At 72.7% G+C, this 56,267-nt stretch carries 52 protein-coding genes and 1 pseudogene (1 of these 53 only partly in view); 37 read left to right on the top strand and 16 right to left on the bottom strand.

Translation table 11 applies throughout. The features are described 5' to 3' along the window. Positions 1 to 31 precede the first annotated feature (31 nt). A complete protein-coding gene (locus A3IG_RS0107660; RefSeq protein ID WP_018382963.1) occupies positions 32 to 1,039 on the top strand; it encodes an HAD-IIA family hydrolase in 1,008 nt (335 codons plus the stop codon). 149 nt (positions 1,040 to 1,188) lie between these two features. On the opposite strand, the gene A3IG_RS0107655 is transcribed toward A3IG_RS0107660, so the two are convergent. Next, complete coding sequence (locus A3IG_RS0107655; RefSeq protein ID WP_018382962.1) at positions 1,189 to 1,533, bottom strand: hypothetical protein; 345 nt, start codon at positions 1,531 to 1,533, stop codon at positions 1,189 to 1,191. Positions 1,534 to 1,913: 380 nt separating this feature from the next. Between A3IG_RS0107655 and A3IG_RS34130 the strand changes: the two genes are divergently transcribed. The 5 genes from A3IG_RS34130 (at position 1,914) to A3IG_RS0107630 (ending at position 7,209) form a co-directional block, all read left to right on the top strand. Next, complete coding sequence (locus A3IG_RS34130; RefSeq protein ID WP_078500167.1) at positions 1,914 to 2,117, top strand: hypothetical protein; 204 nt, start codon at positions 1,914 to 1,916, stop codon at positions 2,115 to 2,117. A gap of 7 nt (positions 2,118 to 2,124) precedes the next feature. Then, a complete protein-coding gene (locus A3IG_RS0107645) occupies positions 2,125 to 2,931 on the top strand; it encodes a TlyA family RNA methyltransferase (RefSeq protein ID WP_018382960.1) in 807 nt (268 codons plus the stop codon). Beyond that, positions 2,928 to 3,821, top strand: coding sequence for an NAD kinase (locus A3IG_RS0107640; protein ID WP_018382959.1), 894 nt, complete (start codon positions 2,928 to 2,930; stop codon positions 3,819 to 3,821). Before A3IG_RS0107645 ends, A3IG_RS0107640 begins: the two co-directional genes overlap by 4 nt. 54 nt (positions 3,822 to 3,875) lie before the next feature. Continuing rightward, entirely contained in the window at positions 3,876 to 5,594 is a 1,719-nt protein-coding gene (gene recN, locus A3IG_RS0107635; RefSeq protein ID WP_018382958.1) for a DNA repair protein RecN, read from the top strand. Positions 5,595 to 6,054: 460 nt separating this feature from the next. Continuing rightward, entirely contained in the window at positions 6,055 to 7,209 is a 1,155-nt protein-coding gene (locus tag A3IG_RS0107630; RefSeq protein ID WP_018382957.1) for a glycosyltransferase family 4 protein, read from the top strand. A gap of 26 nt (positions 7,210 to 7,235) precedes the next feature. Here A3IG_RS0107630 and A3IG_RS0107625 read toward each other — a convergent pair whose 3' ends face one another. Then, entirely contained in the window at positions 7,236 to 9,047 is a 1,812-nt protein-coding gene (locus tag A3IG_RS0107625; RefSeq protein ID WP_018382956.1) for a glycoside hydrolase family 15 protein, read from the bottom strand. Between the two features lie 535 nt (positions 9,048 to 9,582). Here A3IG_RS0107625 and A3IG_RS28910 point away from each other — a divergent pair. The 9 genes from A3IG_RS28910 (at position 9,583) to A3IG_RS0107580 (ending at position 20,814) form a co-directional block, all read left to right on the top strand. After that, on the top strand, positions 9,583 to 11,286 hold the full coding sequence (locus A3IG_RS28910; RefSeq protein ID WP_078500165.1) for a CTP synthase: 1,704 nt from the start codon (positions 9,583 to 9,585) through the stop codon (positions 11,284 to 11,286). Between the two features lie 88 nt (positions 11,287 to 11,374). Next, on the top strand, positions 11,375 to 12,007 hold the full coding sequence (locus tag A3IG_RS0107615; RefSeq protein WP_018382954.1) for an NUDIX domain-containing protein: 633 nt from the start codon (positions 11,375 to 11,377) through the stop codon (positions 12,005 to 12,007). A gap of 394 nt (positions 12,008 to 12,401) precedes the next feature. Beyond that, the gene (locus tag A3IG_RS28905) at positions 12,402 to 14,429 is read left to right on the top strand and encodes an NB-ARC domain-containing protein (protein WP_158676903.1); all 2,028 of its coding nucleotides are present in this window, start codon (positions 12,402 to 12,404) and stop codon (positions 14,427 to 14,429) included. A 192-nt stretch (positions 14,430 to 14,621) separates the two neighbouring features. After that, complete coding sequence (gene ald / locus A3IG_RS0107605) at positions 14,622 to 15,737, top strand: alanine dehydrogenase (protein ID WP_157862269.1); 1,116 nt, start codon at positions 14,622 to 14,624, stop codon at positions 15,735 to 15,737. 477 nt (positions 15,738 to 16,214) lie between these two features. Further along, positions 16,215 to 17,330: a ParA family protein gene (locus A3IG_RS0107600; RefSeq protein WP_078500147.1), complete on the top strand. Its 1,116-nt coding sequence runs from the start codon at positions 16,215 to 16,217 to the stop codon at positions 17,328 to 17,330. Next, a complete protein-coding gene (locus A3IG_RS0107595; RefSeq protein WP_040910991.1) occupies positions 17,315 to 17,863 on the top strand; it encodes a hypothetical protein in 549 nt (182 codons plus the stop codon). Before A3IG_RS0107600 ends, A3IG_RS0107595 begins: the two co-directional genes overlap by 16 nt. 64 nt (positions 17,864 to 17,927) lie before the next feature. Beyond that, the gene (locus A3IG_RS0107590; protein WP_018382949.1) at positions 17,928 to 18,899 is read left to right on the top strand and encodes a segregation and condensation protein A; all 972 of its coding nucleotides are present in this window, start codon (positions 17,928 to 17,930) and stop codon (positions 18,897 to 18,899) included. Further along, positions 18,896 to 19,570, top strand: coding sequence for an SMC-Scp complex subunit ScpB (gene scpB / locus A3IG_RS0107585; protein WP_018382948.1), 675 nt, complete (start codon positions 18,896 to 18,898; stop codon positions 19,568 to 19,570). The genes A3IG_RS0107590 and scpB overlap by 4 nt, the downstream gene beginning before the upstream one ends. 83 nt (positions 19,571 to 19,653) lie before the next feature. Beyond that, entirely contained in the window at positions 19,654 to 20,814 is a 1,161-nt protein-coding gene (locus tag A3IG_RS0107580) for a pseudouridine synthase (protein ID WP_040910990.1), read from the top strand. Between the two features lie 68 nt (positions 20,815 to 20,882). On the opposite strand, the gene A3IG_RS0107575 is transcribed toward A3IG_RS0107580, so the two are convergent. Both A3IG_RS0107575 and A3IG_RS0107570 read right to left on the bottom strand, forming a co-directional pair. Further along, positions 20,883 to 21,257, bottom strand: a complete 375-nt coding sequence (locus A3IG_RS0107575) for a hypothetical protein (RefSeq protein ID WP_026220003.1) — start codon at positions 21,255 to 21,257, stop codon at positions 20,883 to 20,885. A gap of 134 nt (positions 21,258 to 21,391) precedes the next feature. Beyond that, complete coding sequence (locus tag A3IG_RS0107570; RefSeq protein ID WP_026220002.1) at positions 21,392 to 21,754, bottom strand: DUF952 domain-containing protein; 363 nt, start codon at positions 21,752 to 21,754, stop codon at positions 21,392 to 21,394. A gap of 229 nt (positions 21,755 to 21,983) precedes the next feature. On the opposite strand from A3IG_RS0107570, the gene aroH reads away from it, so the two are divergent. The 5 genes from aroH to der all read left to right on the top strand — a co-directional run bounded on the left by aroH (position 21,984) and on the right by der (position 26,638). After that, on the top strand, positions 21,984 to 22,346 hold the full coding sequence (gene aroH / locus A3IG_RS0107565) for a chorismate mutase (RefSeq protein WP_018382944.1): 363 nt from the start codon (positions 21,984 to 21,986) through the stop codon (positions 22,344 to 22,346). Beyond that, positions 22,261 to 23,472 carry a prephenate dehydrogenase gene (locus A3IG_RS0107560; protein WP_078500145.1) on the top strand — a complete coding sequence of 404 codons (1,212 nt, stop codon included), beginning with the start codon at positions 22,261 to 22,263 and terminating at the stop codon, positions 23,470 to 23,472. Before aroH ends, A3IG_RS0107560 begins: the two co-directional genes overlap by 86 nt. 253 nt (positions 23,473 to 23,725) lie before the next feature. Next, on the top strand, positions 23,726 to 24,442 hold the full coding sequence (gene cmk / locus A3IG_RS0107550) for a (d)CMP kinase (protein WP_026220000.1): 717 nt from the start codon (positions 23,726 to 23,728) through the stop codon (positions 24,440 to 24,442). 89 nt (positions 24,443 to 24,531) lie between these two features. Next, the gene (locus A3IG_RS0107545) at positions 24,532 to 25,119 is read left to right on the top strand and encodes a lysophospholipid acyltransferase family protein (protein ID WP_078500163.1); all 588 of its coding nucleotides are present in this window, start codon (positions 24,532 to 24,534) and stop codon (positions 25,117 to 25,119) included. A 52-nt stretch (positions 25,120 to 25,171) separates the two neighbouring features. Beyond that, complete coding sequence (gene der, locus A3IG_RS0107540) at positions 25,172 to 26,638, top strand: ribosome biogenesis GTPase Der (RefSeq protein WP_018382940.1); 1,467 nt, start codon at positions 25,172 to 25,174, stop codon at positions 26,636 to 26,638. A 39-nt stretch (positions 26,639 to 26,677) separates the two neighbouring features. On the opposite strand, the gene A3IG_RS34765 is transcribed toward der, so the two are convergent. Both A3IG_RS34765 and A3IG_RS0107530 read right to left on the bottom strand, forming a co-directional pair. Continuing rightward, entirely contained in the window at positions 26,678 to 27,013 is a 336-nt protein-coding gene (locus A3IG_RS34765) for a hypothetical protein (RefSeq protein ID WP_018382939.1), read from the bottom strand. A 267-nt stretch (positions 27,014 to 27,280) separates the two neighbouring features. Continuing rightward, a complete protein-coding gene (locus A3IG_RS0107530; RefSeq protein ID WP_040911008.1) occupies positions 27,281 to 28,216 on the bottom strand; it encodes a hypothetical protein in 936 nt (311 codons plus the stop codon). A gap of 190 nt (positions 28,217 to 28,406) precedes the next feature. On the opposite strand from A3IG_RS0107530, the pseudogene A3IG_RS35825 reads away from it, so the two are divergent. Beyond that, positions 28,407 to 28,676: pseudogene (locus tag A3IG_RS35825) on the top strand (transglycosylase family protein); the annotation flags it as partial. Here the strand turns inward: A3IG_RS35825 and A3IG_RS34515 are convergent. Next, positions 28,640 to 29,047: a hypothetical protein gene (locus A3IG_RS34515; RefSeq protein ID WP_018382937.1), complete on the bottom strand. Its 408-nt coding sequence runs from the start codon at positions 29,045 to 29,047 to the stop codon at positions 28,640 to 28,642. The pseudogene A3IG_RS35825 and the gene A3IG_RS34515 sit on opposite strands and share 37 nt — an antisense overlap. Positions 29,048 to 29,309: 262 nt before the next feature. On the opposite strand from A3IG_RS34515, the gene A3IG_RS34510 reads away from it, so the two are divergent. From A3IG_RS34510 to A3IG_RS0107510, 3 genes are all read left to right on the top strand, one after another. After that, complete coding sequence (locus A3IG_RS34510; RefSeq protein WP_018382936.1) at positions 29,310 to 29,561, top strand: hypothetical protein; 252 nt, start codon at positions 29,310 to 29,312, stop codon at positions 29,559 to 29,561. Positions 29,562 to 29,928: 367 nt separating this feature from the next. Then, positions 29,929 to 31,188, top strand: a complete 1,260-nt coding sequence (locus tag A3IG_RS0107515) for a glycosyltransferase family 4 protein (RefSeq protein WP_018382935.1) — start codon at positions 29,929 to 29,931, stop codon at positions 31,186 to 31,188. Beyond that, positions 31,185 to 32,048 carry a hypothetical protein gene (locus A3IG_RS0107510; RefSeq protein ID WP_026219998.1) on the top strand — a complete coding sequence of 288 codons (864 nt, stop codon included), beginning with the start codon at positions 31,185 to 31,187 and terminating at the stop codon, positions 32,046 to 32,048. The genes A3IG_RS0107515 and A3IG_RS0107510 overlap by 4 nt, the downstream gene beginning before the upstream one ends. A 133-nt stretch (positions 32,049 to 32,181) precedes the next feature. On the opposite strand, the gene A3IG_RS0107505 is transcribed toward A3IG_RS0107510, so the two are convergent. Beyond that, entirely contained in the window at positions 32,182 to 32,601 is a 420-nt protein-coding gene (locus A3IG_RS0107505) for a CBS domain-containing protein (RefSeq protein WP_026219997.1), read from the bottom strand. A gap of 123 nt (positions 32,602 to 32,724) precedes the next feature. On the opposite strand from A3IG_RS0107505, the gene A3IG_RS31790 reads away from it, so the two are divergent. Continuing rightward, a complete protein-coding gene (locus A3IG_RS31790) occupies positions 32,725 to 33,099 on the top strand; it encodes a proteasome activator (RefSeq protein WP_078500141.1) in 375 nt (124 codons plus the stop codon). A gap of 99 nt (positions 33,100 to 33,198) precedes the next feature. Here the strand turns inward: A3IG_RS31790 and A3IG_RS0107495 are convergent, their stop codons facing one another. Beyond that, complete coding sequence (locus tag A3IG_RS0107495; protein ID WP_018382931.1) at positions 33,199 to 33,537, bottom strand: DUF2795 domain-containing protein; 339 nt, start codon at positions 33,535 to 33,537, stop codon at positions 33,199 to 33,201. A gap of 115 nt (positions 33,538 to 33,652) precedes the next feature. Then, positions 33,653 to 34,771 (bottom strand): baeRF2 domain-containing protein, encoded by a 1,119-nt coding sequence (locus A3IG_RS0107490; RefSeq protein WP_018382930.1) that lies wholly within the window; start codon positions 34,769 to 34,771, stop codon positions 33,653 to 33,655. Positions 34,772 to 34,945: 174 nt separating this feature from the next. On the opposite strand from A3IG_RS0107490, the gene A3IG_RS0107485 reads away from it, so the two are divergent. Then, entirely contained in the window at positions 34,946 to 35,191 is a 246-nt protein-coding gene (locus A3IG_RS0107485; RefSeq protein WP_018382929.1) for a DUF6158 family protein, read from the top strand. Positions 35,192 to 35,222: 31 nt separating this feature from the next. On the opposite strand, the gene A3IG_RS0107480 is transcribed toward A3IG_RS0107485, so the two are convergent. Further along, positions 35,223 to 35,507, bottom strand: coding sequence for a DUF6343 family protein (locus tag A3IG_RS0107480; protein WP_018382928.1), 285 nt, complete (start codon positions 35,505 to 35,507; stop codon positions 35,223 to 35,225). A gap of 108 nt (positions 35,508 to 35,615) precedes the next feature. Here A3IG_RS0107480 and A3IG_RS0107475 point away from each other — a divergent pair, with 108 nt between their 5' ends. From A3IG_RS0107475 to A3IG_RS28890, 5 genes are all read left to right on the top strand, one after another. Continuing rightward, entirely contained in the window at positions 35,616 to 36,191 is a 576-nt protein-coding gene (locus tag A3IG_RS0107475) for a TIGR03086 family metal-binding protein (RefSeq protein WP_040910989.1), read from the top strand. Between the two features lie 332 nt (positions 36,192 to 36,523). Continuing rightward, entirely contained in the window at positions 36,524 to 37,315 is a 792-nt protein-coding gene (locus A3IG_RS0107470; protein ID WP_026219996.1) for a SigB/SigF/SigG family RNA polymerase sigma factor, read from the top strand. 197 nt (positions 37,316 to 37,512) lie between these two features. Then, a complete protein-coding gene (gene exaC, locus A3IG_RS0107465; RefSeq protein WP_018382925.1) occupies positions 37,513 to 39,036 on the top strand; it encodes an acetaldehyde dehydrogenase ExaC in 1,524 nt (507 codons plus the stop codon). Positions 39,037 to 39,255: 219 nt separating this feature from the next. Next, entirely contained in the window at positions 39,256 to 39,645 is a 390-nt protein-coding gene (locus tag A3IG_RS0107460) for a DUF779 domain-containing protein (protein WP_018382924.1), read from the top strand. A 335-nt stretch (positions 39,646 to 39,980) separates the two neighbouring features. Continuing rightward, positions 39,981 to 40,196, top strand: coding sequence for an I78 family peptidase inhibitor (locus A3IG_RS28890; RefSeq protein WP_040910988.1), 216 nt, complete (start codon positions 39,981 to 39,983; stop codon positions 40,194 to 40,196). Between the two features lie 73 nt (positions 40,197 to 40,269). Here A3IG_RS28890 and A3IG_RS28885 read toward each other — a convergent pair whose 3' ends face one another. Further along, complete coding sequence (locus A3IG_RS28885) at positions 40,270 to 41,160, bottom strand: phosphatase PAP2 family protein (RefSeq protein ID WP_236719118.1); 891 nt, start codon at positions 41,158 to 41,160, stop codon at positions 40,270 to 40,272. A gap of 648 nt (positions 41,161 to 41,808) precedes the next feature. Between A3IG_RS28885 and A3IG_RS28880 the strand changes: the two genes are divergently transcribed. Continuing rightward, the gene (locus A3IG_RS28880; protein ID WP_018382921.1) at positions 41,809 to 43,527 is read left to right on the top strand and encodes an MFS transporter; all 1,719 of its coding nucleotides are present in this window, start codon (positions 41,809 to 41,811) and stop codon (positions 43,525 to 43,527) included. Between the two features lie 41 nt (positions 43,528 to 43,568). Beyond that, positions 43,569 to 44,756: an acyl-CoA dehydrogenase family protein gene (locus A3IG_RS0107440; protein ID WP_018382920.1), complete on the top strand. Its 1,188-nt coding sequence runs from the start codon at positions 43,569 to 43,571 to the stop codon at positions 44,754 to 44,756. 151 nt (positions 44,757 to 44,907) lie between these two features. Here the strand turns inward: A3IG_RS0107440 and A3IG_RS0107435 are convergent, their stop codons facing one another. Next, positions 44,908 to 45,348, bottom strand: coding sequence for a cell division protein SepF (locus A3IG_RS0107435; protein ID WP_018382919.1), 441 nt, complete (start codon positions 45,346 to 45,348; stop codon positions 44,908 to 44,910). A gap of 516 nt (positions 45,349 to 45,864) precedes the next feature. Between A3IG_RS0107435 and A3IG_RS32380 the strand changes: the two genes are divergently transcribed. Then, a complete protein-coding gene (locus A3IG_RS32380) occupies positions 45,865 to 47,085 on the top strand; it encodes a DUF5685 family protein (protein WP_078500139.1) in 1,221 nt (406 codons plus the stop codon). A gap of 262 nt (positions 47,086 to 47,347) precedes the next feature. Further along, positions 47,348 to 48,415, top strand: coding sequence for a S1 family peptidase (locus A3IG_RS0107425; RefSeq protein ID WP_018382917.1), 1,068 nt, complete (start codon positions 47,348 to 47,350; stop codon positions 48,413 to 48,415). 185 nt (positions 48,416 to 48,600) lie between these two features. Here the strand turns inward: A3IG_RS0107425 and A3IG_RS0107420 are convergent, their stop codons facing one another. Both A3IG_RS0107420 and gndA read right to left on the bottom strand, forming a co-directional pair. Next, positions 48,601 to 49,134, bottom strand: coding sequence for a GNAT family N-acetyltransferase (locus A3IG_RS0107420; protein WP_018382916.1), 534 nt, complete (start codon positions 49,132 to 49,134; stop codon positions 48,601 to 48,603). Between the two features lie 116 nt (positions 49,135 to 49,250). Beyond that, on the bottom strand, positions 49,251 to 50,693 hold the full coding sequence (gene gndA / locus A3IG_RS0107415; protein WP_018382915.1) for an NADP-dependent phosphogluconate dehydrogenase: 1,443 nt from the start codon (positions 50,691 to 50,693) through the stop codon (positions 49,251 to 49,253). 614 nt (positions 50,694 to 51,307) lie between these two features. On the opposite strand from gndA, the gene A3IG_RS28875 reads away from it, so the two are divergent. Beyond that, positions 51,308 to 52,048: a hypothetical protein gene (locus A3IG_RS28875; RefSeq protein WP_157862268.1), complete on the top strand. Its 741-nt coding sequence runs from the start codon at positions 51,308 to 51,310 to the stop codon at positions 52,046 to 52,048. 37 nt (positions 52,049 to 52,085) lie between these two features. Here A3IG_RS28875 and A3IG_RS0107405 read toward each other — a convergent pair whose 3' ends face one another. Next, entirely contained in the window at positions 52,086 to 52,547 is a 462-nt protein-coding gene (locus A3IG_RS0107405; protein WP_018382913.1) for a MarR family winged helix-turn-helix transcriptional regulator, read from the bottom strand. 370 nt (positions 52,548 to 52,917) lie between these two features. On the opposite strand from A3IG_RS0107405, the gene A3IG_RS0107400 reads away from it, so the two are divergent. After that, positions 52,918 to 56,267 carry the 5' portion of a DNA polymerase III subunit alpha gene (locus A3IG_RS0107400; protein WP_018382912.1) on the top strand. 187 nt of this gene lie beyond the right edge of the window, so the window shows 3,350 of its 3,537 coding nt (coding positions 1-3,350); the start codon lies at positions 52,918 to 52,920; the stop codon falls past the right edge of the window.

Below are 56,267 nucleotides of genomic sequence, written 5' to 3'. Positions count from 1 at the left end.
GTGTGCGGCGCCGGTGAGGAGTGGGCTGAGGATGCGGACCAGACCGGGCGGCAGCGCTGTCGCCCTGTGCGAGAGGTACGACACCGCGCTGCTGGATCTCGACGGGGTGGTGTACCGGGGGGCGACGGCGGTGGACCACGCCGTGGACGCGCTCGCGGACGCGCGCGGGGCGGGGATGCACCTGGCCTACGTGACCAACAACGCCTCGCGGACCCCGCAGGCCGTGGCCGAGCACCTCACGCGGTTGGGTGTCCCGACGGCGGCGGATGACGTGATCACGTCGGCGCAGGCGGTGGCACGGCTGATCGCCGAACAGGTGGGCGTGGGCGCGCCGGTGCTCGTGGTGGGCGGTGAGGGGCTGCTGCGGGCGCTGGAGGAGCGGGGGCTGCGCGCGGTCACGTCGGCGGAGCAGGACCCAGCCGCCGTGGTGATGGGGTTCGCGCCGTCGGTGGGGTGGGAGCAGCTCGCCGAGGCGTCGTTCGCGGTGGGGCGGGGCGTTCCGTTCTTCGCGTCGAACACCGATGTGACGGTGCCCACGGCGCGGGGGATCGCGCCGGGCAACGGGACGTTGGTGCAGGTGGTGCGGACCACCACCGGGGTGGACCCGCAGATCGCGGGGAAGCCGCTGCCGCCGATGCACCGGGAGACGATCCTGCGGACCGGGGCACGACACCCGTTGGTGGTGGGGGACCGCCTGGACACCGACATCGAGGGTGCCCACGTCGGTGGGGTGGACAGCCTGCTGGTGCTGACCGGGGTCTGCACCGCGGCGGACCTCCTGGCCGCGCCGCCCGAGCACCGGCCGACGTATGTGGCGGCCGATCTGCGGGGGTTGCTGGTGCCGCAGCCGGAGGTGTCCGTGCGGTCCGGCTCGGAGTTCGCCTGCGGAGGGTGGACGGCGTCGGTCCGGCAGGGTGCGTTGGTCCTGTCCGGGCGGGGGGAGCCGGTCGACGGGCTGCGCGCGCTGTGCGGGGCAGCCTGGTCGGCGGAGGGGGAGCGGCCGTCGGCCGACGAGGCGCTGTCCAGGCTCGGACGGTGAGCCGCTCACGGTGAGCCGTGAGCGGTGTACGGGTGGGCGCTCGGCCTGGCAGGGTGGGGCAGCCTGGGCACCGGATTGGTCGGCCGGGTCGGTGGGTGAGCTGGGGCACCGGGGTTGGCCGGACGCCGCTGGCGGGGCCGGCGGCGAGGTCACAGCAGCGAACGGAGCCTCAGCAGGTCCCGGAACCCCGCCTGGAGCTGCACCCGACCACTGGCCCACGCCTGGGCGAACGGAAGGTCGCCGGCGACCAGCGCCACCAGGTCGTCGCCGCTCAGCGCCAACCGGATCTCCGCGCCCTGCTCGGGTGTCTCGGCCAGCGCCACACCCTGGAGGCGTCCTTGGGAGAGCCGACCCACGAACACGACGTCGAGGTCGGTGATCAGGCAGCTCAGCGAGCGGTCGAGGGCGGCGGCGCGGTGTACGTCCCCCTGGGCGCGGGAGAGGTTCTCGGCGAGCTGGTCGAGCGCGGCACGGCACTCGTCGAGGGTGGCCATGGCTGCGGGGCTCCCGGGCGTCGAGGTGGGTGACGCGATCGACGGTACCCCAGGGTGCGCCGCTGCTCGGGGATGGACGGGGTAGCGTCGTGACCACCGCGGCGGCGGCGCCGACACGCCGCGGAGAGGTGGTCGAGCACGTGATCGGTGTGGTCCGGGTGCGCTGTTCGACTCCGGGAGGCCGCGGTTCCCCGGAGGGGGCCGGCGGGCACCGGGTGGCGACGGAGTCCGGGCCCACGGGGTCCGAAGGGAAGGAGTGGGGCATCGTGCGTGGCACCACGGGTGCGCCCCCGGGTCCAGCGGGGGAGGACCGTCCGGGGGCTGGTGACGGGGCTTCCCGGTCGGGGAACGTCGGAACGGACTCGCACGTAGAAGAGGGCGTGGATACCGAAGGAGACGACGTCCGGGACGCCGGGCTCCCCCCTGAGCCGGGGGCGACCGGCAACGCCGAGGTGGACGCCGTGCTGGGGCGACTGGCGCGGGCAGCGGGGAACGTCGGGGTGTACGAAGATGTGCACCAGTCCCTGCGCGGCATCCTCGCCGCGCTCGACCCGCCTCCCGGGCCCACCCCGAACAGGAGCTGAACACCACGTGGCACGACGCCGACTCGACGCGGAGCTGGTGCGGCGCGGACTCGCGCGTTCCCGGGAGCACGCAACCCAGTTGATCGCCGCCCGGCGGGTCACCGTCGGCGGCACCACCGCCACCAAGCCCGCAACCCAGGTGGACACCGGCGCGGCGGTCGTCGTCGCGGACGACCGGGGCGACCCCGGATACGTCTCGCGGGGCGGGCACAAGCTCGCCGGCGCCCTCGCCGCGTTCGGGCCCCGCGGTCTGACCGTCCGGGGCCGGCGCTGCCTGGACGCGGGCGCCTCCACCGGTGGCTTCACCGACGTGCTGCTGCGCCACGGAGCCGGCCACGTGGTCGCCGTCGACGTGGGGTACGGGCAGCTCGCCTGGTCACTGCGGAACGACCCACGGGTCACCGTGCGGGACCGCACCAACGTCCGGGAGCTGACCCCCGAGCAGCTCGAAGGAGAGCTGGTCGACCTGGTCGTCGGTGACCTGTCGTTCATCCCGCTGGGCCTGGTGCTGCCCGCGCTGGTCCGCTGCGCCAGGCCCGACGCGGACCTGGTGCTGATGGTCAAGCCGCAGTTCGAGGTCGGCAGGGAGCGGCTGGGCAGCGGAGGCGTGGTGCGCAGCCCGGAGCTGCGGGCGGAGGCGGTGCGCACCGTCGCGGAGCAGGCGGCGCAACTGGGCCTGGGTGTGCGCCAGGTGGTGGCGAGTCCGCTCCCGGGACCGTCCGGGAACGTCGAGTACTTTCTGTGGCTGTGCGCCGGAGCGCCGACGGTGGATCCGGCGGATGTGGACCGTGCTGTTGCGGAGGGGCCCCAGTGAGCGAGCGCACCGTATTCCTGTTGACCCACACCGGCCGGCCGGCCGCGATTCGCAGCGCCGACCGGGTGGTGCAGGGCTTGTTGCGGGCCGGGATAAGGGTACGGCTGCCCGCCGAGGAGGCCGTGGACCTGGCGCTGCCCGCGGGGGTGGAGCGGGTGACGGCCGAGCCGCACGCCGCGGACGGCTGTGAGCTGCTGGTGGTGCTCGGCGGGGACGGCACCCTGCTGCGCGGCGCGGAGCTCGCCCACGCCTCGGGGGTGCCCATGCTCGGGGTGAACCTGGGCCGGGTCGGTTTCCTCGCCGAGGCGGAACGGGACGACCTGGACAAGGTCGTGGACCGGGTGGTGACCCGCTCGTACGACGTCGAGGAACGGATGACGATCGACGTCGTGGTGCGCACCGACGGCCGGGTCTGCCACACCGACTGGGCACTCAACGAGGCGTCGGTGGAGAAGGCCGCCCGGGAACGGATGCTCGAGGTGGTCATCGAGGTGGACGGCCGTCCGCTGTCCGGCTTCGGCTGTGACGGTGTGGTGTGTGCCACCCCGACCGGCTCCACCGCGTACGCGTTCTCCGCCGGGGGGCCGGTCGTGTGGCCCGAGGTCGAGGCCCTGCTGCTGGTGCCGAACAGCGCGCACGCCCTGTTCTCCAAGCCGCTGTTGACCTCCCCGCGCTCGGTACTGGCCGTCGAGGTGAAGGAGAGCGGGCACCACGGGGTGCTGTGGTGCGACGGCCGGCGGACCACCACGCTGCCGGTGGGTGCCAGGGTCGAGGTGCGGCGGGGCGCCACGCCGGTCCGGCTGGCGCGCCTGCACCACCTGCCGTTCACCGACCGGCTGGTCGCCAAGTTCGCCCTCCCGGTCGCGGGCTGGCGGGGGGCGGCCGGTTAGGGGGCCGGGCGCGGGGGACCGGAACCTATATAGGCTCCTCCTGTGCTTTCGGAGATGCGCATACGGTCGCTCGGGGTCATCGACGACGCCGTGGTTGAGCTCTCGCCTGGGTTCACCGCGGTCACCGGGGAGACCGGCGCGGGCAAGACGATGGTGGTCACCAGCCTGGGGCTGTTGCTCGGCGGGCGGGCGGACGCCGGTCTGGTGCGGGTCGGCGCCAAGGCCGCAGTGGTCGAGGGGCGCGTGGAACTCGGCGAGGACTCGCCGTTGGCGGCCCGGGTGGCCGAGGCCGGTGGTGAGCTGGACGAGGGCGCGCTGTTGGTGAGCCGTACGGTCTCCGCCGAGGGACGGTCGAGGGCGCACCTGGGGGGCCGGTCCGTGCCGGTGGGGCTCCTGGCCGAGCTGGGGGAGGAACTGGTGGCGGTGCACGGCCAGACCGACCAGCAGGGCCTGCTCCGTCCGGCGAGGCAGCGGCAGGCGCTCGACCGGTACGCGGGGGAGGCGGTGGCCAAGCCGTTGGCGGCGTACGCCCGCGGGTACCGCCGGCTGCGCGAGGTCGTGGCCCGGCTCGACGAGTTGACCACCCGGGCCAGGGAGCGGGCCCAGGAGGCGGACCTGCTGCGGTTCGGCCTCGAGGAGATCGCCGCCGCGGAGCCGCGGGCCGGGGAGGACGAGGAGCTCGCGGCCGAGGCTGAGCGGCTCCGCCACGCGGAGTCGTTGGCGTCGGCGGCGCGGGCGGCGCACGCGGCGTTGTTCGGCGACCCGGAGGACCCGGCGGGGGTGGACGCCAACGCGCTGGTCGCGGGGGCGCGGCGGGCGCTGGAGGCGGAGCGGGCGCACGACCCGGTGCTGGCCGCGCTGGCGGAGCGGCTGGGCGAGGTCGGCTACTTGTTGACGGACGTGGCGGCGGAGCTGGCCGGGTACTCCTCGAGCCTGGACGCGGACCCGCTGCGGCTGGCCGCGGTGGAGGAGCGGCGCGCCGTGCTGGCCCACCTGACCCGCAAGTACGGTGACGACGTCGCCGCGGTGCTGGACTGGGCCGAGAACAGCGCGGCGCGGCTGGGTGAACTCGAGGGTGACGACGACCGGATCGCCGAGTTGACCGCGGAACGGGACGCGCTGCGCGCGGAGCTGGCGGAGTTGGCCGGCGAGGTGAGCGCGGCGCGCGGCGCGGCGGCGGAGCGGTTCGGGCGGGCCGTCACCGCGGAGTTGGCCGAGTTGGCGATGCCGCACGCACGGGTGTCGGTGGCGGTGCGGCAGTCCCCGGCCCCGGACGGTCTCGCCGTGGGCGGCCGGCCGGTGGCGTTCGGTCCGCACGGGGTGGACGAGGTGGAGGTGCAGCTCGCTCCGCACCCGGGGGCGGTCCCCAGGCCGGTGGCCAAGGGCGCGTCCGGCGGTGAGCTGTCCCGGGTGATGCTCGCCGTGGAGGTGGTGTTCGCTGGGTCGGACCCGGTGCCCACCTACCTGTTCGACGAGGTGGACGCCGGGGTGGGTGGCAAGGCCGCGGTGGAGGTGGGGCGGCGGCTGGCGAGGCTGGCCAGGACCGCCCAGGTGGTGGTGGTCACCCATCTGCCGCAGGTGGCGGCGTTCGCCGACCGGCACCTGGTGGTGGTGAAGACCAGTGAGGGGTCGGTCACCCGCAGCGGAGTGCGGGTGATGGACGGCGAGGACCGGGTCCGTGAACTGTCCCGGATGCTGGCCGGCCTTGAGGACTCGGAGCTCGGCCGGGCGCACGCCGAGGAGCTGTTGCGGGCGGCACGCTCCACCAGGTGACCGTCGCCGCGTCGGGGCCGCGGAACGCCTCGGCGCGGGGACGCCCCCGGACGCGACATGCACACACCATCACCACAAGAGCGGCACCCCGCGTTCACCTGCGGTGACTCGTCGCGCCGAGGGGTGCGCAATGCGTTGTCACAGGCGTGGGCTACCGTGTGCTCTGCACCGGGGACCGTCGGTGTTCGGCGGGCTCGGGCATAGCCGAATGGCATATGTCTTGCGGCGCGCGCCCCGCGCTGGCACTGTCAGGGGAGACGTTGGTGAGGGTTCGTCATCCTGGTCCGACCGGACCCGTGAGGGTGGCCCGGGAGACGACGTTCACTGGTTCAGCCCATTCGGTGAAGCTGATCTACGCGCGTCAGGGGTGCCTGTGAAAGGCTCAGGGACAGCGGTGGGAGCGTCGGCCCGGGCTGGCGCACCCGCCCCGACGAGGGACGACCCGGGAGCACGTTTACCCGTGAACACCACCACGAGCGCCGGGCTGGGGCAGTTGCACGCCGTGCAGGTGCTGGACGACGGCACCGGTTGCGGAGTGGGTGCGCACGTGAGTTCGCTGGCACGTGGTCTGGTGGCCCGCGGCGTGGAGGTGACGGTGTGCGGGCCGGTGCGCGCCGAGTCCGCCCACCAGTTCACCAAGGAGGGGATCGGGTTCCGCACGGTGGAGTTCGGCGGCTCCACCAGCGCCCGGGACGAGGCCGCGGCGCTCGCGGTGCTGCGCTACGTCTCCGGCTCGGCCGGCGTGGTGCACGCGCACGGCCTGCGCGCCGGGGTGCTGGCCTCGTTGGCGCTGCGCCGGCTGCGGTCCCGGCGGCGCAGGGTTCCCCTCGTGGTCACCCTGCACGGCGGCGTGGCCGCGCCGGAGCCCGGCAGGCGGCTGCTCGCCCTGGTGGAACGACGGGTGATACACACCGCGGACCTGGTGCTCGGCGCCTCCTCCGACCTGGTGGGCTGGGCCCGTGCCATGGGCGCGAGGGACGCCAGGCTCTCCCCGGTGGCCGCGCCCCAGCCGCCGGCGACCGGCCAGGACGCCGTGCTGGTGCGCCGCAGGGTCCGCGCCGAACTGGGGGTGGGCAGCCGTCCGCTGCTGCTCACCGTGGGCTCGCTGGTCCCCCGCCAGCGGTTCACGGAGCTGCTGGACGCCGCCCGGGACTGGCGTGAACTGGACCCGCGCCCGCTGCTGGTGGTGGTGGGTGAGGGCGAGGAGCTCGGTCGGCTCCAGCAGCGGATCGACGCCGAAGGCCTGCCGGTGCGGTTGCTCGGCCGTCGGGACGACGTCCCCGACCTGCTGACCGCCGCCGACGCCGTGGTGCTGTCCGGTGGCTGGGAGGGGCGGTCGCTGATCGTCCAGGAGGCGCTGCGCGGCGGCACGCCGTTGGTGTCCACGGCGGTGGGCGGCGTCCCCGAGCTGGTCGGGGACGCCGCGGTGCTGGTTCCGGACGGTGACACCGCCGCTCTCGCCCGGGCCGTTGCCGGCCTGGTCACGGACCCGGCGCGGCGGGCGGCGCTGGCGGAGCTGGGGCGGGTCCAGGCCACCACCTGGCCGAACGAGGACGACACGGTGACCCAGGTGCTGAGCGTCTACGACGAGCTGACCCAGGCCAGGGTGCGATGAGCCCCTGGCCGGTCGGCGCCCCGCGGTCAGCCCCCGTAGGCGCCGGACGCGGTCAGCCGCAGCGCCGTGTCGATCAGCGGCACGTGGCTGAACGCCTGCGGGAAGTTGCCCACCTGACGCTGTTGCCGCGGGTCCCACTCTTCGGCGAGGAGTCCCAGGTCGTTGCGGAGCGCCAGGAGCTTCTCGAACAGCTTCCTGGCCTCTTCGACCCGCCCGATCATCGCCAGGTCGTCGGCGAGCCAGAACGAACAGGCCAGGAAGGCGCCCTCGTCGCCGGGCAGCCCGTCCAGGTTGTCGTCGCCCCCCTGGGACAGCGGGTAGCGCAGGACGAAGCCGTCCTTGGTGCTCAGCTCCCGCTGGATCGCCTCGATGGTGCCGATCACCCGCTTGTCGTCCGGCGGCAGGAAGCCCACCTGCGGGATCAGCAGCAGCGACGCGTCCAGCTCAGCGGAGCCGTAGGACTGGGTGAAGGTGTTCCGCTGCGGGTCGTAGCCCTTCTCGCACACCTCGCGGTGGATCTTGTCGCGCAGGGCGCGCCAGCGGTCCACCGGGCCCTCCACGGGGGTCTGCTCCAGCATCTTGACCGTCCGGTCCACCGCGACCCAGGCCATGACCTTGGAGTGCACGAAGTGCCGGCGCGGCCCGCGCACCTCCCAGATCCCCTCGTCGGGCTCGTGCCAGTGGTTCTCCAGGTAGCCGATGAGCTGCATCTGGAGCTGGCTGGCGTAGTCGTTCCTGGCGAGCCCGGTCATGTTGCCCAGGTGCAGGGCCTCGGTGACCTCGCCGTACACGTCGAGCTGGAGCTGGCGCGCCGCCTGGTTGCCGACCCGCACCGGGGAGGAGTTCTCGTACCCCGGCAGCCAGGACAGCTCGGTCTCGCCGAGCTCCCGCTCACCGGCGATCCCGTACATGATCTGCAGGTTCTCCGGGTCACCTGCGACCGCCCGCAACAGCCACTCCCGCCAGGCACCGGCCTCCTCACGGTAGCCGGTGCGCAGCAGCGAGGACAGCGTGATCGCCGCGTCCCGGAGCCAGGTGAACCGGTAGTCCCAGTTGCGCACCCCGCCGATGTGCTCGGGCAGCGAGGTGGTGGGCGCCGCGACGATGCCGCCCGTCGGCCCGTAGGTCAGGGCCTTCAGCGTGATCAGCGAGCGCACCACGGCGTCCCGGTAGGGGCCGTGGTAGGTGCACTGGGCGGACCACTCCTGCCAGAACCGCTCCGTGGCCGCGAGCGACTCCTCCGGCTCCGGCAGCGACGGCGGGGGCATGTGCGACCGCTCCCAGCTCAGGGCGAACGCCACCCGCTCCCCCGGCCCCACGGTGAAGTCGGAGTAGGTGGTCAGGTCCTTGCCGTAGGTCTCGGCGTTGGTGTCCAGCCACACCGAGTCGGGCCCGGCGACGGCCACCGTCCGTCCGTCCACCTTGTGCACCCACGGCACCACCCAGCCGTAGGAGAAGCGCATCCGCAGGTTGGACCGCACCGGCACCTGGCCGGTGACGCCCTCCACGATCCGGGTGAGCTGGGGCGCGCCCTCCCGGGGCGGCATGAAGTCGATCACCCGCACCGTGCCGTCGGGCGTGTCCCACTCCGACTCCAGCACCAGCGAGTCGCCGCGGTACCTCCGGCGGGTCGCCGGAGGCGGGGCCTCGCCCTCGGCGTGAGCGGGACCGATCCGCCAGTAGCCGTGCTCCTCGGTGCCGAGCAGCGCGGCGAAGACGGCATGCGAGTCGAATCGGGGCAGGCAGAGCCAGTCAACGGATCCGTTGCGGCAGACCAGTGCGGCGGTCTGCATGTCACCGATGAGTGCGTAGTCCTCGATGCGCCCGGCCACGTGCATCTCCAGTCGAACGTTGGCCCTGATCGGGCCCGTGATTGCGGGGTATGTGACGACGCCCGAAGGGATCTGCTTGGCGGCTGGACCCGAAGCGTCGTGCTCGACGAGCCACTGCTCCGGTGCCCCGCCCCCAGCCAACGTATCCGCCGCCGGTCGTGCGCGGTCGGATCGATGCTAGGGCAACGGACGCGGGCGATGTGATGCCTTGCCGGCCGGCTCGCAGCGATGTCCGAGCAGGATACGACGCCGAAGGGGTGTCGCGTCGAGCCCCGGCGCGGTGCGGCGCAGAACACACCATATGCCTTATCTGCCGTGGGTGGATGCGGTGTTTGGGTGACGTCCACCACGGGTCCTCGGGACGCTCCGTCGTCGCCGGTACCTGCGGAGTCACCGGCACACGTCGTGGCCGGGCGCTGTTACCCTGGTAGCCCGTGGACCGGTGGGACGCACCACTGCCCGCATCGACGGCGCGGCCCTGTCGTTCGAGGGTCCGGACCGTTCCGCCTCAACAGCGACCCACGGGAGCCCCCTGTTGGCACTGCCGCCCAGAACCACGACGACCAAGCACCTCTTCGTCACCGGGGGTGTGGCCTCCTCGCTCGGCAAGGGGTTGACCGCCTCCAGCCTCGGTGCGCTCCTCAAGGCCCGCGGACTGCGGGTGACCATGCAGAAGCTCGACCCGTACCTCAACGTGGACCCGGGCACCATGAACCCGTTCCAGCACGGTGAGGTGTTCGTCACCAACGACGGGGCCGAGACCGACCTGGACATCGGCCACTACGAGCGGTTCCTCGACGTCGACCTCGACGGGTCCGCCAACGTCACCACCGGGCAGGTCTACTCCACCGTGATCGCCAAGGAGCGGCGGGGCGAGTACCTCGGGGACACCGTCCAGGTCATCCCGCACATCACCAACGAGATCAAGTCGCGTATCCGCCGGCTCGCCACCGACGAGGTGGACGTGGTGATCACCGAGGTCGGCGGCACCGTCGGCGACATCGAGTCGCTGCCCTTCCTGGAGGCGGTCCGCCAGGTCCGGCACGAGGTGGGCCGGGACAACGTGTTCTTCGTCCACGTCTCCCTGCTGCCGTACATCGGCCCGTCCGGGGAGCTGAAGACCAAGCCCACCCAGCACTCGGTCGCCGCCCTGCGGAACATCGGCATCCAGCCGGACGCCATCGTGCTCCGGGCCGACCGCGAGGTGCCCCAGTCGATCAAGCGCAAGATCTCGCTGATGTGCGACGTGGACGAGGACGCGGTCGTCGCCGCGATCGACGCCAAGTCGATCTACGACATCCCCCGGGTGCTGCACACCGAGGGACTGGACGCCTACGTGGTGCGCCGGCTCGACCTGCCGTTCCGCGACGTGGACTGGTCCGAGTGGGACGACCTGCTGCGCCGGGTCCACCGGCCGGAACACGAGGTCAGGGTCGGCTTGGTGGGCAAGTACATCGACCTGCCGGACGCCTACCTCTCGGTGACCGAGGCGCTGCGCGCCGGGGGCTTCGCCAACAACGCCCGGGTACAGATCAAGTGGATCGCCGCGGACGACTGCCGCACCGCGGCCGGAGCGGCCGAGCAGCTCGCCGACCTGGACGCGGTCTGCATCCCCGGGGGGTTCGGGGAACGCGGGGTGGAGGGAAAGGTCGAGGCGATCACCTTCGCCCGGCAGAACCGACTCCCGTTGCTCGGGCTCTGCCTCGGGTTGCAGTGCGTCGTGATCGAGGCGGCCCGGGTGCTGGCCGGCATCCCCGACGCCAACTCCACCGAGTTCGACCAGGCCACCGCGCATCCGGTGATCTCCACCATGGCCGAGCAGCTCGACATCGTCGCCGGTGACGGTGACCTCGGCGGCACCATGCGGCTCGGCCTGTACCCGGCGAAGCTCGCCGAGGGCTCGTTGGTGCGCGAGGTGTACCGCGGCGAGGCCTACATCGAGGAGCGGCACCGCCACCGGTACGAGGTCAACAACGCCTACCGGGCCGAGCTGGAGAAGAAGGCGGGCCTGGTGTTCTCCGGCACCTCGCCCGACGGCAAGCTGGTGGAGTTCGTGGAGTACCCCCGGCAGACCCACCCCTACCTGGTGGCCACCCAGGCCCACCCGGAGCTGCGTTCCCGTCCCACCCGCCCGCACCCGCTCTTCGCCGGCCTGGTCGCCGCGGCGGTGCGCCGTCGGCGGGAGACCGGCGGGGCGACCGCACCGGACACCGCGCCGGAGAACGTCGAACCGATGGGGATCTGACCGCCCCTGCGGATACGGTGGTGGTCGGCGCCCTCGCGCGTCCACCAGCACCCGACCTCCACGAGACGCCTAAGGACCGACCTGCACCATGGGCAGTGACCTGCGAGACATCCCCGAGGAGTGGCCGGTCACCGGCACCACCGTCCCGTTCACCGGCAAGGTCACCGGGGTGCGCACGGACGAGGTGGTCATGCCGGACGGAAGCACCGCCCGCCGCGACTACCAGACCCATCCCGGGTCGGTCGCCGTGCTCGCACTCGACGACGAGCAGCACGTCGTCCTCGTCCGCCAGTACCGCCACCCGGTGCGGCAGCGGCTCTGGGAGATCCCGGCCGGGCTGCTCGACGTCCCCGGCGAGCACCCGCTGCGCGCCGCCCAGCGCGAGCTGTACGAGGAGGCGCACTGCAAGGCGGACGACTGGCGGGTGCTGGTGGACCTGTACACCTCCCCCGGAGGCTGCGACGAGGCCGTGCGGATCTTCCTCGCCCGGGGGGTGTCCCCCGTGGAGGGCGAACGTTTCGAAGTCGCCCAGGAAGAGGCCGACATGGAGCTGGGGCGGGTCCCGCTGGTCGAACTGACCCGGGGGGTGCTCTCCGGGGAACTGCACAACACCTGCCTGGTGGCCGGTGTGCTGGCGGTCAACGCCGCGCTCAACGGCGACGGCCTGGACGCGCTGCGCCCGGCGGAAGCGCCGTGGCCGGCCCGGCCGTACCAGGCGTAGGCGCACCGCTGCCGCCCGGCGGGCCGGCCGTGCCGGAACGCCGGCTGGGGACCCGCCCGGTTCGGACGACCCCCTCGGGCCGGACGGCGGTGTGGCCCGGGAGCGCTCGGCCCGTCCCGGGGCGGGAGGCTCCCCGGGGAGAGGGGGACGTCCCTGCTCGGTGACCTCGACCGACGGGGACGGCGCGGTGGGACCGGTCTGAACTACTCTCGGGACCGTCCCCGCCGGCGACGGGAGTAGGCGGGTGCGTGGCGTTCAGGAGTGTGGCTCCGTGGCTGAACAGGCGGTGCGGTCCAACGGGTCGGAGGCGCGCGCCGTCCTGCCCCGGCAGGAACCGCCCCCACGACCGTCCCCGAAACGGTCCGCGTCGCCCGGGGCCCCTTCCCCCCCGGGCGTGATCGAGCGACGGGGCCGGTCCGGGGGGACCGAACGCGGGACGACGCCCCGCCCGCCCACCCCACCCGACTGGCTGCCCCCCGTTCCCCAGCCGTTCTTCGGCCGGCAGGCCGAGACCGCGGCGCTGCGGGCCGAGATCGACCGGCCCGGCCTGAGTGGTCGGGGCGGCCCGGCCCGTGCCAGCCGGGTGCTGCTGGTGGCCGGCCGTCCGGGGGTCGGCAGGACCGCGCTCGCCCTGCACCTGGCCCACCAGGTCGCCGGCGACTACCCGGACGGGCGGTTCTTCGCCCGGCTGGTGGACCGGGACCGCCGACGCGTTCCCGTGCGGCGGGTCGCCGTGGACCTGCTGCGGGCGTTCGGTGCTCCGGCGCCGCCCGAGACCGTCGAGGCAGAGCTGGTCGCCCGGGTGCGCCGGGTGTTGACGGGGCGCCGGGCCCTGCTGGTCCTCGACGACGTCGCGGACTCCGAGCAGGTGCTGCCGCTGCTGCCGCCCGGCTCCGGCTGCCTGGTCGTGGTGACCGCGAGCGGCCCGTTGACCGCGGTGCCCGACGTCCGGCCCTGCGTCCTCGGGGGCCTGGACCTCGCCGCGGCCACCGCGCTGCTGGGGCGGACGCTGGGCTCCACCCGCGTCGCCTGCGACCCCAGGGCGGTGGAGGCGCTGGTCCAGGAGTGCGGCGCGCACCCGACGGCGCTGCGCCTGGCCGGTGGGGCGTTGGCGGCCCAGCCGCGGATGTCGGTCGCCGACGCGGTGTCCAGGCTGCACGAGCCCGGCGCCCAGGACACCGGCCCGCGGACCCCCCTGGCCAGGGCCTTCCACCTGGCCTACGAGGGGTTGCCGGCGGGACCCGCCCGGATGTTGCGGCTGCTCGTCCTGGCCCCCGCCGGGGTGGTGGACGCCCACGTCGCCTCCGCGCTCTCCGGCAGTTCGGTGCGGGTGGCCGGGACGGTGCTCAGGGACCTCGCTGACCAGGGGCTGTTGACACCGGACGACGTCCCGGGCGAGTACCGGGTGCCCGGCTGCCTGCACGCGGCGCTGACCGAGCTGTCGGACGCCCTGGACCGGCCGGCCGAGATCACGTTGGCCGTGGCCAGGATGCTGGAGCGAACGGTGCGGCAGGTGGGGGCCTGCCACGCCGCGCTGTGCCCGGCGCCCCCCGAGCAGGGCGGCCCCGTGGAACCACCGCCCCGAGACCTGCGGTTCGCCTCCCGGCGGGACGCCGCGGACTGGCTGCGCCGACGGCTGCCGGCGCTGCTCGCCGCCGCGTCCGCCGCCGCGGCCGACGGGGACCTGGACACCCTGGCCCGCCGACTGGTGGCGGCCCTGGTCCAGGTCCTGTGCACACCGGAGGGGGAGGCGGCCCGCGCCGGCTCCCTGGCGGAGCTGTACCTCCTGCACCGCCTGCTGCACCGGATCGCGGTCCGGCGGGGGCGGCCCAGGGAGCAGGCCGCGGCCCTGATCAACCTCGCCGACCTCGACGTCGTGCGGGGACGTCGCGGGCCCGCGCTCGACGGCTACCGCGAGGCGCTGGCCGCGGCCCGGCGGGGCCGTGACGAGACCCTGGCCGCGAGGGCGCTGGAGGCCATCGGCGACACCCACGCCGGGGCGGGCGACCTCCAGCGGGCCGCCGACTGGTACGGCAGGGCGCTGGCGGTGCGCCTCGCCCGGGGCGAACGGGCCGACGAGGCCCGGCTGCGGGGCCTGGTCGCCGGTGTCCAGCTCCGGATGGGGCGCTGGGACGACGCAGCCCGGGGGTGGCGGGCCGTCGCCGCGCTGCACCGTCGGCTCGATGACGTTCCGGCCGCCGCTCAAGCCCTCACCGAGCTCGCCCACGTATGGCAGTACGCAGGAGACCCGGAGGAGTGTCTGCGGACGTACCGCGAGGCACTGCTCTGGGCCCGGCAGGCGGAGGACGTTCGGCTGGAGGCCGCTGTGCTGCTGCGCATGGCGGACACCCTCGAGCGGTTGGGCGACCCCGCCGGAGCCCGGGTCCAGCGCGCCGAGGCGGAACGCCTACTCGCCGGGTGATCTTGTGCTGCCCAAGGAGAGAAACCTATGAATCCACTGATGTCGTCGAGAAAATAATTAACTTTGCAAGGCTAGACACGGCCTCTGCCTTCATTACACTCGATTCTGTCGCAGTGCTGTGCGGCCGGCACCGGTGATCCTGGTCGGCGTCGCACCCCCACACATCCTCATCACCCAAGGATCGTGATCACCGTGAAGGTCGGTATCCCCCGGGAAGTCAAGAACAACGAGTTCCGCGTCGCCATCACCCCGGCCGGCGTCCACGAACTCGTCCGCAACGGGCACCAGGTCTATGTGGAGCACGATGCCGGAGTCGGTTCCTCCATATCCGACGAGGAGTTCGTCGGGGCGGGTGCCACGGTCCTGGGCACGGCCGACGAGGTCTGGGGCACCGCGGACCTGCTGCTGAAGGTGAAGGAGCCGATCGAGCAGGAGTACCACCGGCTGCGCAAGGACCAGACGCTGTTCACCTACCTCCACCTCGCCGCGTCCGCCGAGTGCACCGCGGCACTGCTGGACTCCGGCACCACGGCCATCGCGTACGAGACCGTGCAACTGCCCGGGGGAGCGCTCCCGCTCCTGGCCCCGATGTCCGAGGTGGCCGGGCGGCTCGCCCCCCAGGTCGGCGCCTACCACCTGATGCGCTCCGCGGGGGGCCGGGGGGTGCTGCCCGGCGGCGTGCCGGGAGTGGCCCCGGGCCGGGCGGTGGTGATCGGCGCCGGCGTCTCCGGTTGGAACGCCGTCCAGGTGGCGGTGGGCATGGGCTTCCAGGTCACCCTGCTCGACCTGGACCTGAACAAGCTGCGCGAGGCCGACCGGATCTTCGGCACCCGGGTCACGACCCTCGCCTCCAACGCCTACCAGCTCGAGCAGGCCGTCCTCGAGGCGGACCTGGTCATCGGCGCGGTGCTGGTCCCCGGGGCGAAGGCGCCCAAGCTGATCAGCAACGACCTGGTGTCCCGGATGAAGCGCGGTTCGGTCCTGGTGGACATCGCGATCGACCAGGGGGGCTGCTTCGCCGACTCCCGCCCCACCACCCACGCCGAGCCCACCTATCCGGTGCACGACACGGTGTTCTACTGCGTCGCCAACATGCCCGGAGCGGTGCCCAACACCTCCACGTTCGCGTTGACCAACGCGACCCTGCCCTACGTGCTGGAGCTGGCCAACCGCGGCTGGCGCGAGGCGTGCCGCCGTGACGCCGCGCTGGCCAAGGGCATCAACACCCATGAGGGAACGGTGGTCTACGGGCCGGTGGGGGAGGCACACGGCCTGGAGGTGACCGAACTGGACGCCGTCCTGGCGTGAGGGCGGCCCGGGTGCGGTGGTGCCGCGGAGGAACGTGCTCCGCGGAGTGACGGCACCCGTCCCCGGGTGAGCGGGGTGTGACGATTCATGTCACTGAGGTGATATGACGACTTCTCAGTTACGTCATCGTGCGTGGACGGCGACTTGGCGCCATGTTCCCGGTCAACTCGATCGGGGCATGGCGCCAATATCGGTTTACGGATACTCACCGCTGATGTAGGGATCACACAGGGCCGACCCCGGACCGCCGCCATGCGTAGTGCGTGGTGGTTTCCCCGTTTCGTGCGACCATGAAACTTCGCGGTTGCACGCCTTACGCCCTTGACAGAAGCTTGTTCGGTTGCCGACACATCGTGCCTTGTCCGCCGGATTGTGTTGCTGCAAACGCCCGACACGCCATAGAGTCGCCAACCGTCGGCATGGTGTCTCGCTGACCAATCTAGAAGTTTCCTGGTCACCAAGGAGGTAAGACGACTTGTGAATGAGTCGACATTTGCTCCCGAGGGTGGTCAACCAGGACTGCACGCAGTCGCTTCTGTCGCGGTCCGGACGTTCACGGCCCAACAGCAAGCGGACCACGCACGAGTGACCGCCGGCCACGGCGCGGACGGTCATGGTGAGGAGCACCCCCGATTCATGGGGTACGACACCGAGTTCAGCGACGGTGGCCTCTACGACCCGGACGCCGAGTACGAGCCCGACCCGGAGTACGCGGCCACCCTGGCCCCGGACGCGGCCCGTCAGCGTCGGGAGCGCGTCGGCCCCACCGGCCGCCCCCTGCCCTACTTCCCGATCCCCGGGCCGGTCACCGACCACGGCCCCGCGCAGATCATCGCCATGTGCAACCAGAAGGGCGGAGTCGGCAAGACCACGTCGACCATCAACCTGGGTGCCGCACTGGCCGAGTACGGCCGGCGGGTGCTGCTGGTGGACTTCGACCCCCAGGGCGCGCTCTCGGTCGGCCTCGGGGTCAACCCGATGGAACTCGACATCACCGTCTACAACCTGCTGATGGAGCGCGGGCTCGCCGCGGACGAGGTGCTGCTGAAGACGGCGGTTCCGGGGATGGACCTGCTCCCCAGCAACATCGACCTGTCCGCGGCCGAGGTGCAGCTCGTCAGCGAGGTGGCCAGGGAGTCCACGCTGCAACGGGCGCTCAAGCCGCTGATGCCGGACTACGACTACATCGTCATCGACTGCCAGCCCTCCCTCGGGCTGCTCACGGTCAACGCCCTCACCGCCGCGCACAAGGTGATCGTCCCGCTGGAGTGCGAGTTCTTCGCCCTGCGCGGCGTCGCGTTGCTCACCGAGACGATCGAGAAGGTCAGGGAGCGGCTCAACCCGGAACTCGAGCTCGACGGCATCCTGGCGACGATGTACGACTCGCGGACCGTGCACAGTCGTGAGGTGCTGGCCCGGGTGGTGGAGGCGTTCGACAACCACGTCTTCCACACCGTCATCGGCCGCACGGTGCGCTTCCCGGAGACCACGGTCGCCGGCGAACCCATCACCACCTACGCCTCCAACTCCGTCGGTGCCGCCGCCTACCGCCAACTCGCCAGGGAGGTGCTCGCCCGGTGCCACGCCGAGTGAGTCTCCCGGGGGCCGACGAACTGTTCCGTACCACCGGGGGAATGGCGCTGCAGTCAACGCCGCGCCAGCACAACGGCGAGGCCGGCCAACCGGCCGCCGAACGACTGCGGTCCGTACCCGCCTCCGCGGGCGAGGGCGGGAGCCCCACTGACCCGGCGGAGCCCCGGAACCAGGACGGGCAGGGAGCCAGGGCGGGAGAGCACTCCGGGCGCGGTGGCGGCCCGGGGCAACAGTCCGCCGTTCCCGCGCCGGGCCCGCAGCCCGGGCCGCCGGCCGCTCCGGCGCCGTCCCGGCGCCGCCGCACGACGAACCGCAGGCCCAGCGGCCGGGAACGGCACGACGAGAAGATCACGGTCTATGTCTCCGCCGAGGAACTGATGGACCTGGAGCACGCCCGCCTGGTGCTGCGCGGCGAACACGGCCTCGCGGTGGACCGCGGACGCATCGTGCGGGAGGCCGTCGCGGTGGTCCTCGCCGACCTGGAGTCCCGCGGCGACGCGAGCATCCTGGTCCGCCGCCTTCGGGGTCGCTGACCCACCGCGGGGCTACGCTGCGCTGGACGGGCCCGACGTCCCGCCCGGCGACCCCAGGACCACCATGCCCACACACCACCCGCCCCCCGCTCCCCGCCGACCGCTCGGCCGCGGCCCCGCGCTCCCCGTGCCCCCCGCCGTGCCGGACGAGCCCGCGCAGCCACCCGGGTCGCCAGAGCCGCGGGAGCCGGAAGGAGAGCTCGGGCACCCCGCGCGGGAGCGGCCGACGGCTCGGGAGGACGTCCCGGAGAGCGGCGGGTTCCGGGTCCGGCTGGACAACTTCGAGGGCCCGTTCGACCTGCTGCTGCAACTCATCGGCAGGCACAAGCTCGACGTCACCGAGGTGGCGCTGTCCAAGGTCACCGACGAGTTCCTCGCCCACATCCGGGCGATGGGCAGCGACTGGGACCTCGACCAGGCAACCGAGTTCCTCGTGGTCGCCGCCACCCTGCTGGACCTGAAGGCGGCCCGGCTGCTGCCCGCCGCCGAGGTGGAGGACGAGGCGGACCTCGCCCTGCTCGAGGCCCGCGACCTGCTGTTCGCCAGGCTGCTCCAGTACCGCGCCTACCGGCAGGTCGCCACCATCCTGGGGGAGCGCTGGGCCGCGGAGCTGAGGCACCACCCCCGCACCGTGGGCCTGGAGCCGCACCACGCCGCGCTCCTGCCGGACGTGGTCATCTCCGTGGGGCCCGAGGGACTCGCCAGGCTGGCCGCCAAGGCCATGCTGCCCAAGCCCCGACCGGCCGTGTACGTCGAGCACATCCACGCGCCGTTGGTCAGCGTCCGCGAGCAGGCGGACCTGGTGGTCGCGAGGCTGCGCACCCTGCGGGTCGCCACGTTCGCCGAGCTGGTGCGGGACGCCGGGGACACCCTCACCGTGGTCGCGCGCTTCCTGGCCCTGCTCGAGCTGTACCGTGAGCGGGTCGTGGGACTCGACCAGCAGGAGGCGCTGGGCGAGCTACGGGTCCGCTGGACCGGTGACGACGCCGGGCAGCCGGTGGTCACGGACGAATTCGACAGCGAGGACCCCACATGACCGTCGCCGACCTCGAACTCAAGCCCGCGCTCGAGGCGGTGCTCATGGTGGTGGACGAGCCGGCCACCGAGGAGCACCTGGCCAGGCTCCTGGAGCGGCCCCGCGCCCGGGTGGCCGCGGCGCTGCGGGAGCTGTCCGAGGAGTACGCGGCCCAGGGGCGCGGCTTCGACCTGCGGCTCGTCGCCGGCGGCTGGCGGTTCTACACCCGGCCCGGGTACTCCGCAGCGGTGGAGAGGTTCGTCCTGGACGGCCAACAGGCCAGGCTCACCCAGGCAGCCCTGGAGACCCTGGCGGTGGTCGCCTACCGGCAGCCGGTCAGCCGCTCCCGGCTCTCCGCGGTGCGCGGGGTGAACTGTGACGGGGTGGTGCGGACCCTGCTGCAGCGGGGGCTGGTCGAGGAGAGTGGGACGGAACCCGAGACAGGTGCGATCCTGTACCGGACGACCACCTACTTCCTGGAGCGGATGGGCCTGCGCGACCTGGACGAGCTGCCCGAGCTGGCCCCGTTCCTCCCCGAGGCGGACGCCGTGGAGGCCGAGTCCCTCGAGGGCTCGGTGCTGACCGCGGTGACCGCCGAGCTGTCCGACCTGGACGGACGGGGTGACCGAGGCCACGAGGACTACCAGGACGACCAGGGCGACCAGGGGACGGTGGCGTCCGACCACGGCTGACCCGGCCGACGGCCACCCGAGGCGGGCACGGCCGACGACCACGGCTGGCGACAGCGAACACGGCACTCGACGACGGACTAGTGATGCGAAGCAGCGGCAGGAACAGCGGCGGCAGGTCAGGCTCCCGGGGCTCTCAGGGCTCCCGGGGCGGTGCGGGCGGCCCACGGCGGGACGGTGGACAGCGCGGCAGGCGCTCCTCCGGCGCCCCCCGGCCGGAGGAGCGCCGCTACGGCGCGCCCGGCGGGGGGTGGAAGGAACAGCGCCCCGGCCAGCCGCGTCCTGACGGCTCGCGTTCGGGCCAGCCGCGTTCGGGTCAGCCCCGGCCTGACCAGCCGCGTTCGGGCCAGCAGCGTCCCGACCAGCCGGGGCCGGGTCAGCCCCGTTCCAAGCAGTCGGGGCCGGGCCAGCCGCGTTCGGGTGCGTCCCGACCGGCGCGCCCGCGTCCGGCCAGGAGCCGCAACTACGAGGCGCAACTGGAGGAGTCGGCCCGGGCCCGGCAGCCCCGTCGCGAGTCCGGCGAGGCCGGAGGGGTGCGGCTGCAGAAGGTGCTCGCCCAGGCCGGGCTCGGCAGCCGCCGGGCCTGCGAGGAGCTCATCGACCGGGGCCGGGTGGAGGTCAACGGCCAGCGGGTCCGTGAACAGGGGCTGCGGGTCGATCCCGACCGGGACGAGATCAAGGTGGACGGGCTGACCGTGGAGACCCAGGGCCACCTGTTCTTCGCGCTCAACAAGCCCGAGGGCGTGGTGTCCACCATGGAGGACCCGGACGGTCGCCAGTGCCTGGGGGACTACGTCACCAACCGGGAGACCCGGCTGTTCCACGTGGGCCGCCTGGACACCGAGACCGAGGGCATCATCCTGCTCACCAACCACGGGGAACTCGCCCACCGGCTCACCCACCCCAGGTACGGGGTGACCAAGACCTACCTGGCGTCGATCGTCGGCCCGATCCCGCGGGACCTGGGCAAGCGCCTGAAGGAAGGCATCGAACTGGAGGACGGGTTCGCCCGGGCGGACAGCTTCCGGGTGGTGGAGAACGTCGGCCGGAACTACCTGGTCGAGGTCAGCCTGCACGAGGGCCGCAAACACATCGTGCGGCGGATGCTCGCCGAGGCCGGTTTCCCGGTGGACCGGCTGGTGCGCACCAAGTTCGGCCCGATCGCCCTCGGCGACCAGAAGCCGGGTTGGCTCCGCCGGCTGACCATCACCGAGGTCGGCATGCTGATGAGGGAGGTCGGCCTGTAGCCGTCCCCGGGCGCCCGCACAGGGCCCGACCCGGGCGGGATGCATCAGGCAGGCCCTGAACAACACACCTAGATCCGGTCCTGGTCCTCCGGGGTGTGCACCGCGGCCTCCTCCGCGGACATGCCGGGCTGTGGGGTGCCCCGGGTGAACATGTCCTGGTTGCGCGGCCACGGCGAGTCGGGGTCGTCGACGAGCACCCCGGTCTCCTCGTCGGGCGGCTCGGGCCGGTCGTCCTCCGGCTCCTCGGCGTCGAGCTTCTCTGCGAGCGGCTCGTGCGCCCGCTGCTCCACGTCGGTGGTCCCCCAGCGGTCCACGGCCACGGGTTCGTCGCCGGGCACCGGCTTCTGCTGCGGGTCGCTGGCCTGCTGCTGCTCCGGGGTGCCGTCCTGGAGGTCGGGGATGCCCTCCTCCTCGGGGTTCCGGCCCGGGTCGTGTTCTGCCACAGCCGCCTCCCACCGCTGCTCGGTCCACCGGTCGCTGGTACGGGTCGCCCACCGTCGCCGGTGGCGACCCTGCGTCTCGGGTACCCGGACGGGGCCGGCCCACACGGTGCGCCCGGTGCTCCTTCGGGCGGGCCTCAGCCCCACGGCACCAGCGCCACGGACCGGCCCTCCGCGTCGCGCCGCACCTGCATCAGCCCGGTCACCGCGGTCCGGTTGACCGGGCCGTACACGTGGGGGAACCGCACCCCGGGCGGGCAACCGGGCGGTGGCGAGGGAGCCGGGTCCTCCCAGCGCACCGGGGCGTCCAGCGCGGCCTCGTCGATCAGCAGCACCAACAGCGGGGAGGGCGTGTCCCGGTAGAGGGAGTCCGCGACCGCCAGCGCCGTGGCCTCGTCGGGGGAGCAGTGCACGAAGCCCTCCTCGGCCAGCGAGGCGGGGGCGTAGGGGCGCTCCGGGTGCCTGGACCACTCGTCCGGGCGGACCAGATGAAGGATCATGCGGTAGGTGTACCGCCGCGCCGGGCCCGGCAACCCCCGGCGCGGGACCTGGCAGCTCCTGCCCCGCTCCGTCACCGCCGTCTCGCAGGTCGGGCGGCCCGGCCGGGCCCGTTCCCGACTGGTTACGCTGGGAGCACCTTCCGGCAGACCGCGGAGGAACCGACCGGAACGCGGGTCGGAGTCACCGCGGGTCACCGGACGAGGACCAGAGCAGAAGGAGCGTGGCGCAGTGGCGGTACGAGCAGTCCGCGGGGCGGTCCAGCTCGAGAGCGACACGGCCGAGCACATGCACGCGCAGGTCTCCGAGCTGCTGAACGCGATGATCGAGCGCAACGGCCTCGCCGTTGACGACCTGATCAGTGTGATGTTCACTGCGACACCCGACCTGCACAGCGACTTCCCCGCCGTGGGCGCGCGCAAGATAGGGATCACCGACGTACCCCTCATCTGCGCCCAGGAGATCGACGTGCCCGGCGCCATGCCGCGGGTGGTGCGGATCCTCGCCCATGTGGAGACCCCGCTGGACAAGGGCGGCATCTCGCACGTCTACCTGGGGGCCGCGGCCGGGCTGCGCCGGGACATCGCCCAGTAGACCGCACGGCACCACCGAGCGACGGGAACACACTCACACCATGCGCACCGCCGCCGTCATCGGCACAGGACTGATCGGGACCTCGATCGCCCTCGCCCTGTCCGCCCGCGGGGTCAGCGTCCACCTGCGGGACCGGGACCAGGCCACCGTGCGTACCGCCTCCGCGTTGGGCGCCGGCACCGAGGAGGCGCCGGACGGGCCCGTGGAGCTGGCGGTGGTCGCCGCCCCGCCCGCGCACGTCGGGCGCACGCTGGCGCAGGTCCAGGCCGAGGGGCTGGCCCACAGCTACCTCGACGTGGCGAGCGTCAAGGGCGGCCCCGGCAGGGAACTGGCCGAGCTGGGCTGCGACCTGAGCCGGTACGTCGGCAGCCATCCGATGGCGGGCAAGGAGCGGTCGGGGCCACTGGCCGCGAGCCCCGACCTGTTCGAGGGACGGCCCTGGGTGCTCACCCCGACCCGTGAGACCAGCACCGACACCCTCAACCTGGCGCTGGAACTGGTCGCCCTGTGCCGGGCGGTGCCGGTGGTGATGGACGCCGCCGAGCACGACCGGGCGGTGGCGCTGGTGTCCCACACCCCGCACCTGCTGGCCAGCATGGTCGCGGCCCGGCTGGAACACGCCGCGGACAGCGCGGTCCGGCTCGCCGGGCAGGGCGTTCGGGACGTCACCAGGATCGCCGCCTCGGAACCGGCGATGTGGATCGACATCCTGGCCGCCAACGCCGGCCCCGTCGCCGATGTCCTCGCGGACCTCGCGGAGGACCTCCAGCGGACGGTGGGGGCGCTGCGGGAGCTACAGTCCGCCGACGAGGACAAGCGGCGCGACGGTGTCTCGGGGATCGAGGACGTGCTGCGCCGCGGCAACGCCGGCCGGGCCAGGATTCCCGGCAAGCACGGCACGGCGCCCGCCAGGTACGAGGTCGTGGCGGTGCTCATCGGGGACCGCCCCGGCGAACTGGCCAGGGTCTTCGCGGACGCGGGCCGCGCCGGGGTCAACATCGAGGACGTGCGGATCGAGCACTCCACCGGGCAGCGGGCCGGTCTCGTCCAGCTCATGGTGGCTCCCGCGGTCGCCACGTCGCTGGCCTCCGCGCTCGTCGAACGCGGGTGGAACGTCAGGAGTTGACCACCGGGGCCGCGCCCGGGAACAGGGCGGGGACGCCTGCCGGAACGCCCCGCCGCCGCGGGGAGCGGCCGGCGGCCCACCGTGCGGCGGGGCGTGGCGGCACCGGTGTGACGGCGGACCGGGTCCCGGGGGCCTCCGCGGCCGGGAACGGGCGGCTGTCGGGCGGCACGTTGCCAGTAACCTTGACCCGGAGATCACCCGCCGGGCCCGCCACTGGTCCGGACGGCGGCCAAGGAGAGAGAGGGCACTCACTGTGGATACTGCCGGTCGGCCGCGGGACGCGGTTGTGGTCGCCATCGACGGGCCCTCTGGCACTGGCAAGTCCAGCACCTCTCGGGCCGTGGCGACCGAGCTGGGTCTGCGCTACCTGGACACCGGGGCGATGTACCGGGCGATGACCTGGTGGATGCTGGCCAACCAGATCGACCCCGGTGACCCGGTCGCGGTGGCCACCGCGTCGGGCAAGCCCGTGCTGCTGTCCGGCACCGACCCGCTGGCGCCCACCATCAGTGTGGACGGCGCGGACGTGTCCGGCCCGATCCGCAGCGAGGAGGTCACCGCCGCGGTGAGCGCGGTCAGCGCGGTACCCGAGGTCCGGTCCCGCCTGGTGGAGTTGCAGCGGGCCGCGGTGGCAGCCGCCGCGAGCGCCGGCGGGATCGTGGTGGAGGGCCGGGACATCGGCACCACCGTCGTCCCCGACGCCACCGTCAAGATCTACCTGAACGCGTCCCCCGAGGCCCGGGCGGCGCGGCGCAACGGTGAGCTGACCGGGGCCCGGGCGGTCGGGGTCGAGGCCACCCGCGAGGCGCTGGTGCGCCGGGACGCCGCGGACTCGGGCCGCAAGGTGTCCCCCCTGGCCAAGGCGGAGGACGCGGTGGAGATCGACACCACCGACCTCACCCTGGACCAGGTGATCGAGGCCGTGGTGGGGCTCGTGGAACGGCGGCGCCGGGAGCGGAACCTCGGGTGAGTGCACGGGGAAGAGGACGATCGGGCGCCGAGTCCGCCGTGCCCGGGCCGACCGGTGCGGCGGTCGGACGTCGAATAGCCATCGGGGTGATGCACGGGCTGTGGCGCACCAGGGTGCTGGGTGCCTGGCGGGTGCCCGCTCAGGGACCGCTGATCATCGCCGGTAACCACAGCGCCGTGCTGGACGGCCCGCTGCTGCTTGGCACCGCTCCGCGCCCGGTGCACTTCCTGGTCAAGCAGGAGGCGTTCGTCGGCCCCCTGGACCCGTTCCTGCGCGGCGTCGGCCAGGTGTCGGTGGACCGTTCCAGGACGGACCGGGCCGCGGTCACCGCGGCGCTCGGGGTGCTCCAGCGGGGCGGGGTGCTGGGGATATTCCCCGAGGGCACCCGCGGCGAGGGCGACTTCGCCTCGCTCCGCGACGGGCTCGCGTACTTCGCGTTGCGCACCGGCGCCCCGGTCGTCCCCGTGGTCTGCTTCGGCACCACGGAACGCGGCCGGGTGGTGCGCGGCCTGCCCCCGCTGCGGGGACGGATCGACGTGGTCTTCGGGGAACCGTTCGACGCGGGGGACGGCAGTCGGCTGCGCACCCGCAAGGCCCTGGACGCGGCGACCTCGCGCATCCAGGAGCGGTTGACCGCCCATCTGGAACAGTCAAGGCGCGCCACCGGGCGTTCCTGAACCACACGCCGCCCGCGGGTGCGGGCGTCCACGACTGAGGAAGACGACCTTCATGAGCAACGACCACAACTCCGGCTCCGGCGAGCACGGCGAGCTGGGCCAGGACGAGTACGCGGAGTTCATGGAGATCGCCGCGCAGGAGGGGTTCGACCCCGAGCAGGTCAACGAGGGCCTGGACGCGGCGGGTCACGGCCCGCTCCCGGTGCTCGCCGTGGTCGGTCGGCCGAACGTGGGCAAGTCCACGCTGGTCAACCGGATCCTCGGACGCCGCGAGGCGGTGGTGGAGGACCGCCCGGGGGTGACCAGGGACCGGGTGACGTACGAGGCGAACTGGAGCGGTCGCCGCTTCAAGGTCGTGGACACCGGCGGTTGGGAGCAGGACGTCCTGGGCATCGACGCCTCGGTGGCCGCCCAGGCGGAGTTCGCCATCGAGGCCGCGGACGCGGTGGTGTTCGTGGTGGACGCGAAGGTCGGCGCCACCGACACCGACGAGGCGGTGGTCAAGCTGCTGCGTCGGGCGGGCAAGCCGGTGGTGCTGTGCGCCAACAAGGTGGACGGACCGTACGGGGAAGCCGACGCCGCCACCCTGTGGTCGCTGGGGCTGGGCGAACCGCACCCGGTCTCCGCGCTGCACGGCCGGGGCACCGGGGACCTGTTGGACGCCGTGCTCGAGGCGCTGCCGGAGGCCCCCGAGCAGACCTTCGCCGTACCGCTGGGCGGCCCGCGCCGGGTGGCGCTGCTCGGCCGTCCCAACGTGGGGAAGTCCAGTCTGCTCAACAAGGTCGCCGGTGAGGAGCGGGTGGTGGTCGACTCCGTCGCGGGCACCACCCGGGACCCGGTGGACGAGCTGATCGAACTCGGGGGCAAGACGTGGAAGTTCGTGGACACCGCGGGCATCCGCCGTCGGGTCCACCTCACCGAGGGCGCGGACTTCTACGCGTCGCTGCGCACGGCGGCGGCGCTGGAGAAGGCCGAGGTCGCCGTGGTGCTGATCGACGTGAGCGAGTCCCTGGCCGAGCAGGACACCCGGATCGTGTCCATGGCCGTCGAGGCCGGGCGGGCCGTGGTGATCGCCTACAACAAGTGGGACCTGCTGGACGAGGAGCGTCGCTACTACCTGGAAAGGGAGATCGAGCAGGACCTGGCCCAGGTCGCCTGGGCGCCGCGGGTCAACATCTCCGCGCACACCGGACGGCACGTGGAGAAGCTGGTCCCGGCGATCGAGACCGCACTCGCCGGCTGGGAGACCCGGGTTCCCACCGGGCGGCTCAACGCGTTCCTCGGTGAGCTCGTCGCGGGTCATCCGCACCCGATCCGCGGTGGCAAGCAGCCGCGGATCCTGTTCGGAACCCAGGCCGGAACCCGTCCGCCGCGGTTCGTGCTGTTCGCCTCGGGCTTCCTCGAGGCGGGGTACCGGCGCTTCGTGGAGCGCAGGCTCCGTGAGGAGTTCGGTTTCCCCGGAACGCCGGTGCAGATCTCGGTGCGCGTGCGGGAGAAGCGCGGCCGGAAGAAGAAGTAGCCGTCGGGGCCGGGGGGCGCGGCCGTCAGCCGGTCGGGTTCACCGGTCGTCGGGGCGGTTGCCGTGGTGGCCACCCGGCGGCAGGGCGCGCTGTCCACCGCAGTACGGCCCCGCCTGCCGGACCGTCGGGCACTCGGTGCCCCACTGCTGCCGGGCGGCGTGGTCCTGCTGGAAGCCGGTGAACCGCAGTTCCTCCTCGCCGGTACGGTCGCCCGGCAGGGCCCGGAAGAGCCTGCGGTACTCGGAGTACAGCGCATCGTAGATCGGAGTGCCCGACCGGTCGAAGGCCTCGCAGGACGGACGCATCGCGGGGATCGGGGCCGGATACGGGATGGCGGCGTCGAAGGTGTGCACGTCTCCGCCAACGACCAGCATTTCAGGTAGATACGGGCAAAAAGCGAAGATTACCCGTTCTGTTGAGGAAGATGACCCAGGGGAAATATCCGCTTTTCTAGCGGTTTCTTCTCGGGGTTGGTCCGTCCTCGGACGCCGGTGCGTACGGCCCCCGCATACCAGTCACGCCCGAAACGGCGGCGTTGCCGTCCCAGGCGTGCTGTGGTCCCGCGTGTCCACTCGGGTGTGGGTGCTGCCGGCATGTGTGCCCGCGGCGGTCGAGCGGGCGGCGTGCGTGGGTGCGGCCGTTCAGACGGCCGCGTGCGGCGGTGCGCCCGTCAGCCGGAGCACCGCGCCCACCAGAGCGCCCTTGTCCGCCGCCCGGTCCAGGGCGTCACGCATCAGGTCCTCGCGCGGCTGGTGGCCGATGGTGCCGAAGGGGGCCGCGTACACCACGACCTGACTGGTCCTGGTGGCGATCTCGCGCCACTCCTCCGAGACCTGAAGCGGCTGGTGCGCCTGCCACCAGGCGGTCTGGCCGGCTCCTTCGGGTTCGGGCTGGAGGACCGCGTGCAGCTTGCCCATCGCGAGCAGCACCGACCAGGTCGACAGTTCTGGCGGGGTGTGGTCGACGACCTTCACCGCGGCGAAACCGTGTTCCCGCAGCATGACCAGGAACTCGTCGGTGGTGCCTGGCCTGCCCGGCCTGGTGACCGGCCCCGAGGGCTCCACCACCAGCGCCGGACGGCTGGTGTCGCCGCAGAGGACCAGTCCGCAGGTGATGCTGAGCACACCGCGCTGCTGCGGCACCTGGTCGGCCAGGGAGCCGGGAGCGGCCGTGCCGCCGCTCGGGGCGGCGGGAGCCGGTGCGGTGACGGCTCCGCCGAAGGGATCGGACGCGGGCCCGGCCGGCGCCCCGAGGCCCAGGTCCTTCGGCTGTGGGGGCAGCGGCATCTCCCCGGTCTCCTGACCCGCCGCGCGCCGGGCAATGCTCTGGACGGCCCCCGCGAGTTGTTCCTCGGGAACCGTCACGACCTGGGAGGGGACGCACGTGGCGTGGGCGAAGGCCAGCACTGCCGTCTCGTCACCGACGAACAGCACCGTGCTGGTGCGCTCGCGGGCGATGTCCCCGGGGTTGCGGCAGGACGTGCAGTCATACGTCTCGGGAGCGCTGTCGCCGGCCAGCAGGCGATCGGCCTCCTCGTCTCCGATCTCGGCACGCACCTCGTCGCTGACATCGAGCATGAGCTGCACGGACGGCTCCTGGTTCTTCCTGTGCTGGGTATTTCCCGGCTCTGTATGGACAACGGAACGTCTGGTGCGGAGTCACGGGCTCAGCCCGTGCGAGCCGGTCGTCCGCCGTTCGAGGGGCGCTTGCGGCGTGCCTCACCACGGCCTGCCCATAGCGCGGGTATTGCCTGCATAGCTTGTTGAAATGCGACAACTCATTTTGTGTAACAAAAGGACTGTCGTCTCCTTGGCGGGTGCTGCGCTGGCCGGGGCCCTGCTGCTGCCGCAGGACGCCGCGCGTGCCGAGGACCGGCAACGGGTGTGGGACCGCATCGCGCAGTGTGAGAGCAGTGGCAGGTGGCACATCAACACGGGCAACAACTATTACGGTGGACTTCAGTTCTGGCACCCTACCTGGGTCGCCTACGGGGGGCTCGCCTACGCCCCCCGTGCGGACCTGGCCTCCCGTGAGGAACAGATCGCCGTTGCCGAACGCGTCCGCCAGGACGTCGGTCTGACGGCCTGGCCGGTCTGCGGTGCCCGGGCGCTGGCCGCTGGCGGGGCCCCGGAGGAGACGGCGACGAGGTCCTCCCGGTCCTCCCGGTCCTCCCGGTCCTCCCGGTCCTCGAAGTCCTCGAAGTCGTCGAAGTCCTCGCGGTACACGTCCTCCCGGCTCTCCACGTCCGTCAGGACCTCCAAGTCCCCGAAGTCCTCGCGGTCGTCCACGAAGACCGTCAAGTCCACGAAGACCGTCAAGTCCGCCAGGTCGTCCACGTCGTCCAAGGTCTCGAAGTCCTCACGGAGTTCCAGCTCCACCAGGTCCTCGGAGGCGCCGACCGCCGCCACGGGCCGCGCTCCGGAGTCCGAACGGGACGCGGTTGGCCGTGCGTTGTCCGACCGGGACCTGCCGGAGCGTGCCGAACGGAGCAGACCCGGTGGCCGCTCGGCACGCGGGACCCTGTCCCTCGGAGCCGCGGGCGAGCAGCGGTCCGGGACGGGGCCCCGGTCACGGCCCCGCAGGTCGCCCGGTCGCCCGCCCGGGCCGGCGCGGAACCAGGTGAGCCCAACGACCGGCCCGGGGGCCTGGCGGGGGGTCGGGACCAGCTCGGTGTCCGGAGACCTGGTGGCGGTCGGGGTAGGAACGGCGTTCGGTGCCCGTACGGGGGCGGGGCCGGACAGCCGCGCCGCGGCGCGGAGCGACACCGGGCACGCGGGACGGCTGCCGGAGGAACGCTCGGCCGGGGTCGCCTCCCGCCCCGGCTCGGCCGTCGCGGACCCGCTGCTGGCGCTCGCCGCGGGTGCCGGCCTGATCGGTGGGTGGTGCGTGTTCCACCGCCGTCGTGGGGGAAGCCAGTCATAACTGGGGTCCCACCGGACCCAGGGGCACGCGCGGTCGTCCCTCGGGGTGTCGGGGCCGCGCCCCGGGGCGCGGCCCCGAGAACGCCCTGGGCGGGGGAGGTGCACCCGGAGGTGAGGAGCGCCGTGTCGGCACGCGAGCGGGAAGCGCTTTATGGTGGGCCAGCCGGCGCAGTGGCCCTAAGACCGCCATATAAGATGGCTGGATCGGGTTACTCCAGACAAAGGCCTCCTCGCGGGTTACCAATCCCCTAACAGTTATGGAAAGAATTTGTGAGGACGTTCGTACACGGCCCAACCTCGAGGCACTGGAATCGGTCTGACCAACCGAAAGCAGACCGCCGCGGCGCAGGGACGCAGAACGGGGCAGGATGAAGATTTCCTTCCTGATACACAACGCCTACGGGATCGGGGGCACCATCCGGACCACCTTCAACCTCGCCCAAGGGCTGGCGGCCCGCGGGCACGAGGTGGAGATCGTCTCGGTGCTGCGTCACCGGGAGGACACCGGCTTCGAGTTGGACCCCAGGGTGACCCTTCGCCCCCTGGTGGACCTGCGCGAGGAGAAGGACGACCCGCTCCACCAGCGTCCGGCCAGGGTCTTCTCCGTCCACGACCACCGGCACCACCAGTACAGCGAACTGACCGACCGGAGAGTGGCTGACTTCCTGCGGACCACGGATGCCCAGGTCCTGGTCGGCACCCGCCCCGGGCTGAACGTCCAGCTCGCCCTCCAGGGCCCGCACCGGGCGGTCCGGGTCGGCCAGGAGCACCTCACCCTGGACACGCACCCGCAGCCGCTGCGCCTGCACCTCCGCCGGATCTACCCGCGGCTCGACGCGATCACCACCGTCACCCAGGCGGACGCCGCGGTGTACCGGCGCAAGATGAGGCTCCCGGGGGTGCGGGTGGAGGCACTGCCCAACAGCGTGCCCGAGCCCAGCATCCCCCCGGTGGACGGCACCGCGAAGGTCGTCATCGCCGCCGGGCGACTGGCCCCGGTCAAGCGTTACGACCTGCTGATCCGCGCCTTCGAACAGGTGGTGGCCGAACACCCGGACTGGACCCTGCGGATCTACGGCAGCGGTGGACAGGCAGCGCGGCTGCGGAAGGTCATCGACAGTCGCGGCCTGTACAACAACGTCTTCCTGATGGGACGTGCCGCGCCCATCGAGGCGGAGTGGGCCAAGGGCTCGATCAGCGCCGTCACCTCGAGCTTCGAGGGTTTCGGCATGACCATCGTGGAAGCCATGCGCTGCGGCCTCCCGGTGGTCAGCACCGCCTGCCCGCTCGGCCCACCGGAGATCATCCAGGACGGGGTGGACGGCAGGCTGGTCAAACCGGGCAACACGAAGGCCATCGCCGGAGCCCTGCTCGAACTCATCCGCGACGAGGACCTGCGCCGCCGCATGGGACGGGCGGCACGGGAGAACGCCGCGCGCTACGACCCCGGGCCAGTGGCGGAGGAGTGCGAGCGGCTCTTCGAGGAACTGCTCACGGCGGGACACGGCGGGCAGTCGCTGGGCCGCCGGACGAACGCGGCCCTGCTGGGCGCGGCCTACTCGGTCAAGGACGTCCTGCGGACGGCCAAGCAACCCCTGGTCGCGATGAAGAAGAAGGTACGGGGATGACGACGGACACGGCGCACCCGCGCACCACACCCAGGGAGACGACAGTGGTCGATGGACCCCGGGCGACCTCCACGGTGGACGACGCCGGCAGGATCGTGCTGTTCCTGCAGTACCCGGACGCCACCGAGCCCCGGCTGTGCCTACGGCGGCGACCGAAGAAGGGCGAGGAGGAGTCCGGGCAGCCCATCGAGGTCGAGCTGACCCGGACGGACGACCCCGCGGGGCACTGGCGCGCCGTCCTGCCGCCGGAACCGCTAGCCGAGGGGCGGTGGGACCTGTACCTGCTCCCCGACCCGGACGCCACCGTCCGCCAGCAGATCAAGGCGGGGATCAACGACGTGAGGGCGCTGGTGGACCGGCGGCCGGCCCGGAGCGGGCCGGTGGCGGTGCGGACCCCCTACCCGACGAAGACGGGGCACCTCGCCATCCGCGCCTGGCTGCGCCCGGTGCACGCCGAGGCAGGTGATCTCCAGGTGGGTCAGGACGCACTTGAGGTGCGGGCACAGATGTTCGGCCGGTCCCTCGGTCCGGGGGCGGTCGCGGTCGCCCGCTGCCGCCCGCAGCGGGCGATCACCGTGGAGGCGCCGGTGGTGCCGCTGGAGGACGGAAGGTTCTCGTTCACCCTCGCGTACCAGGAGCTGCTGGACGCCCGCGCGGACATCACCGCGGTCTGGGACCTGCTGGTCCGCCCGGAACGGGAGGCCGAGCTGGTGCGGATCGGCCGCCTCCTCGACGACGTCGCGGACAAGAAGTCGGTCTTCGTCTACCCCACCCGGCAGTTCGACGAGGGAACACTGCGCCCGTACTTCACCCTCGACAACGACCTGTCGATCGAGGTGGGCCTCGTCTCGGAGTCCTAGGGCCCGACTGACGGCCCGTGCGACGACGGAGCCGCGTCCCCGGCGGGCCGGGGACGCGGCAGCGGGAAACCGTCGGGGTCCGACGGCCCGGCTCGTGTGTGGCCGGGCCGCCCCACGGGAGCCGGGGTGCGGGTCAGCGGTTGGGCTCCGCCGAGCTGATGTCCGCCAGGACCGAACCGGGGTCCTCGACGACGGACAGGTCACCCAGCGCCACGATCCCCACCGGTATCCCGTCCTCCATCACGGGCAGTCGGCGCACCGCGAAGTCCCGCATCATCCGGGCGGCGGACTCCACGTCGTCCTCGGGGGCGACGGTCTCCACGGGACCGCTGCACACCGACTCTGCCGGCACCGCGTTGGGATCGACGCCCTCGGCGACCGCCCGCACCACGATGTCGCGGTCCGTGACCATACCCACCACGTCGTTGCCGTGGGCCACCACGACGTCTCCGATGTCGTGGTCGCGCATCAGCCGGGCCACCTCCGCCAGGGATGCCTGCGGCCGTACCGCCGTCACCCCCGCGGTCATCACGTCGCGCACGGAACGAGTCATGGTCAACCTCCAGTGCCGGGGTTCTCCGCAGTACCCGCGACCAGCGGTGGCCATGCCCGGCGCCCCGCCCGGGGCCGTGCGCGGCGGCGTTTTCCCGCCCGAGCCCCGGGTACTTGGGCCCCCATGACCGATCAGGTAGCCGAGCCAGCACGCGTGGTACGCGTCGAGGAGATGGTGAAGGAGCTGCTGGGTGAGGCCAGGGCCCGGCCCCTCGACGAGGCCGGCAGGGTCTGGCTGCGGTCGAGTCTGCGCAGGGCCGTCGACGAGCTGGAGGACGCGCTCGCCCCCGAACTGGTCGAGGAACTGCGGCGGCTCGCCGAACCGTTCGCCGATCCGGAGGCCCCCAGCCACTCCGAGCTGCTGCTCGCCCAGGCCCAACTGGTCGGCTGGCTCGAGGGTCTGTGGTCAGGCATCCGCACCACCATGACCCTGAAGCGGGCCGGCATGTCACGGTCGGAACCGGGCTCGGCCCTCGAAGGCGGCGGCACCTACCTCTGACCGCCCCCTCTCCACCTCACCCTCCGGCCCCGACACCGGGGCCGGAGGGGCAGGGGCCACGGCCGGTGAGGACCGTGACCCCGGTGAACCGGCGCCCGCTCAATCCAGGTGCTCCAGCACGTCGTGGACGCCGTCGAACGTGCGGTCCCCCGGCAGGTCCTCCAGACGGTCGATCCACAGGTCGGGGGCGTGCCGCTCACGCAACGCCTCCACCAGGGTGTCCCGGTCCGCGGGGAAGTCGGTGCGCCGGAACTGCTTGGCCAGTTCCGCGGGGGTGTCGGTCACGCCCCGGAAGGCCACGGGGTCGTCGTCCGCCGGTGGCTCCGGGTCGTTCCACTCCTCGGCGTGCGTGGAGTGCCGCGACCGCAGCAAACCCTGTAGTTCGTGCTTCTGCTCGTCGTCGTGGAGGGGGTTGAGTCGGTCACTGCGTCGCTGCATGTTCGGTGTCTCCCTTCACGCCGGCCCTCCGGGTCGGGTGGCCGGTCGGTGGCGCGCCCGAGTCGGTCGCGCCGTCTGGGTTCTGGCCCGGGTTACTCCTCCCGGGTGAAAAAGGTCAGCGGCTCCGGTCGGTCCAGCGCAGCACCGCGCCGATGCCGTCCGCGGGAGCCGTGGCGTCGTCCGGCAGCACCAGCACCTCCGCGTCCGACGCGGTCACCGACCGCAGCAGCGCGTCCCTGGCGTCCACCGGCTCGGGGCGCTCCACCCCCATCTCCTCGACCTCGTCGGGGCGGAGTCCGACGTGCTCGGGGTCGGGGCCGATCCACAGCTCGGCCTCGCCGTCGAGCGCGTCCGGCCGCACCAGCAACGTCTCGAGCTGGCGGCGCCGGGCGGCCAGTACCACCGCACGGATGCCCTCGGCCGCCGCTCCCGGGCCCATGCCGGGCCGCCGCTGCTCCTCCGCGGGCAGGTGGCGGCCGGCCCAGAACCGGTCGAGGGCGGTCGCCAGCCGGCTCTGCCGCCAGTGCCGGCGCAGGTCGTCCAACTCCTCGGGGCGCGGCTCGGGGCCGGTCTCCAGCGCGTCCGGCAGCAGCTCGTCCAACCGGTCGTGGACCGCCCGGCGCTCCCGCGGGTCCCCGGCGAGCACCACCAGGTCGGCGTCGGCCTCGCCGCAGAGTTCGTTCACCCGTTCGGCAACGGTGCGTGCGGTGCGGTCCCACCGGTCCTCGACCTTGTAGTCGTAGTGCTTGGACGACCAGTCGGCGCGCCCCGTGCGGTGGACGGGGAACCGCTCGCCCCGGCTCTCGCCGAGGGGTTCGTGGCCCAGTGAGGTCCGCAGCTCGAACCGTGCGCCCCGCCGGTCCACGTGGGCCACGAGGAGCCGGGGTTCGTCCCCGATGAGGTCCACCAGCGGTCCGAGGTGGGGCAGGGTGGACCAGTGGGTGTCCACCAGGGCGGGGGAGCGGTTCAGCGGCAGTTCGGCCACGACCTCGCCGTCCTTGGCGAACAGCGCCCGACCGGGTGGTGTCCCGGAGACCGGTTCCCGGCGGAGCGCCCGGACGACGGCCTGCCGGGTGCGCTCGTCGGCGCCGAGCGACGCCAGTTGGTCCGACACCGCGCGGGTCCGCAGCTCGAACAGCCGCCGGCCGTCCTCGGTCTCCCGTGCGGTGTCCAGGTAGACCGACGCCCATGGTCCCGGTCGGTCGAAGAGTGGCTTCAGTGACGAGAGTTCCATGATCGCCTCGTCTCGGTTGGGGCAACTGGTCACCAACGGGGTGGACCCGTGACCAGGTTCGCTTACCCGTTCCTAAGGGACGAATGCCTTGAAGCGGAGTGGAATGTGGTAGGTCGGGCATGTGGCGGGCGGGCCACGGGTACCGGGATCGGGTCAGGGAACGGAGGCGAGGACATGGCCGCAGACGGGATCGACCCGATGGCTCTCGAGGACAGCGTGCTGATCCGGGAGCTGGAGCAGATCCACCGCACGCGCCACGAGACGCTGCTCCACGGCAGCGTGAACGCGCTGAACGCGCACAGCGAGCGGATGGCGGCGCTAGAACGGGAGTACCTGCGCAGGCACCCGAGTCGGCTGGTCGCCGCCGACCGCACCCGGGAGGGTGCCAGGGCCCGGGCCGGTCAGCCGCCGGACCTGTGAACCGGGCGCGTCCGCGGACCGGACTACCGGACTACCGGACGCGGCGACGGCGGGCGGTGCGCCAGCGGTGCGTCACCACCACCAGGTCCACCAGGCTGATCACGGTCAGGACGCCGAAGGCCACGGCCGGCACGGTGTACCTGGCCAGGTGCTCGTCCGAGGCGTCGGCGGCGGCCCAGGCGAATCCGAGGGCGGCTGCGGCGAACAGGGGCGTGAAGATCACGCTCAGCGCCAGCCGGAGCCCCAACGCGCTGCGGGCGTGGCGCGGCTCCCGGCCGCTCCTCCGCTCGTCCTGGTCGTTGCGCGGACGGTTCATGGCGCCTCCCGCTGTTCGGTCTGCCGTCGTCCCGTTCGTCGCCTCGCGGACGGCGGTCCGGGAGGCGACCCCACGGGTACCGCGAGGGCGGCTGGGTACTCGGGGGCCATGCGAGAGAACGAGACGGTGAACAGCTTCCAGGCGGCGTTGGCGCTCTTCGGGTCGCGGGTGCACCAGGTGCGGGACGACCAGTGGGACGCCCCCACGCCGTGCGCCGAGTGGTCGGTGCGCGACCTGGTGAACCACCTCGCGGTCGAACAGATGTGGGTACCGCCCCTGGTGGTGGACGGCGCCACGGTGGGGGACCTCGCGGACCGCTGGGCCGGCGACCAGCTCGGTGGCGATCCGGTGGCCACCTGGGACCGGGTCGCCAGGGAGTCCCTCGCGGCGTTCCGCAGTCCCGGGGCGCTCGACCGGACGGTCCACCTGTCGATGGGGGAGACCCCGGTGGCGGAGTACTGCTCGCAGATGACGATGGACGCCACGGTCCACGGCTGGGACCTGTCCCGCGCGCTGGGCGTGGACGAGGGGCTGCCGCCGGACCTGGTGGAGCTCTCGCTGCGGGAGACCGAGCCGTACGCCGACGACCTGGCGGCCAGTGGCCTCTTCGCCCCCGCCCTGCCGGTCCCCGCGGGCGCCGACGACCAGACGCGCCTGCTGGCCCGCCTCGGCCGCGGTGCGTAGGGCTCCGGCGGTGGGCCGCCGTGCCGGTGACGCCGCGGTGACCGGGCCCCGTTCGACATGCGAATGTCGGACATTCCGGTCATAGTGAAGGGGCCGGCGCGCCTCGACGGGCTCCGGTGGACCGGAGGCTCCGGCCAGGAGGGGTCCTCCGGGGGTTGTTTACCCCCGCAGGCCCCGGGCAGGCGTCGCACCGGTGTTTCGGATCAGAGACACGTTTCGTAGGAGAGGTCTCTCAGGGGCCCGCGCGGGGCGTGTGTGCCACCGCTACCCCGAAGGTCCCACACGGCTCCCGCGCGGCTCACCCCCAGGACATCGAAAGGCACGGGAGACGCATGGCTAGCACAGGGCCTACCCACCGCCGCCGTCACGACGACACCCCGGACACCGCCGAGGACTTCCGTCGACTGGCCAGTATGCCGGACGGGCCGGAGCGCGAGGAGCTGCGCAAGGCCATCACCTGCGCCTGGATGCCGGTGGCGGAGAGACTCGCCCGGCGGTTCCGCAACCGTGGGGAGAACCACGAGGACCTGGTCCAGGTGGCGGCGCTCGGCATGGTCAAGGCGGTGGACCGCTACGAACCCGACCGGGGGACGGCCTTCGAGTCGTTCGCCATCCCCACGGTGGTCGGGGAGCTGAAACGTCACTTCCGCGACCACCTGTGGAGTCTGCACGTGCCTCGGCGCGTGCAGGAGCTGCGGAACCGGACCAGGTCCGCGCGGAACGAACTCCTGCAGGAACTCGAGGGGCGCGGGCCGACCGTCGGTGAGCTCGCCGGGCACACCGGCCTGTCCGAGGAGGACGTGCTGCTGGGCATGGAGGCGCAGGACGCCTACAGCACGGTGTCGCTCGACGCCCCCATGCCGGGGTTCGACGACTTCTCCATCGCCGACACCATCGGCGGCCCCGACTCCACCATGGAGCTGGTGGTGAACCGCGAGTCGCTCAAACCGCTGCTCGCCGAGCTCCCCGAGCGTGAGCGGCGCATCCTGTACCTGCGGTTCTTCAAGGACCTCACCCAGACCCAGATCGCCGACATCGTGGGCATCTCCCAGATGCACGTGTCCCGGCTGATCAGTCGCACCTGCGACTACCTCCGTGAGGGTCTGCTCTCCGACGCGGCCTGAGGGCGGACGGCACCACCCGTCAGACGGGCCCCGTGCGACCGGGCCTTCCTCCCGCGAGCGACACCGGGACGGGAGCCGGGCGCCATGGCCGAAGTGGCGAACGCGCAGTACCGTGCGGCGCAGACCGGATGCCCCAGCGCGCACCGGGGCACCGGCCACCGTCCGCACGCACCTCGATCGCCACAGGAGGTAGGCACATGACGGTCTACGCGGCCCCGGGTCAGCCCGGCAGCCCGGCCACCTACGCATCGCGCTACGACAACTGGATCGGCGGCGAACGGGTCGCCCCGGTCGAGGGCGGCTACTTCGAGAACCCCTCCCCGGTCACCGGTGAGGCGTTCACGGAGGTCGCCCGGAGCACCGCCGCCGACATCGAACTGGCCCTCGACGCCGCGCACGCCGCCGCCCCCGTCTGGGCGGCCACCTCACCCGCCGACCGCGCCCTGGTGCTGAACCGCGTCGCCGACCGGATCGAGGAGCACATCCAGGAACTCGCCGTGGCCGAGGTGTGGGACAACGGCAAGCCGATCCGTGAGATGCTCGCCGCCGACCTGCCGTTGACGGTGGACCACTTCCGCTACTTCGCCGGGGCGATCCGCGCCCAGGAGGGCGGCATATCGCAGCTCGACGACGACACCGTGGCCTACCACTTCCACGAACCGCTCGGCGTCGTCGGGCAGATCATCCCGTGGAACTTCCCGCTGCTGATGGCGACGTGGAAGCTGGCCCCCGCGCTGGCCGCGGGCAACACGGTGGTGCTCAAGCCCGCGGAGCAGACCCCCGCCTCGATCATGTACCTGATGGACCTGATCGCGGACCTGCTGCCCCCGGGCGTGGTCAACGTGGTGAACGGCTTCGGTGTGGAGGCGGGCAAGCCGCTGGCAGCCAGCGGTCGGGTGGCCAAGGTGGCGTTCACCGGTGAGACCACCACAGGACGGCTGATCATGCAGTACGCCAGCCAGCACCTGAAGCCGGTGACGCTGGAACTCGGCGGCAAGAGCCCCAACATCTTCTTCGCCGACGTGGCGGCGGCCACGGACGCGTTCTACGACAAGGCCCTCGAGGGCTTCACCATGTTCGCCCTCAACCAGGGCGAGGTGTGCACCTGCCCGTCCCGCGCGCTGGTCCAGGAGTCGATCTACGACCGCTTCCTCGGCGACTGCCTCGAGCGCGTCCGCGCCATCAGGCAGGGCAACCCGCTGGACACCGACACCATGGTCGGCGCCCAGGCCAGCAACGACCAGTTAGAGAAGATCCTCTCCTACATCGACATCGGCATCCAGGAGGGGGCCAAGCTGCTCACCGGAGGGGAGCGGGTGGACCTCGGCGGCTCGCTCTCCGGCGGGTACTACGTGGCGCCGACCGTGTTCGAGGGGGCCAACAGCATGAGGATCTTCCAGGAGGAGATCTTCGGCCCGGTGGTCTCGGTGGCCCCCTTCCACGAGCTCCAGGACGCCGTGCGCATCGCGAACGACAGTCTGTACGGGCTCGGTGCCGGGGTGTGGACCCGGGACATGAACACCGCCTACCGGGTGGGCCGCGCGGTCCAGGCAGGGCGGGTCTGGACCAACTGCTACCACGCGTACCCGGCCCACGCGGCGTTCGGCGGCTACAAGAACTCCGGCATCGGTCGAGAGAACCACCGGATGATGCTGGACCACTACCAGCAGACCAAGAACCTGCTGGTGAGCTACTCACCCAACGCCCTGGGGCTGTTCTGAGGCACCCCGGGGGCCGGCCGCGGGACGCACCGGTCCCGCGCACCGCAGAACGGTGACGCGGGCGCCCGGGCAGGGGACCGGGCGCCCGGTCCCGCGGCACCGCGCGCAGCCACCGGGACCGGCGCCGCGCCGGGCGGGACCGCGCGGGGTGCCGCCCGGGCCCGGTGACACGGCGGCGGAGTCGACACAGTGACAGGGCGACATGACAAGGAGCAACCGATGACAACCACCCGCGGAACGGCCAGGGTCGGCCTCACCGACCAGGCCGCGGAGTTACTGCGCAGCCTGCACGCCGAACACGGTCCGCTGATGTTCCACCAGTCCGGCGGCTGCTGCGACGGCAGTTCGCCGATGTGCTACCCGGTGGGGGAGTTCCTGACCGGGGAGTCCGACATGCGCCTCGGGGACCTCGAGGTCCCGGGGATGGAGCCGGTGCCGGTGTGGATGGCCAGGGACCAGTTCGCCCACTGGAGCCACACCCACCTGACGATCGACGTGGTGCCCGGTCGCGGCAGCGGCTTCTCGCTGGAGTCCCCGACCGGGAACCGGTTCCTCATTCGGTCACGGCTGCTGACCGATGAGGAGTTGGCCGCACTAGGTGAAGAATGAGCGAAGAAGTCGTGTAGGGGCAGTGGAGTCAGGTTTGTGGGAACGGCTTGTCCGGCGATCTGGAGCCGCGGGTTCCACGCCGTTGGGGAATTGTCGGACGGTGTCAGGGGAATTGCTGGCCGGTGAGCTCGTGGCGGCGCCGGCATGATCGTTCACGTGGCTCCTCCTGGACGACGCCCGGTAGTCATCTGTGTGGTGCAGAAATGCCCGGACGAGTGACCGGTGATGATAGGCATACCGGTGCCGTGCCGTAACAGAAATGTGACGATCTTCGGGCGTCGCGGTCGCGCGCCCCTGCCTTCCCCCGTGTTCCGGCCGCCCCTACGGTGGGTTCCATGTCGCATCCACCGCAGCCCGAGAAGCCCCCGGAAGACGTCATGGAAGCCTATGTGGGCCTGGACGAGGAGGCGGCCAGGGCCAGGGCCGCCACCCGCGGGTGGGCCCACGTGCGCGCGTTGCCACCCGGCGCGATCATCACCATGGAGTACCTGGTGGGACGGATCAACTTCACCGTGGAACACGGCCGGGTCACCCGCGCCTGGCCCGGCTGACCGCCGCGGGAGCGCCGAGGGGCCGTTCCCGGGGTGCTGCCCCGGGAACGGCCCCTCGGCGTCGTCGGTCTGCTCAGCGCCTCGGTATGTGGGGCGAGCCCCGGCCCGGACGCTGGTCGGTGCGGGACCGGCGGGCGCCCGGTGTCGCGGAGGGCCGGTCGTGCCGGGTCTGGTGGGTCCTGACGGGGTGGTGCACCCGCTGGTCGGTTGCGAGCGCGGTCGCTGAGGTGCTGGACGCCGCGGGCCGCGTCCCGGCGACCGCGCCCACGGCCGGGCGGGTGAACTCCGTGTCGTCCTCGGCTGCCGCCCTCGGGGCCACCAGCCCCGTGCCCCGGGCCGCCACCGGCGACGGGACCGGGGGCGCGGCGAAGGGCCGCGGCCACAGTCGGGCGAACAGGGTGCGCAGCCACAGGTCCAGTGGCTGGACCAGTGGTTCGACCAGGGGAAGGCACAGCAGGATCAGCACCCCGGCGGTCCATCCGGCCACCACGTCCGTGACCCAGTGGGTCCCCAGGTAGATGGTGGTCATGCCGACGGTGAAGGCGAACACCGCTGTGATCACCGCTCCGGTGCGGCGGTGCTTGGTCGCGAGGTACGCCAACACTCCCCAGGTCACGACGGCGTTGGCGGTGTGACCCGAGGGAAATATGTCGCCGCCCTTCCACATCTCCGCGGAGCCGACTGTGGTCGCGTAGTGCGGCCCGAGCCGGCCCAGGCCGTACTTGACCGCTCCGACGGTGACGTTCAGCAGCAGCAGCGCCAGTCCGAACACCAGCAGGGGGCGCAGGTCGCGGTGCTTCCAACTCCGCCACCCCAGCCAGCTCACCACGATGAGGGCGGTGGGGCCGCGCTGCCCCAGGACGACCCAGACGTCCAGGACCTGGTGGTACTGCGGCCATTGCTTGTACGGCCGGAACAGCATGACCTGCCAGTCCAGCCGAACCAGCCATGACGTTGTGAGCACGCCAAGGATAACGGCCGCATAGACGGCCACGGTCGAGCCGATGAGCAGCTTCCGTGTTCGGCTCAGCCGGGGTGGGCCGTGCTTGGTCCGTCGCTCCGGCAGGAGGGCGACGCTCTGGTCGGTACACACTCAATCGACGTTACAGCGTGTGATGGCCTTGTTCGGCCGTACGTGCGGCTTTGTAATCCTGATGTGATGTGGAAGCAACGCTTCCGTCGGCATTTCCCGTTGTCTCGGATTGATTTGGCGAAGGCGGCTCCGTAATCATGTGGATGGCGTGTGTGAATGGCTGGCGATTTTTTTGGAACGTCATTTCTTCGCTGTTTCCCTCGGTGTTGCGGCAGGTCAATTTGACGTTAACGCATTAGTCCCTGAGGCACAGTCAGCGCCACGAGCAGTGAATCAAACGTGTGTTCGGTTGATCCTGCTGTCAGGTGATCTTCGCGGGCATGGATATCCCTCGTTCGCCGCGGGACGCCCGGGTGCCGCCCGTACCGGCAGCGGGCGGGGACCCGGACCCGGCACCGACTCGCGTACGCTGGCGGCTCACTCGCCCCCGTCGCCGGGAGGCCGGTCCACCGTCACCGGTCCGCCCGTGCCCCGACCTGCCGGGGGCAGGCCCAACGGACCCATGCGGGAGGTATGTGCATGACCGGGACCACCACCACGTCCACGACGGCGGGGGCGAGGACGGTACCCGGTCGCGGCGCCCCCGACCGCTGGGCGGTGCTGGTGGTGCTCTGCGCGAGCCTCCTGCTCATCGCACTGGACTCCACCGTGCTCCACGTGGCGGTCCCCGCGGTCAGTGAGGACCTGCGGCCGAGCGCGGTGCAACTGCTGTGGATCGTGGATGCCTACCCACTGGTCGCGGCGTCCCTGCTCATCCTCTTCGGGACCCTCGGGGACCGGGTGGGCAGACGCCGGCTCCTGCTGCTCGGATACGCCCTGTTCGGCGGCGCCTCGGCGCTGGCCGCGTTCGCCCCCAACCCCGGTGCCCTGATCACGGCGAGGGCCCTGCTCGGCGTCGGCGGCGCCATGGTGATGCCGGCGACGCTCTCCATCCTGCGAAGTGCCTTCCCCGACCGCCGCGAACGCGCCGTCGCGATCGGCGCGTGGAGCGCGGTCGCCGCCAGTGGAGCAGCCGTCGGCCCCCTGCTCGGTGGCTTCCTGGTCGAGCACGCGTGGTGGGGCGCGGTCTTCCTGATCAACGTGCCGTTGATGGCCGTGGCGCTCCCGCTGGGACACCGGCTGCTGCCCGAGTCCACCGGCGACCGCGAGGGCCCCTGGGACGTCCTCGGTGTCCTCATCGCCACCACCGGCATCCTGGGCCTGGTGCTCGGCGTCAAGCAGGCCGGGGACGGGGTCGATCCGACCGCCCCCGGAGCCGTGGTGCCGTTCCTCGCCGGCCTCGTCCTGCTCGCCGTGTTCGTCTCGCGCCAGAGCCGCAGGGAACACCCCCTGGTGGACCCGCGGCTGTTCACCCGGCCCGCGTTCGGCACCGCCGTCTGCTGCATCGTGCTGGCCATGCTCGCCCTGGTCGGCCTCGCCCTGCTCGCCGTCCAGTACCTCCAACTCGTGCTGGGACTGCCTCCCCTGCGGGCCGGGCTGCGGCTGTTGCCGCTGACGGTCTCGGCGGTCGCCGCGGGGCTGGTCGGCTCCCGGCTGCTGCGCCGCCTCGGCCCGCGCGCCATGGCGGTGGTCGGCTTCTGCCTCACCGCCACCGCCGTGCTCGCGCTCACCGGTGTCGGCCACCAGGACCGGCCGTGGCTGCTGACGGGGTGTTTCCTCCTCCTCGGCTTCGGCATCCAGACCACCCTGTTCGCCGCCTACGAGAGCCTGCTCAACGACGCCCCGGCCGGCCAGGCCGGCGGGGCGGCGGCGATCGGGGAGACCTCGTACCAGCTCGGGGCCGGCCTCGGGGTCGCGGTGCTGGGCAGTGTGATGAACGCCGCCTATGCGCCGGCCATCCGTGACACGCCGGGTGTGCCACCTGAGTCCCGTGCCGCGGCCAAACGCTCCATCGGTGAGGCGTACGAGGTGGCGGACACCCTGCCCGGGGACGCCGGACCGGTCCTGCGGTCGGCCGCCCGCACCGCCTTCGTCCACGGGCTGCGGGTCGCCCTGCTGGTCAGCGCGGGGTTGTTGCTCCTGGGCGCGCTGGCCGCGCTACGGCTGCCGCGCACCTTCGACCCGGCACACCGGTCCGAACCGCACGACCTCCCCGACCGGTTCGTTCCCGAGCGGCTCGGGGGCGCCGCGGCCGGACCGGTGCGGACCGGGGACCCGGCGTGCGCGGCCGACTCCGACCGACCCGACCCGACCCGTGCGACCAGGGCGCGTCTGGACCCGGACGGGCGTTCCCCGTAGCGTCTCCCCGGATCAACGGAGATCGACTGCGGAGGGCAGCCATGACCGCAAGCGCAGCGCCCCGGTTCGACCCGCTCGACCCGCTGGGCCTGGACGACCTGCTGGACGACGACGACCGCGCGGTGCGTGAGACCGTCCGGCGCTGGGCCGCGGACCGGGTGCTGCCCCACGTCGCGCGGTGGTACGAGGACGGCCAGGTCCCGGAGGTCCGGGAACTCGCCAGGGAACTCGGCGCCCTGGGCGCGCTCGGCATGCCGCTCCACGGGCACGGGTGCGCCGGTGCCACCGCCGTCCAGTACGGCCTGGCCTGCCTGGAGCTCGAGGCAGCCGACTCCGGCATCCGTTCCCTGGTCTCCGTCCAGGGCTCCCTGGCCATGTACGCGATCCACCGGTACGGCTCCGAGGAGCTCAAGGAGCGCTGGCTGCCGCCGATGGCCGCCGGGGAGACCATCGGCTGCTTCGGGCTCACCGAACCCGACCACGGGTCGGACCCCGCCGCGATGCGCACCCACGCCAGGCGCGACGGGAGCGACTGGGTGCTCACCGGCCGCAAGACGTGGATCACCAACGGCTCGCTGGCCGGGGTGGCGGTGGTCTGGGCCCGCACCGACGAGGGCATCCGTGGCTTCGTGGTGCCCACCGACGCGCCGGGCTTCGCCGCCCACGACATCCACCACAAGTGGAGCCTGCGCGCCTCGGTCACCAGCGAGCTGGTCCTGGACGAGGTGCGGCTGCCCGAGGGCGCGGCGCTCCCCGGGGTGGTCGGACTGCGCGGGCCGTTGAGCTGTCTGAGCCACGCCCGGTACGGCATCGTGTGGGGGGCGATGGGCGCGGCCCGTGCCTGCTTCGAGTCGGCTCTGGAGTACGCCACCACCCGTGAGCAGTTCGGCCGGCCCATCGGCGGTTTCCAGCTCACCCAGGCCAAACTGGCCGACATGGCCGTGGAGTTGCACAAGGGCGTCCTGCTGGCGCACCACCTCGGTCGGCGGATGGACGCCGGACGACTGCGGCCCGAACAGATCAGCTTCGGCAAGCTCAACAACGTCCGGGAGGCCCTGGAGATCTGCCGGACGTCCCGCACCATCCTCGGCGCCAACGGCATCTCCCTGGAGTACCCGGTGATGCGCCACGCCACCAACCTCGAGTCGGTGCTCACCTACGAGGGCACCGCGGAGATGCACCAGCTCGTTCTCGGCAAGGCGCTAACCGGCCTCGACGCCTTCCGCTGAGCGGGCCGGGGCCCGCGGGCCGAGCCCGGGCCGGTCACCGCCCGTGTCGCCCCGCCCGACGCGCGGTGGCGGTGCCACGGAACGCGGTGGTGCCGGCTGGTCCCCGGGGGACCAGCCGGCACCTACGGACAGCCGGCACCGAACCCGGTGGTCAACTCTGGTTGAAGAAGCCCCGGTCCAGTTCCCGGGTTGTGGCCCTGCCGTCCATCACCTGGTAGTCGGCCGGGGTCAGCAGGAACACCCGGCTGGCCACCCGCTCGATCGAGCCGCGCAGACCGAACGTCAGACCAGCGGCGAAGTCCACCACGCGCTTGGCGTCCGCGGCGTCCATCAAGGTCAGGTTGACCACGACCGGGATGCCGTCCCGGAACAGCTCGCCGATGCCGCGGGCGTCCCCGAAGCCGTCCGGGGTCACGGTGGCGATCCGTCGCCCGGAGGGCTCGGTGGGGTCGGAGACCACCCGGATTCGCGGGTCGGTCGCCCACGAGGCGTTCCGCTCGGGAGCTTCGCCGTACTCGTCGTCGTAGTACCGGTCGTCGTCGCCGTCGTCAACGAGTCCCAGCCAGGCACTCGCTCGCCGCACTGAACCCATGGACTCCTCCTCTCACCGCGGTCGATGCCGTCCGCTCCTCTATGGTCGTCCATCGCGCGGACATCGCGCCAAGGAGTTGACACGCGAACCGGGGTTTCGTTGCAGTACTGGTGCAGTCGCGGCGGTGCAGGATCAGCCTTCCGGTTGTGGATGAAAGGTGACGGGCGGCGGGAAAGTGCCTGTTCGTCCCTTTGTGAGGCAACATGCTCTCCTCTCAAGGGAACTGGCGCCCCGAAGGACACCGTCCCGGTGCTGGCCGTGGAACCCGTCACATCGCCCTTTTGGGGTAAAGCGTAACGCGATGCTGACCGGACGCCCCGCGCGGGCGTCGTCCAACCGTGGGGGCGCGGGGGAGGGGCGGGCGGTGGCCGGAGGGAACCGCAGCCGGCGCCGCGTCGTCTGCTGGGGGGAACCCGGGGGGTCGTCGCTGGTTCGGGTGGTGACGTGCTTCTCTGGTAGGACTTTCGCGGCATTGCCTGTTCAGGGACGTGTGTCGCCCTGCGCTGGGGGGGAACCTTGTTCGGAATCGTTCGGCCGTGTCGGCATCGGCTGTCCGCGTCGTTGCAGGCGTCGTGGATGGCTCACCTGTGTGGTCTGTGTCTGGCGTTGCGGGACGGGCACGGGCAGTTGGCCCGGGTGGCCACGAACTATGACGGCTTGATCATTTCGGCGTTGGTGGAGGCGCAGTCCGGCTCGGGGGGAGCGGGGGCGCGGCGGTCCGCGGGGCCGTGTCCGTTGCGGGGGATGCGGTCGGCCGAGGTGGCCGTGGGTGAGGGTGCGCGGTTGGCGGCGGCGGTGTCGTTGGTGCTGGCTTCGGCGAAGGTGCGGGACCACGTGGCGGACCGGGACGGGGTGTTGGCGCGTCGGCCGGTGGCGGCCGTGGCTCGTGGGGTGGCTGCCCGTTGGGACCGTGGGGGCGCGGTGCGGGGTGCCGAGGTGGGGTTCGACACGGCGGTGCTGGTGGACGCGGTGGAACGGCAGTTGCGCGTGGAGTCGATGGCGGGTGTCTCGCTGTTGGAGGTGACGGAGCCGACGGAGACGGCGACCGCTGCGGCGTTCGCGCACACGGCGGTGCTCGCCGGGCGACCGGGGAACCGTGCGCCGTTGGCTGAGGCGGGACGGCTGTTCGGGCGGTTGGCCCACGTGTTGGACGCGGTGGAGGACCTGGCCGAGGACGCCAGCGCGGGCGCGTGGAATCCGCTGACCGCGACGGGGACGGGCCTGGAGGAGGCGCGGCGGCTGTGTGACGACGCGGTGCGCGGGGTGCGGCTGGCGCTGGCGGACGTGGAGTTCACCCGGGGCGGGTTGGTCCACGTGCTGCTGGTGCACGAACTGCCGCGTTCGGTGGACCGGGCCTTCGGGACCACCGGCCACGCCTGCACCACCGGACGTGCCGCACCCGCCGCCGCCACGCCCACCCCTCCTCCTCCCACCCAGAACCCCTTCGGTCCCGGCGGCCCCGGGCCCCTGCCGCCGGAGCCTCCGAGGCGGGGCCGGCGGCGCGGTCCGCTCGCCGGATGCGCGGTCTGGGCAGGGATGTTTTGTACATGCCAGCTCTGTTGTAGGAGCTCGTTGGAGGACCCCTGGACGGGGGAGCCGCGCGAGGGCTGGTGTCGCAAGCCGGAGAGGTGTGAGGACTGTTGTGACTGTTGCGACGGCTGTAGTGACGGCTGCAATTGCTGTGGCGACGGTGGCTGCTGTGACGGTTGCGACTGTGGCTGTGACTGTGGTTGCTGATCAGCGGCGGTAAACCGGCGTGTTGTCGGTGCGCGCGGCGTGTTCTGTCATGTCGCGCGCCCCTTTGTGTGCGGCGTCCTGTCGGGGGTGTTGGGGGTGTTGCGCGCCCGGCGGCCGGAGGCCTTCTTGTGCGGCGTGGGGGTTGTCTCGATACTTCGTTGTGACCCTCTTGTCAGGGGCACGTCCAACAGGGCGTCCCTGGGCGAGTGGTACACGGGCCGGCCCACCCCCGGTCGGCTCGCTCTGCGACCAGGAGGTTCGAGTGAAGAGCAACACCGTTGCCACCCGCTCCACGGCCAGGCGCGTGCGGCTGATCGCCGCGGCGGCCGGGATGATCGCGGCCAGCGCGTTCGTCGTCGTTCCCACCGCCACCGCCTCCTCCACCGCCTCGGCCTCACCCGAGGAAGCGACGGCCCTCGTGGCCGAGCTCGGCACGACCGACACCGCGGGAACCTACCTCGACCAGGCGACCGGCAAGATGGTCGTCAACGTCACCACCGACGAGGCCGCCGAAGCCGTGCGCGACAGCGGCGCGGTGCCGAAGTTCGTCGAGCACAGCTCGGCCGAGCTGGCCAAGATCGACAAGGCCGTCCTCGGCTCGGTGGACGTGGCGGGCACGAGCTGGGGTGTGGACCCCGTGAGCAACAAGCTGGTGATCTCCGTCGACTCCACGGTCAAGGGCGCTGACCTGGCCAAGGTCAACAAGTTCGCCGCCCAGTACGGCGACGCGGTCGAGGTCGACCGGATGCAGGGCAAGCTCAACAAGCTGATATCCGGTGGCGACGCCATCTACGCGGACGCCGGCTGGCGCTGCTCGCTCGGCTTCAACGTGGTGAAGGGCTCCACGTACTACTTCGTCACCGCGGGCCACTGCACCGACGGCTACCCCGACTGGTACACCAACTCCTCGCTGACCACGTGGATCGGGCCCACCTCGGGCAGCAGCTTCCCCGTCAACGACTACGGGCTGGTGCGGTACGCCAACACCTCCGTGTCGCACCCGGGCACCGTCGGCAGCATTGACATCACCCGGGCCGCCAACCCGGTCGTCGGTGCGACCGCCAGCCGCAGGGGCAGCACCACCGGCACCCACAGCGGCACCGTCACCGCGCTCAACCAGACCGTCAACTACGGCGGTGGCGACATCGTCTACGGCATGATCCAGACCAACATCTGCGCCGAGCCCGGCGACAGCGGTGGCCCGATGTACTCCGGCAGCACCGGCTACGGCCTGACCTCCGGCGGCAGCGGCAACTGCTCCTCCGGCGGCACCACGTTCTTCCAGCCGCTGGTCGAGGCGATCAACGCCTACGGCGTGAGCATCATCTAGTTCCAGCAGCCCGACCAGCCCGACCAGCCCGACCAGCCCGACCAGCTCGTCCCGCGGTTCCCGGGGCCCGGTCAGAACCGGACCCCGGGAACCGCGCGTTCACGCCCGTACCGAACGCCGACGCGCCCGCCCGGGACCTGGCCCGGCCCCGGTGGACCGGGGGCACCAGGCCGGCACCGGTCGGTTCACGGCCCGGGGTCGCTCCAGACGACCTCGTCCCCGGCCCACGCGTTCGTCGCGGTGAGGCCGAGTGCCCGTGCGATGCCCGCCGACGCCTCGTGCCCGGGACGGATGTGCGCGGTCAGCCGGTCCACCCCGTGCGCGCGCAGCCAGTCCGCCATGGCCAGAGCCGCCTCGCGTCCGTAGCCGTTGCGCTGGTGGTCGGTGCCGACCACCCAGGCGAGTGCGGCCTGCGTCCGGCCCGCGGCCGGGTGGTGGAGGGTGGCCTGCACGGTGCCGACGAGCTGCCCGTCCGCCAGCCGACGGAGCATCCAGTTCAGCCAGCCGTGGGTGCCGTCCGCCGACTGTCCGGCCGACTGCCGGCGGTACCTGGCTTCGAGTTCCCGCGGCGTGCACGGCGCCCCGCCGGTCCACGCGTGCAACCGCACGTCGTTCAGGACCGGGGCGGCCTCCCGCGCGTGCTCGACGCGGAGCGGCTCCAGCCGCAGGCGCGGCGTGGCCATGGGCGTGGCGGTGGGCCAGGTGGCTGCGGCGGACACGGGAGTGATCGTACGTTGCGCGCGTGCCGGGCCCCCGGCCACCGCCCGGCGCCCGCCGTCCCCACGCTGGACGCGGCCCCTCCGGTGGGATGGTCGCGGCCGCCGTCCCCTCCAGGTCAGTCCGTCCGCTGTTCGGTGCGGTCGCCGCCCCACCGGGTGTGGAAGGCGCCCTCCCGGTCGGTGCGCCGGTAGGTGTGGGCGCCGAAGTAGTCGCGCTGGGCCTGGGTGAGCGACGCCGGCAGCCGCTCGGCGCGCAACGCGTCGTAGTAGGCGAGCGCGGCGGAGAAGCCGGGGGTGGGCACGCCGTCCCTGGCGGCGTCGGCCACCACGGTGCGCCAGGCGCTCTGGGCCTCGCCGACCTCCCGGGCGAACTCGGGGTCGGCCAGCAGGCCGGGCGCCGCGGGGTTGGCGGCGTAGGCGGCCCTGATGCGGTCGAGGAAGGCGGCGCGGATGATGCAGCCGCCCCGCCAGATGGCGGCGATGGCTCCGAGATCCAGGTCCCAGCCGTAGGCCTGGCCCGCGGCCTGCATCTGGTGGAACCCCTGGGTGTAGGAGACGACCTTGGACGCGTACAGGGCCTGCTCCACCTGCTCGGCGAACCTGGCCGCGTCCCGCGGGTCGAGCGGGGTGCGCCGCGGACCCGGCAGCGACGCGGCGGCGGCGCGCAGTTCCACGTGGCCGGACAGGGCACGGGCGAACACCGCCTCGGCGATGCCGGAGACCGGGACGCCCAGGTCCAGGGCGCTCTGCACGGTCCACCGCCCGGTGCCCTTCTGCTCGGCCCGGTCCTGGACGACGTCCACGAACGGCGCGCCGGTGTCGGGGTCGGTGTGGGCCAGCACCTCGGCGGTGATCTCGATCAGGTACGAGTCGAGGCGGCCGGTGTTCCAGATGTCGAAGACCTCGGCGATCCTCGCCGGCTCGTACCCGGCGATGTGCCGCAGCAGGTGGTACGCCTCGGCGATGAGCTGCATGTCGGCGTACTCGATGCCGTTGTGCACCATCTTGACGAAGTGCCCGGCGCCGTCCGGGCCGATGTGGGTGCAGCACGGGGTGCCGTCGGGGGCCTTGGCGGCGATGTCCTCCAGCAGCGGCCCCAGGGACCGGTAGGACTCGGCGGAGCCGCCCGGCATGATGCTCGGCCCGTGCAGTGCGCCCTCCTCCCCGCCGGAGATCCCGGTGCCCACGAAGTGGATGCCCCGGGAGCGGAGCCGTTCCTCCCGGCGGCGGGTGTCCTCGAAGTGGGCGTTCCCCCCGTCGATGATCACGTCGCCGGGCTCCAGCAGCGGGGAGAACTCGTCGATCACCGCGTCGGTCGGCCCGCCGGCCTTGACCATGACGACGATCCGGCGCGGCCGTTCCAGCGAGGCGACGAAGTCCTTGGGGGTCTCGGCGGGAAGAAACGTTCCCTCGTGGCCGAACTCCCCGATCAGCGCCCGTGTCCTGGCAGCGGTCCTGTTGTGGACGGCGACGGTGTGCCCGTGGCGGGCGAGGTTGCGGGCGAGGTTGCCACCCATGACCGCGAGGCCGGTGACACCGATCTGGGCAAGTTTCTCCATGGATGCTCTCCTTGGGGTGGAGGGGCGTTGGCACGCTACTTCATCCCGCTGTACGGCATCTCGAACTCCGCCGAACCGCCCGGTGCGCGGCACGGGTATTCCCTCGACCGGCGGCGCCCCCGATTCCCGTTCCACGGAGCCCGCCTCCCTTGGGGTTCGTGGCTCGGTGAAACGGTTCGCCATGACTCCCGGGGGTGATCTGTCCGGGCTGCGGCACGTCACTTCGGGCAGTTCGGGGGCGATTCCGCCCTTCAGAGCGCCCATGAAGGGTCGGTGCGCCGCTGGATGGCCGGTGAGGTGGGACGTCCGCACCTGCGGCAGTGTGTGGCCTTGGAGGCCCTCACCGGACGTACCGTCACGGAACTAGGCTTTGTCCGCCGGGGCAGGGCCCGGCCGCACTCTCCCACCCAGGAGGCCCCCGTGCGGCGCAGAACCTTCCTCACCGTCACCACCGGTTCCGTGCTGGCCACCGCGGCGGCGAACCCGCCCAGGCGGGTGGGCATGCCGGACGTGGAACGCCTCGATGCCGAGCTGGGCCGGGTCATCGCCGCCGACGACCGCCAGGGGGCACCCTGGCGCTGGAGGACCGTGCCGCCGGGCTGGTGCGGGAGGCCGTGGAGCTCCAACAGCGCGGCAGCGCCAGCCCCCGGGTGCGCCGTCACCTCTACGCCACCGCGGCCCGCCTGGCGTCCAGCGCCATGTGGGCCGCCGTCGACGGGCGCCATCTGGACCAGGCGGTCACCCTGTCGGGCCTGTCCGGGGACGCCGCCACCAACTTCTGGGTGTGGAGCCAGGCCAGCAGCCTGTACAAGCACGTCGGCCAACACGGTGACGCGCTGGCCGCCGCCGAGGCGTCCCGGGCCACCCGGGTGGTGCGGCAGGACCCGTTCTACGCCTCGCTGGCCCATGCCCGGCTCGCGGTCCGGCACGCCGGGACGGGGGAGCTGACGGCCGCCCGGCGCAGCCTCGGACGGGCCCAGGACGCCCTGGACCGCTCCGACCCGACCGAGCCCAGGCCCTCCTGGATGGGCTTCTGGGGGCAGGGCGACCTGCACCTGCACGCCGTGATCACCTGTTTCGACCTCGGCCAGTGGGCCGACGCCGAGTCCCACGCCCACCGCGCTCTGGCCCTGCTCCCCCGGGACACGGCCCGGGACCGCGCCCTGCTCCACGCCTACCTGGCCCTGGCGCAGCTCCACCAGGGGGAGCTGGAGCCGGCCGTCAGCACGGCGCTCGTCGTCCCCACCGACATCGCGCGACGGGTCGGGCGGCTGGTGGACGGATTCGGTGACCGGCTGCGGGCGCTCGCCCCGGGCTCCGCGCAGGCCCGCGCCTGGACCGAGTACGCCCGGTGACGGGTCCGCACGCAGGACCGTGCGTTCGGTGCTCCGCCTAACGGGGGGAGACGTCGATCGACTCGACTGCCTGGACCAGCGGGGTGAGCTCCGGGACCCGGGCCGCCTGGTCGAGGGCCTCGCGCAGCGCGGTGTCGTTCGTGGGGCGTGCCTCGGCGAGCAGCGCGAGACCGGCGTCGGTGACTTCCGTGTAGATGCCGCGTCGGTCCGTCGGGCACAGGTAGCGGGAGAGCAGCCCGCGGTCCTCCAGGCGCGAGACCAGGCGGGTGGTCGCGCTCTGGCTGAGCACCACCGCGTCGGCCACCTCGGACATCCGTAGGTGACGGCCCTCGTCGGTGTGCTGCTGGCTGAGCACGTCGAGGAGGGAGTACTCGCGGACGCTGAGGCCGTGCCGTGCCTGGAGGGCGCGTTCGATGTGCGCCTCGATCCTGTCGTGCAGCAGGGACAGGGCGCACCAGCCATGGGCGAGGGCGGTGCGCGGGGCGTTGGTGGCGGTCATGGGCGTCCTCCTGCCGAGCGAGGGGGTGCACGGCCCAGGATAGGCCATGACCGAAATAGGCCGCGCATGCAAATAAATTTGCCCACGGTTGTCGTCTCCGGCCGGGCCTGCGGGCCGCCGTTCCGAACCGGCGCCCACCGGGCCCCAGGCGGTCGCCCGGTGGCCGAGCCCGGTGACTGGGGTCGATGACTGGGAGCCGATGACTGGGGGCCGGTGACCGCGTCGGTGACCGTGGGCGGTGACCGTCGAACGGTGTTCGTACTAATGTTCGAGTAGGGTGTTCGCGGTCGATGGAGATGCTGTTCGGGCTGGTGAGAGGGGTGGACCGAGGGATGACCCCGGGGCGTACGGGCGATGGGAGGCGTGCTGCATGCGCTTTACACACCTGCACGTCGCGTCCGGGTTCTCGCTGCGCTACGGCGCGTCCCACCCCGAGGACCTGGTGCGGCGGGCCGCCGAACGGGAGATGGAAGCACTGGCCCTGACCGACCGGGACGGGGTTGCCGGGGCCGTCCGGTTCGCCAGGGCGTGCGCCGAGGCCGGGGTGCGCCCGCTGCTCGGGGCCGAGCTGGGGATGGCCAGGGCCCACCCGGACGGGGGAGCCGGAGGGCACCCCGGGGGCCCCGCCCGCCTCCCGGTCCGCCGCACCCCGGTGCGCGGGGGCGCCTTCGTCGACGACGGCGCACCCCGGGTGGTGCTGCTCGCGAAGGACGAGGCGGGCTGGGCCGCGCTGTGCCGGCTGATCGGGGCCGCGTCCGCGTCCGGTGCGCGACACCCCGTGCTGAGCTGGGACGACCTGCGGGAACACGGCGGCGGCGGGGGACTGGTGGTGTTGCTCGGCCCCGCGTCGGAGCCGGCGCTCGCCCTGGCCCGCGGGCGGCCCGACCTGGCCCGGGACGCGCTCGCCGGATGGCGTGAGGTGTTCGGGGACGCGCTGCGCCTGGAGGCCGTCACCTACGGGCGGGCCGGCACGGGCCCCGGCTCGCTACGGCTGGCCGCCCGCACCGTCGGGTTCGCCGCGGAACAGGGAGTGACCGCCGTGCTGACCAACGCGGTGCGCTACGCCGACCCCGACCAGTCCCCGGTCGCCGACGTCCTGGACGCCGCGCGTCGGCTGGTGCCGATCGACCGGGACCGGCTCGACACCGGGGAGCGCTGGCTCAAGGACCCGGCCCAGATGGCCCGGGCCGCCCAGCGGATCGCCGAGGCGGCCGGACAGGAACGCGACGGCGCGGCCCGGCTGCTGGCGGCCACCGAGCACACCGCCGAGGAGTGCAGGGCCGAACTGGAACTCGACAGGCCGCGCTTCCCCGAGCCGGAACTGGTCGGAGCCCACCGGCGCCCGGCGATCCGGGTGCTGCGCTCCCGCTGCAACGCCGAGCTGGTGCGCCGGGGCCTCGACCGGAACCGAACGGTCTGGGACCGCCTGGACGACGAACTCGGGGTGATCGGTGACCTGGGCTACGCCACCTACTTCCTCACCGTCGCCCAGGTCGTCGACGACGTGCGGGAGATGGGCATCAGGGTCGCCGCCCGGGGGTCGGGCGCCGGGTCGCTCGTCAACCACCTGCTGGGGATCGCGGGGGCCAACCCGGTCGAGCACGGACTGCTGATGGAACGCTTCCTGTCCCGCAAGCGCAGGGCGCTGCCCGACATCGACATCGACGTGGAGTCCGCACGGCGGCTCGAGGTCTACCGGAGGATCTTCGAACGGTTCGGCACTGAACGGGTCGCCACCGTGGCCATGCCCGAGACGTACCGGGTGCGGCACGCCATCCGGGACGTCGGCGCGGCACTGAGCCTCGACCCGCAGGAGGTGGGCCGCCTGGCCACGTCGTTCCCCCACATCCGGGCCCGGGACGTCCGCGCCGCCCTGGCCGAACTGCCCGAGCTGCGGGACGTCGCCGCGCGCGCCGACCGGTACGGCAGGCTGTGGGAGCTGGTGGAGCGACTCGACGGGCTGCCGCGCGGGATGGCCATGCACCCGTGCGGGGTGCTGCTCTCCGACGCCTCCCTGCTCGACCGCACCCCGGTGGTCCCCAGCGGCGACGGCTTCGCCATGTCCCAGTTCGACAAGGACGACGTCGAGGCCCTCGGCCTGCTCAAGCTCGACGTGCTCGGGGTCCGGATGCAGTCCGCGATGGCCCACGCCGTGGCCGAGGTCGAACGGGAGACGGGGGAGCGCGTCGACCTGGACGCCCTGGAACCGACCGACCCCGCGACCTTCCGGCTGATCCGCTCCGCGGAGACCCTGGGCTGCTTCCAGATCGAGTCCCCCGGGCAGCGCGACCTGATCGGGCGCCTGGAACCCAGCACCTTCCACGACCTGGTGGTGGACATCTCGCTGTTCCGCCCGGGACCGGTGTCGGCCGACATGGTCACCCCGTTCATCGAGGCCCGCCACGGACGCCGGCGGGTGGAGTGCCCCCACCCGGACCTGGACCCGTACCTGCGGGAGACCCACGGCGTGGTGGTCTTCCACGAGCAGGTCATCCACGTCATCGCGCAGCTCACCGGCTGTCCCCGGGACCTCGCCGACCACGCCAGGCGCGCCCTGTCCGACCGGGAGCGCCTGCCCGCGGTGCGGGAGTGGTTCCGGCGGCAGGCCGGGACCCGCTACGCCCCGGAGGTGGTCGAGCGGGCCTGGGAGATCGTCGAGGCGTTCGGCTCCTACGGCTTCTGCAAGGCGCACGCGGTGGCCTTCGCCGTCCCCACCTACCAGTCCGCCTGGCTCAAGACCCACCACCCGGCCGCCTTCTACGCCGGGCTGCTCACCCACGACCCCGGCATGTACCCCAAGCGGCTGCTCCTCGCCGACGCCCGCCGCCACGGCGTCCCCGTCCTCCCCCTGGACGTCAACCGTTCCCACGCCGACCACCGGGTCGAACCCGTGGAGGGCGGTGGCCTCGGGCTGCGCCTCGCGCTCTCGGAGGTCCAGGGGATCAGCGACGAGGAGGTGGCCAGGATCGTCGCCGGCCGTCCCTACGGCTCCCTGACCGACCTGTGGCAGCGGGCCAGGCCCAGCCGACCCACCGCGGAGCGTCTTGGCGAGGTCGGCGCGCTCGACCCGTTGGCCCACGGTCTGACCCGCCGTGACCTGCTGCTCCAGGTCGCCGAGCTGCACCGTCGGCAGACCGCGGGGGGAGCGGGCCAGCTCCCGCTGGACGCGGAACACCCCGAACCACCCGCCCCCAGCGGCCTGCCCGAGATGACCGACACCGAACGGCTCAGCGCCGAGCTGTCCGTCCTGGGCATGGACGCCTCCCGGCACCTGATGGACGACCACTACGCCCTGCTCGAGGAGCTGGGGGTCACCGCGGCCCGGCGGCTGCGACAGGCCAGGGACGGGGAGCAGGTCCTGGTGGCCGGGGCCAAGGCGGCCACCCAGACCCCGCCGATCCGGTCCGGCAAACGGGTCATCTTCACCACGCTCGACGACGGAACGGGCCTGGTGGACTGCGCGTTCTTCGAGAACAGCCACGACTCCTGCGCACACACCGTCTTCCACTCCTGGCTGCTGCTGGTCCGCGGCACGGTGCGCCGCCGCGGACCGCGCAGCCTCAGCGTGGTGGGTTCCCTGTGCTGGAACCTGGACGAACTGGCCGCCGCGCACCGCGAGGGTGGCCTCGCCGCGGTCCGGGACCTCCTGGCCACGCCCGACGCCGCCGCGGAACCGGTGGGCGGCGGTCCCGAGCGGTCGCCGGGGCACGGCCCGGAGCA

Origin of the sequence: Wenjunlia vitaminophila DSM 41686 (assembly GCF_000380165.1) — a bacterium.
GTDB lineage: Bacteria > Actinomycetota > Actinomycetes > Streptomycetales > Streptomycetaceae > Wenjunlia > Wenjunlia vitaminophila.
The sequence above is the reverse complement of the archived record's forward strand: the minus strand, read 5'-3'. Positions and strand labels throughout refer to the sequence as shown.

Excerpts from the sequence above, each read along its gene's own strand:
- A3IG_RS0107660 (WP_018382963.1), top strand. The coding sequence starts at position 32 with ATGCGGACCAGACCGGGCGGCAGCGCTGTCGCCCTGTGCGAGAGGTAC.
- A3IG_RS0107655 (WP_018382962.1), bottom strand. The coding sequence starts at position 1,533 with ATGGCCACCCTCGACGAGTGCCGTGCCGCGCTCGACCAGCTCGCCGAG.
- recN (WP_018382958.1), top strand. The coding sequence starts at position 3,876 with ATGCGCATACGGTCGCTCGGGGTCATCGACGACGCCGTGGTTGAGCTC.
- A3IG_RS0107625 (WP_018382956.1), bottom strand. The coding sequence starts at position 9,047 with ATGCACGTGGCCGGGCGCATCGAGGACTACGCACTCATCGGTGACATG.
- A3IG_RS0107615 (WP_018382954.1), top strand. The coding sequence starts at position 11,375 with ATGGGCAGTGACCTGCGAGACATCCCCGAGGAGTGGCCGGTCACCGGC.
- A3IG_RS0107590 (WP_018382949.1), top strand. The coding sequence starts at position 17,928 with ATGCCCACACACCACCCGCCCCCCGCTCCCCGCCGACCGCTCGGCCGC.
- scpB (WP_018382948.1), top strand. The coding sequence starts at position 18,896 with ATGACCGTCGCCGACCTCGAACTCAAGCCCGCGCTCGAGGCGGTGCTC.
- A3IG_RS0107580 (WP_040910990.1), top strand. The coding sequence starts at position 19,654 with ATGCGAAGCAGCGGCAGGAACAGCGGCGGCAGGTCAGGCTCCCGGGGC.
- A3IG_RS0107570 (WP_026220002.1), bottom strand. The coding sequence starts at position 21,754 with ATGATCCTTCATCTGGTCCGCCCGGACGAGTGGTCCAGGCACCCGGAG.
- A3IG_RS0107560 (WP_078500145.1), top strand. The coding sequence starts at position 22,261 with ATGTGGAGACCCCGCTGGACAAGGGCGGCATCTCGCACGTCTACCTGG.
- A3IG_RS0107545 (WP_078500163.1), top strand. The coding sequence starts at position 24,532 with ATGCACGGGCTGTGGCGCACCAGGGTGCTGGGTGCCTGGCGGGTGCCC.
- der (WP_018382940.1), top strand. The coding sequence starts at position 25,172 with ATGAGCAACGACCACAACTCCGGCTCCGGCGAGCACGGCGAGCTGGGC.
- A3IG_RS34765 (WP_018382939.1), bottom strand. The coding sequence starts at position 27,013 with ATGCTGGTCGTTGGCGGAGACGTGCACACCTTCGACGCCGCCATCCCG.
- A3IG_RS0107530 (WP_040911008.1), bottom strand. The coding sequence starts at position 28,216 with ATGCTCGATGTCAGCGACGAGGTGCGTGCCGAGATCGGAGACGAGGAG.
- A3IG_RS0107515 (WP_018382935.1), top strand. The coding sequence starts at position 29,929 with ATGAAGATTTCCTTCCTGATACACAACGCCTACGGGATCGGGGGCACC.
- A3IG_RS0107510 (WP_026219998.1), top strand. The coding sequence starts at position 31,185 with ATGACGACGGACACGGCGCACCCGCGCACCACACCCAGGGAGACGACA.
- A3IG_RS0107505 (WP_026219997.1), bottom strand. The coding sequence starts at position 32,601 with ATGACTCGTTCCGTGCGCGACGTGATGACCGCGGGGGTGACGGCGGTA.
- A3IG_RS31790 (WP_078500141.1), top strand. The coding sequence starts at position 32,725 with ATGACCGATCAGGTAGCCGAGCCAGCACGCGTGGTACGCGTCGAGGAG.
- A3IG_RS0107495 (WP_018382931.1), bottom strand. The coding sequence starts at position 33,537 with ATGCAGCGACGCAGTGACCGACTCAACCCCCTCCACGACGACGAGCAG.
- A3IG_RS0107490 (WP_018382930.1), bottom strand. The coding sequence starts at position 34,771 with ATGGAACTCTCGTCACTGAAGCCACTCTTCGACCGACCGGGACCATGG.
- A3IG_RS0107485 (WP_018382929.1), top strand. The coding sequence starts at position 34,946 with ATGGCCGCAGACGGGATCGACCCGATGGCTCTCGAGGACAGCGTGCTG.
- A3IG_RS0107480 (WP_018382928.1), bottom strand. The coding sequence starts at position 35,507 with ATGAACCGTCCGCGCAACGACCAGGACGAGCGGAGGAGCGGCCGGGAG.
- A3IG_RS0107475 (WP_040910989.1), top strand. The coding sequence starts at position 35,616 with ATGCGAGAGAACGAGACGGTGAACAGCTTCCAGGCGGCGTTGGCGCTC.
- A3IG_RS0107470 (WP_026219996.1), top strand. The coding sequence starts at position 36,524 with ATGGCTAGCACAGGGCCTACCCACCGCCGCCGTCACGACGACACCCCG.
- exaC (WP_018382925.1), top strand. The coding sequence starts at position 37,513 with ATGACGGTCTACGCGGCCCCGGGTCAGCCCGGCAGCCCGGCCACCTAC.
- A3IG_RS0107460 (WP_018382924.1), top strand. The coding sequence starts at position 39,256 with ATGACAACCACCCGCGGAACGGCCAGGGTCGGCCTCACCGACCAGGCC.
- A3IG_RS28890 (WP_040910988.1), top strand. The coding sequence starts at position 39,981 with ATGTCGCATCCACCGCAGCCCGAGAAGCCCCCGGAAGACGTCATGGAA.
- A3IG_RS28880 (WP_018382921.1), top strand. The coding sequence starts at position 41,809 with ATGACCGGGACCACCACCACGTCCACGACGGCGGGGGCGAGGACGGTA.
- A3IG_RS0107440 (WP_018382920.1), top strand. The coding sequence starts at position 43,569 with ATGACCGCAAGCGCAGCGCCCCGGTTCGACCCGCTCGACCCGCTGGGC.
- A3IG_RS0107435 (WP_018382919.1), bottom strand. The coding sequence starts at position 45,348 with ATGGGTTCAGTGCGGCGAGCGAGTGCCTGGCTGGGACTCGTTGACGAC.
- gndA (WP_018382915.1), bottom strand. The coding sequence starts at position 50,693 with ATGGAGAAACTTGCCCAGATCGGTGTCACCGGCCTCGCGGTCATGGGT.
- A3IG_RS0107405 (WP_018382913.1), bottom strand. The coding sequence starts at position 52,547 with ATGACCGCCACCAACGCCCCGCGCACCGCCCTCGCCCATGGCTGGTGC.